Origin of the sequence: Pseudomonas sp. MS19, assembly GCF_013277615.1 — a bacterium.
In the GTDB taxonomy this organism is placed as follows: domain Bacteria; phylum Pseudomonadota; class Gammaproteobacteria; order Pseudomonadales; family Pseudomonadaceae; genus Aquipseudomonas; species Aquipseudomonas marincola.
The window spans coordinates 343937-401607 of the sequence record NZ_VBTO01000013.1 but is presented as its reverse complement, the minus strand read 5'-3'; the positions used below and the strand labels follow the sequence as shown (position 1 = coordinate 401607).

Annotated in this window: 48 protein-coding genes (2 of these 48 running past the window's edge); 10 read left to right on the top strand and 38 right to left on the bottom strand. The window is 57.6% G+C overall.

Annotated elements, in window-relative coordinates:
* The 8 genes from FEZ62_RS15115 to FEZ62_RS15080 form a co-directional block, all read right to left on the bottom strand.
* Positions 1-1803, bottom strand: partial view of an amidohydrolase gene (locus FEZ62_RS15115; protein ID WP_172928626.1) — the 5' portion only. 36 nt of this gene lie to the left of the window's left edge; the window shows 1803 of its 1839 coding nt (coding positions 1-1803); the start codon lies at positions 1801-1803; its stop codon lies beyond the left edge, outside the window.
* A gap of 136 nt (positions 1804-1939) precedes the next feature.
* Positions 1940-2479, bottom strand: coding sequence for an antibiotic biosynthesis monooxygenase (locus FEZ62_RS15110; protein WP_172928624.1), 540 nt, complete (start codon positions 2477-2479; stop codon positions 1940-1942).
* A gap of 26 nt (positions 2480-2505) precedes the next feature.
* On the bottom strand, positions 2506-2919 hold the full coding sequence (locus FEZ62_RS15105) for a DoxX family protein (protein WP_172928622.1): 414 nt from the start codon (positions 2917-2919) through the stop codon (positions 2506-2508).
* Between the two features lie 55 nt (positions 2920-2974).
* A complete protein-coding gene (locus FEZ62_RS15100; protein ID WP_172928620.1) occupies positions 2975-3628 on the bottom strand; it encodes a hydrolase in 654 nt (217 codons plus the stop codon).
* Positions 3629-3667: 39 nt separating this feature from the next.
* Complete coding sequence (locus FEZ62_RS15095) at positions 3668-4684, bottom strand: alpha/beta hydrolase (protein ID WP_172928618.1); 1017 nt, start codon at positions 4682-4684, stop codon at positions 3668-3670.
* Positions 4685-5050: 366 nt separating this feature from the next.
* Entirely contained in the window at positions 5051-6496 is a 1446-nt protein-coding gene (locus FEZ62_RS15090; protein ID WP_172928616.1) for a winged helix-turn-helix domain-containing protein, read from the bottom strand.
* Positions 6497-6666: 170 nt separating this feature from the next.
* Positions 6667-7617, bottom strand: coding sequence for a GlxA family transcriptional regulator (locus FEZ62_RS15085; RefSeq protein ID WP_172928614.1), 951 nt, complete (start codon positions 7615-7617; stop codon positions 6667-6669).
* 67 nt (positions 7618-7684) lie between these two features.
* On the bottom strand, positions 7685-8140 hold the full coding sequence (locus FEZ62_RS15080) for a DUF411 domain-containing protein (protein WP_172928612.1): 456 nt from the start codon (positions 8138-8140) through the stop codon (positions 7685-7687).
* A 142-nt stretch (positions 8141-8282) separates the two neighbouring features.
* Between FEZ62_RS15080 and FEZ62_RS15075 the strand changes: the two genes are divergently transcribed.
* Together FEZ62_RS15075 and FEZ62_RS15070 are read left to right on the top strand one after the other, a co-directional pair.
* The gene (locus tag FEZ62_RS15075) at positions 8283-8609 is read left to right on the top strand and encodes a hypothetical protein (RefSeq protein ID WP_345940450.1); all 327 of its coding nucleotides are present in this window, start codon (positions 8283-8285) and stop codon (positions 8607-8609) included.
* A gap of 332 nt (positions 8610-8941) precedes the next feature.
* Positions 8942-10750: a monovalent cation:proton antiporter-2 (CPA2) family protein gene (locus FEZ62_RS15070; RefSeq protein WP_172928610.1), complete on the top strand. Its 1809-nt coding sequence runs from the start codon at positions 8942-8944 to the stop codon at positions 10748-10750.
* 72 nt (positions 10751-10822) lie between these two features.
* Here the strand turns inward: FEZ62_RS15070 and FEZ62_RS15065 are convergent, their stop codons facing one another.
* Positions 10823-11836: a zinc-dependent alcohol dehydrogenase family protein gene (locus FEZ62_RS15065; RefSeq protein ID WP_172928608.1), complete on the bottom strand. Its 1014-nt coding sequence runs from the start codon at positions 11834-11836 to the stop codon at positions 10823-10825.
* Positions 11837-12049: 213 nt separating this feature from the next.
* On the opposite strand from FEZ62_RS15065, the gene FEZ62_RS15060 reads away from it, so the two are divergent.
* From FEZ62_RS15060 to FEZ62_RS15045, 4 genes are all read left to right on the top strand, one after another.
* Complete coding sequence (locus FEZ62_RS15060; protein WP_090508868.1) at positions 12050-12964, top strand: LysR family transcriptional regulator; 915 nt, start codon at positions 12050-12052, stop codon at positions 12962-12964.
* A gap of 184 nt (positions 12965-13148) precedes the next feature.
* Complete coding sequence (gene mexE, locus FEZ62_RS15055; protein ID WP_069899439.1) at positions 13149-14396, top strand: multidrug efflux RND transporter periplasmic adaptor subunit MexE; 1248 nt, start codon at positions 13149-13151, stop codon at positions 14394-14396.
* A gap of 12 nt (positions 14397-14408) precedes the next feature.
* The gene (locus tag FEZ62_RS15050; protein ID WP_172928606.1) at positions 14409-17582 is read left to right on the top strand and encodes an efflux RND transporter permease subunit; all 3174 of its coding nucleotides are present in this window, start codon (positions 14409-14411) and stop codon (positions 17580-17582) included.
* 2 nt (positions 17583-17584) lie between these two features.
* Positions 17585-18973: a TolC family protein gene (locus FEZ62_RS15045; RefSeq protein ID WP_274600692.1), complete on the top strand. Its 1389-nt coding sequence runs from the start codon at positions 17585-17587 to the stop codon at positions 18971-18973.
* Between the two features lie 94 nt (positions 18974-19067).
* Here the strand turns inward: FEZ62_RS15045 and FEZ62_RS15040 are convergent, their stop codons facing one another.
* The 7 genes from FEZ62_RS15040 to FEZ62_RS15010 form a co-directional block, all read right to left on the bottom strand.
* Positions 19068-19403 (bottom strand): DUF3325 domain-containing protein, encoded by a 336-nt coding sequence (locus FEZ62_RS15040; protein ID WP_172928602.1) that lies wholly within the window; start codon positions 19401-19403, stop codon positions 19068-19070.
* Entirely contained in the window at positions 19393-20988 is a 1596-nt protein-coding gene (locus FEZ62_RS15035; protein WP_172928600.1) for a PepSY-associated TM helix domain-containing protein, read from the bottom strand. The genes FEZ62_RS15040 and FEZ62_RS15035 overlap by 11 nt, the downstream gene beginning before the upstream one ends.
* Positions 20985-21275: an iron transporter gene (locus FEZ62_RS15030; RefSeq protein ID WP_090508873.1), complete on the bottom strand. Its 291-nt coding sequence runs from the start codon at positions 21273-21275 to the stop codon at positions 20985-20987. Before FEZ62_RS15030 ends, FEZ62_RS15035 begins: the two co-directional genes overlap by 4 nt.
* Positions 21272-22180, bottom strand: coding sequence for an alpha/beta hydrolase-fold protein (locus FEZ62_RS15025; RefSeq protein WP_172928598.1), 909 nt, complete (start codon positions 22178-22180; stop codon positions 21272-21274). Before FEZ62_RS15025 ends, FEZ62_RS15030 begins: the two co-directional genes overlap by 4 nt.
* Positions 22181-22348: 168 nt before the next feature.
* A complete protein-coding gene (locus FEZ62_RS15020; RefSeq protein WP_172928595.1) occupies positions 22349-24568 on the bottom strand; it encodes a TonB-dependent siderophore receptor in 2220 nt (739 codons plus the stop codon).
* Positions 24569-24684: 116 nt separating this feature from the next.
* Positions 24685-26028: a sensor histidine kinase gene (locus FEZ62_RS15015; protein WP_172928593.1), complete on the bottom strand. Its 1344-nt coding sequence runs from the start codon at positions 26026-26028 to the stop codon at positions 24685-24687.
* Between the two features lie 2 nt (positions 26029-26030).
* Entirely contained in the window at positions 26031-26732 is a 702-nt protein-coding gene (locus FEZ62_RS15010) for a response regulator transcription factor (RefSeq protein ID WP_172928591.1), read from the bottom strand.
* Between the two features lie 320 nt (positions 26733-27052).
* Between FEZ62_RS15010 and FEZ62_RS15005 the strand changes: the two genes are divergently transcribed.
* Positions 27053-28369: a PAS domain-containing methyl-accepting chemotaxis protein gene (locus FEZ62_RS15005; RefSeq protein ID WP_172928588.1), complete on the top strand. Its 1317-nt coding sequence runs from the start codon at positions 27053-27055 to the stop codon at positions 28367-28369.
* Between the two features lie 61 nt (positions 28370-28430).
* On the opposite strand, the gene FEZ62_RS15000 is transcribed toward FEZ62_RS15005, so the two are convergent.
* From FEZ62_RS15000 to FEZ62_RS14980, 5 genes are all read right to left on the bottom strand, one after another.
* A complete protein-coding gene (locus tag FEZ62_RS15000; protein ID WP_172928586.1) occupies positions 28431-29846 on the bottom strand; it encodes an APC family permease in 1416 nt (471 codons plus the stop codon).
* 155 nt (positions 29847-30001) lie between these two features.
* The gene (argE, locus tag FEZ62_RS14995) at positions 30002-31159 is read right to left on the bottom strand and encodes an acetylornithine deacetylase (RefSeq protein WP_172928584.1); all 1158 of its coding nucleotides are present in this window, start codon (positions 31157-31159) and stop codon (positions 30002-30004) included.
* Positions 31160-31232: 73 nt separating this feature from the next.
* The gene (locus FEZ62_RS14990) at positions 31233-31907 is read right to left on the bottom strand and encodes a DUF1028 domain-containing protein (RefSeq protein WP_090508881.1); all 675 of its coding nucleotides are present in this window, start codon (positions 31905-31907) and stop codon (positions 31233-31235) included.
* 13 nt (positions 31908-31920) lie between these two features.
* Positions 31921-32349 (bottom strand): RidA family protein, encoded by a 429-nt coding sequence (locus FEZ62_RS14985; protein WP_069899450.1) that lies wholly within the window; start codon positions 32347-32349, stop codon positions 31921-31923.
* Positions 32349-33707 (bottom strand): NAD(P)/FAD-dependent oxidoreductase, encoded by a 1359-nt coding sequence (locus FEZ62_RS14980; RefSeq protein ID WP_172928582.1) that lies wholly within the window; start codon positions 33705-33707, stop codon positions 32349-32351. Before FEZ62_RS14980 ends, FEZ62_RS14985 begins: the two co-directional genes overlap by 1 nt.
* Positions 33708-34295: 588 nt before the next feature.
* On the opposite strand from FEZ62_RS14980, the gene mutS reads away from it, so the two are divergent.
* Together mutS and fdxA are read left to right on the top strand one after the other, a co-directional pair.
* Positions 34296-36875, top strand: a complete 2580-nt coding sequence (mutS, locus tag FEZ62_RS14975) for a DNA mismatch repair protein MutS (RefSeq protein ID WP_069899451.1) — start codon at positions 34296-34298, stop codon at positions 36873-36875.
* 138 nt (positions 36876-37013) lie between these two features.
* The gene (fdxA, locus tag FEZ62_RS14970; protein ID WP_069899452.1) at positions 37014-37337 is read left to right on the top strand and encodes a ferredoxin FdxA; all 324 of its coding nucleotides are present in this window, start codon (positions 37014-37016) and stop codon (positions 37335-37337) included.
* A 523-nt stretch (positions 37338-37860) separates the two neighbouring features.
* Here fdxA and rpoS read toward each other — a convergent pair.
* From rpoS to FEZ62_RS14925, 9 genes are all read right to left on the bottom strand, one after another.
* The gene (gene rpoS, locus FEZ62_RS14965; protein WP_172928580.1) at positions 37861-38865 is read right to left on the bottom strand and encodes an RNA polymerase sigma factor RpoS; all 1005 of its coding nucleotides are present in this window, start codon (positions 38863-38865) and stop codon (positions 37861-37863) included.
* A 104-nt stretch (positions 38866-38969) separates the two neighbouring features.
* Entirely contained in the window at positions 38970-39809 is an 840-nt protein-coding gene (locus FEZ62_RS14960) for a peptidoglycan DD-metalloendopeptidase family protein (RefSeq protein WP_069899454.1), read from the bottom strand.
* A 65-nt stretch (positions 39810-39874) separates the two neighbouring features.
* Positions 39875-40804 carry a DUF368 domain-containing protein gene (locus FEZ62_RS14955; protein ID WP_172928578.1) on the bottom strand — a complete coding sequence of 310 codons (930 nt, stop codon included), beginning with the start codon at positions 40802-40804 and terminating at the stop codon, positions 39875-39877.
* A 21-nt stretch (positions 40805-40825) separates the two neighbouring features.
* Complete coding sequence (locus FEZ62_RS14950) at positions 40826-41461, bottom strand: protein-L-isoaspartate(D-aspartate) O-methyltransferase (RefSeq protein ID WP_170827738.1); 636 nt, start codon at positions 41459-41461, stop codon at positions 40826-40828.
* Positions 41462-41502: 41 nt separating this feature from the next.
* Positions 41503-42252: a 5'/3'-nucleotidase SurE gene (gene surE, locus FEZ62_RS14945; protein WP_069899456.1), complete on the bottom strand. Its 750-nt coding sequence runs from the start codon at positions 42250-42252 to the stop codon at positions 41503-41505.
* The gene (gene truD / locus FEZ62_RS14940) at positions 42240-43298 is read right to left on the bottom strand and encodes a tRNA pseudouridine(13) synthase TruD (RefSeq protein WP_172928575.1); all 1059 of its coding nucleotides are present in this window, start codon (positions 43296-43298) and stop codon (positions 42240-42242) included. Before truD ends, surE begins: the two co-directional genes overlap by 13 nt.
* Positions 43295-43768, bottom strand: a complete 474-nt coding sequence (ispF, locus tag FEZ62_RS14935) for a 2-C-methyl-D-erythritol 2,4-cyclodiphosphate synthase (protein WP_172928799.1) — start codon at positions 43766-43768, stop codon at positions 43295-43297. The genes truD and ispF overlap by 4 nt, the downstream gene beginning before the upstream one ends.
* A gap of 119 nt (positions 43769-43887) precedes the next feature.
* Positions 43888-44739: an S-formylglutathione hydrolase gene (gene fghA / locus FEZ62_RS14930; RefSeq protein WP_172928797.1), complete on the bottom strand. Its 852-nt coding sequence runs from the start codon at positions 44737-44739 to the stop codon at positions 43888-43890.
* Between the two features lie 78 nt (positions 44740-44817).
* Entirely contained in the window at positions 44818-45930 is a 1113-nt protein-coding gene (locus tag FEZ62_RS14925; RefSeq protein WP_069899459.1) for an S-(hydroxymethyl)glutathione dehydrogenase/class III alcohol dehydrogenase, read from the bottom strand.
* A gap of 120 nt (positions 45931-46050) precedes the next feature.
* On the opposite strand from FEZ62_RS14925, the gene FEZ62_RS14920 reads away from it, so the two are divergent.
* Complete coding sequence (locus FEZ62_RS14920) at positions 46051-46944, top strand: LysR family transcriptional regulator (RefSeq protein WP_172928573.1); 894 nt, start codon at positions 46051-46053, stop codon at positions 46942-46944.
* Here FEZ62_RS14920 and ispD read toward each other — a convergent pair.
* The 8 genes from ispD to dnaE all read right to left on the bottom strand — a co-directional run.
* Positions 46941-47648: a 2-C-methyl-D-erythritol 4-phosphate cytidylyltransferase gene (gene ispD, locus FEZ62_RS14915; RefSeq protein ID WP_172928571.1), complete on the bottom strand. Its 708-nt coding sequence runs from the start codon at positions 47646-47648 to the stop codon at positions 46941-46943. The genes FEZ62_RS14920 and ispD overlap by 4 nt on opposite strands.
* Positions 47645-47923: a cell division protein FtsB gene (ftsB, locus tag FEZ62_RS14910; RefSeq protein WP_069899462.1), complete on the bottom strand. Its 279-nt coding sequence runs from the start codon at positions 47921-47923 to the stop codon at positions 47645-47647. Before ftsB ends, ispD begins: the two co-directional genes overlap by 4 nt.
* Before the next feature lie 66 nt (positions 47924-47989).
* Positions 47990-49279: a phosphopyruvate hydratase gene (eno, locus tag FEZ62_RS14905; protein ID WP_172928569.1), complete on the bottom strand. Its 1290-nt coding sequence runs from the start codon at positions 49277-49279 to the stop codon at positions 47990-47992.
* Positions 49280-49415: 136 nt separating this feature from the next.
* Complete coding sequence (gene kdsA, locus FEZ62_RS14900; RefSeq protein WP_069899464.1) at positions 49416-50261, bottom strand: 3-deoxy-8-phosphooctulonate synthase; 846 nt, start codon at positions 50259-50261, stop codon at positions 49416-49418.
* Positions 50262-50265: 4 nt separating this feature from the next.
* Complete coding sequence (locus FEZ62_RS14895) at positions 50266-51897, bottom strand: CTP synthase (protein WP_069899465.1); 1632 nt, start codon at positions 51895-51897, stop codon at positions 50266-50268.
* Between the two features lie 181 nt (positions 51898-52078).
* The gene (tilS, locus tag FEZ62_RS14890; protein WP_172928567.1) at positions 52079-53392 is read right to left on the bottom strand and encodes a tRNA lysidine(34) synthetase TilS; all 1314 of its coding nucleotides are present in this window, start codon (positions 53390-53392) and stop codon (positions 52079-52081) included.
* The gene (locus FEZ62_RS14885) at positions 53392-54342 is read right to left on the bottom strand and encodes an acetyl-CoA carboxylase carboxyltransferase subunit alpha (RefSeq protein WP_069899467.1); all 951 of its coding nucleotides are present in this window, start codon (positions 54340-54342) and stop codon (positions 53392-53394) included. The genes tilS and FEZ62_RS14885 overlap by 1 nt, the downstream gene beginning before the upstream one ends.
* Positions 54343-54667: 325 nt before the next feature.
* On the bottom strand, positions 54668-57671 hold the 3' portion of the coding sequence (gene dnaE, locus FEZ62_RS14880) for a DNA polymerase III subunit alpha (RefSeq protein WP_172928558.1). 515 nt of this gene lie beyond the right edge of the window; only the last 3004 of its 3519 coding nucleotides appear in the window; its start codon lies beyond the right edge, outside the window; it ends in the stop codon at positions 54668-54670.

Below are 57671 nucleotides of genomic sequence, written 5' to 3'. Positions count from 1 at the left end.
GAACCCCTGAAAATCACTTACAGGGACTGTGGACAGACGCGCCTTTTCATGGCTGTGGGCATGCACACCGCAAGCGCCTGCACATTGATGAACCTGCAATGCCTGCGGGGCCGATGGGCGCCAATGCCCCGGAACATTGACCACGGGTGACCAGTCCGGCATGACGGGGACTGACGGCGGCGACAACCTGTCGAACTCATCTGCGCCGTAAACCACCTTGCCACCCACCACTGTTAGCACCGACTCGATCCACTTTACGGCCTCGTCATCGACCGTAAAGTAGTCAGCCGACAGGGCAATCATGTCCGCCAGCTGGCCAACCTTGATCTGTCCCTTCTTGCCCTGTTCTGACGAAAACCAGGCGCTGCCATGGGTGAATAACTGCAGCGCGGTTTCACGTGAAAGGCCTTGCGGATAGAGCGCCATCCCCCCGACAGTCTTGCCACTCACCAGCCAGTAGAGCGAGGTCCACGGGTTGTAACTGGAGACTCGCGTGGCATCAGTACCGGCGCCAACAGGCACACCCTCAGCAAGCATGCGTTGAATGGGCGGCGTTTGTTCAGCCGCCTGTTTGCCATAACGATCGACAAAATACTCGCCCTGAAACGCCATTCGGTCCTGAATCGCGATACCGCCACCCAGCGCGCGCACACGTTCGATATTGCGCGGGGTAATGGTTTCTGCGTGATCGAAGAACCACGGCAACCCGTTGAACGGAATATCACGGTCAACTTTCTCGAACACATCGAGCATCCGCGAAATAGATTCGTCATAGGTTGCATGCAGCCGGAACGGCCAGCGGTGTTCAACTAGGTGGCGCACAACAGGCTCCAGCTCATCTTCCATGTTTGCAGCAAGATCCGGGCGCGGCTCGACAAAGTCTTCAAAGTCAGCCGCAGAGAACACCAGCATCTCCCCTGCACCGTTGTGCCGGAGAAAATCATCGCCCTGATGCAGCTTTACCGAACCAGTCCAGCTCTTGAAGTCCTCCAGCTCTTCCTTGGGCCGTTGGGTAAACAAGTTGTAAGCAATACGCACGGTCAGCTGATCAGCTTTGGCCAGCTCTTCAATCACCGCATAGTCATCGGGATAGTTCTGAAAGCCACCGCCAGCATCAATAGCGCTGGTAACCCCAAGCCGGTTCAACTCGCGCATGAATTGGCGGGTTGAGTTCACCTGATACTCAAGCGGCAGCTTTGGTCCCTTGGCCAGGGTTGAGTAAAGAATCATCGCATTCGGCTTGGCAACCAACATGCCGGTTGGCTCACCATTGGCATCGCGCTGAATTTCGCCGCCTGGCGGATTGGGGGTGTTGCGGTCGTAGCCCACCACGCGCAGAGCAGCGCGATTGAGCAAGGCGCGGTCGTAAAGATGCAGCACAAAGACCGGGGTGTCGGGCGCCGCCTGATTAAGTTCATCAAGGCTTGGCATACGCTTCTCGGCAAACTGGAATTCGTTCCAGCCACCCACCACTCTCACCCACTGCGGCGCGGGTGTCACATCGCCTTGCGCCTTGAGCATCCGCAAGGCGTCAGCCAGAGACGGCACGCCCTCCCAGCGCAGTTCAAGGTTGTAGTTGAGGCCGCCACGAATCAGGTGCAAGTGCGAGTCATTGAGGCCGGGTACAACCGTACGCCGCTGCAGGTCGATCAACTGCGTGGAACTGCCGCGCATGCTCATCGCATCGGCGTCGCTGCCCACTGCAACAAAACGACCATCCTTGATGGCAACAGCCGTCGCATGCGGGTTGTCGCGGTCCACGGTATGCAAACGGCCATTGAAAAGAATCAGATCGGCGCTCATGGCTATCTCCTTAAATGTGTCTGGCAATACACCTGCGGCCCGTCGTTGAACTAAACAGGCATGGTCTTTCAGGTATCGCCGGCAACAAGCTGATGACGGGCGTACTCACACTCGCCGACTAAAACGCGTGGCTTACTCAGCGTGGCTTGAGCCAATTGGCAAATAACGCTGTCACCCGCGGCATGAACAAATAAACAACCAGAAGCACAATGCTCAGGGTGATCAGGGCATTGCTGAGAAAATACCCACCGAGCAGGGGCAATCTGGCAAAGAGCGGTTGCCACAACAGAGGCACCACCAGGCTCAAGGGCAAGATCACCCAAAAGGTAATACAGGCTTGTTTCCAGCGTGCCGGCGGCTCGTTCGCCGTTGGGGTAAACCAGAACTCGCGATTGGCTTCGACCTGAATCTGGTCGCCATCCGCCAGCAACGGCTGCACTTCCTCGATCAAATGTCGCCGTTCACTGGAATCCAGCCAGCACTGCAACTCCCCGGTGCCGACAAAACGCAGTACGCAAACAAACCGGTCAGCATCCCTGATCACATTGACCCCCAAGTGCCCAGGGTAGGTGCTGGCAATCTGAGTCGTGCGCCGCAACCATTTCTCATAAGCGGGCTGCTGTCCGGCTTTAACCCGGTGACGCACGATCAGAGTGACTATTTCGGGCTCGTCCATCGCATCTCCCAGAATCTTCAAATACGCTAGTTGATCGACGCCAAAGCGCTGCCTGGTTCAAAAACTCTGGGGCCGAGCGCAAGATTGCCACCACCGGTGATCGCCAAAGTGCTGAAGATGATTAACAACAACCAGGCAAACTGCGCTTGCTCAAAACTCCACTGCGGATGCACCAAAAACACAGAGACCAACAGCAGGAACACCACCGGCAAACAGGCCAGCCGGGTAAACAAACCGAGCACAATCAGCAGCGGACACAGCACCTCGGCAAATATCGCCAAGCTGACGGTCAAGGCTCCACCCAGACCAAAGGGATCTTCGATTACTTCTGCCTGCTGGCTGAAGTGCAGCAACTTGGGTAAGCCGTGCACTTGCAGCAGCAGGATCGAAGCACTCGCCCTGAGCCATAAGAGCGCCCAGTCAACAGCCGAATTTCGCATGTGAATAACCCGATGCAGTGTTGAATTGAGCGCACCTTGGCGCGGCGCCGAAGCCTTAGTGACCCTCAGACGCATTGAACATGGTCTTGGCGTAAATCAGGCCAAGGCCATACGCACCGCCATGCTCGATAGAGGTTTTAACCGTTTGATCGTAGGTTTCACCGCGTGCCCAGTCGCGTTGCAACTCCAGCAAATACTGCAAAGAGGTCATGGGCCGTGCGCCGATCTGGATCATGCGCTGCATCGCCATTTGATGAGCTTCATCGGACACGTCTCCGCAGGCATCGGCGATGACATAAACATCGAAGCCCTGATCAATCGCCGAGAGCGCAGGCCCCACGATGCACACAGAGGTCCACAAACCTGCCAAGACAATTTTCTGTTTTCCGGCGGCGTTGACTTCAACCGAGATACGCTCATCTTCCCAAGTGTTCATACTGGTACGGTCGATGACGTTGTAGTCGGGAAAAACCGACTTGATCTCGTTGAAAATCGGGCCAGAGAAGCTCTTCTCGGCAACCGTTGTAAGAATGGTTGAAACCCCAAACTCCTTGGCAGCTTTAGCCACCAATGCGGCGTTATTGCGCAGGGTCACGGCATCAATCGACTTGGTCGCAAACGACATCTGTGATTGATGATCAATCATGATCAGGGTGTGATCATTAGGGTTCAAAAGTGTCTTGCCGGGTGCAGCTTTAGCAGTCGCCATGATGGTGTCCTCTGGGTGGTTTAACGGGAGTAATGGGGCTTATTTCAGGTGCTTCTTCAGCTCCGCACCTGCTTGCAGCATTGCCGACTGCGCACCACTGATATGCGCCAGCGGATTGAGCAAACCAAAATCGTGGATCATGCCGTTGTAACGAGTTGCAGTGACGTCCACCCCGGCGGCATCAAGCTTGCGTGCATAGGCTTCACCCTCATCACGCAGCACATCGAACTCGGCGGTCTGAATCAGTGCAGGCGGGAGCCCCTTGAGTTGTTCACTGTTCGCACGCAGCGGAGAGGCGTACAGATCTGAACGCTGCTTATCGTCCGTGGTGTAGTTGTCCCAGAACCACTTCATCAGTGGCTTGGTAAGGAAATGCCCTTGGGCAAACTGGTTGTATGAGGCTGTTTCCAGATTGGCATCGGTGACAGGCCAGAGCAGCGCCTGGAACTTGATGGTGGGCGTGCCCTTGTCCTTGGCCATGAGGCTGACAACCGCGGCCATGTTGCCGCCGACACTATTGCCCGCAACCGCCAGCCGCGAGGCATCCACGCCAATCTCCTTGCCGTGCTCGGCGACCCATTGAGTCGCTGCGTATGCCTGATTGATTGCGGTTGGGTAATGCGCCTCCGGGGACGGGGTGTAATCGACATACACCGCCACCGCGCCCGAGTTCACCACCAGATCATGAATAAGCCGCTCATGGGTTGGATAGTCACCCAGTACCCAGCCGCCGCCGTGGAAGAACATGAATACTGGCAGCGTTGCGTTGGCACCCGCCGGGCGCACAATAACCAGTTTTAGCGGTTTGCCATCTACTTCAATGGTTTTGTCTTCGACCTGTGTTCCCGACAAATCGACCTTTACCGACGCTTGCGCGCCCACCAGAACTGCTCGCGCGTCTTTGGGCGTCATCTGCTCAAGGGGCTTGCCCCCACCTGCAGCAAGGGCCTCCAAAAATGCCTGGGTATCCTGTTCGACTCCCGGGCTTCCGGCAGCAAGCGCAGCGCTCGCCGAGACACTCATTGCAACGGTTGATAAATACTTTTGCATGGCCATGACTTTTCTCTCGAACTGAGGTTAATGAATACCGAAACGCCCTGCGGGGGCTTTCTGGGACTCGCGACTGCATGCGAGAAATCATCTTCAAAGCGCAGAGAAAAATTGACCAGTTAAGGGTTGTTAATTGTCATTAGGCGCTGCTTAACAGCTGTTAATGAACGCTATACATGCACCCTGCAAAGCAGTTGTTTACACCCACAGAAAGTGACGCCCACCCGCGGATGGCGCTGTTGAGGATGGGTTTAACAACACAGGGAAACGACCAAATCAATCGGTGCCGGGAAGCCGCGAATGACTCAAGAGAAGGGATATAACGCAGGCATATTCACTGGCTATAAACGCTGACAGCGGCGGTCAGCGTTATTACAGCGCGTATTTTTTGGCGGCGTGTGAGGGCTGGCGATGGGCGTAACGTTTGTTGTTTATCCGAAAATCAGCACTTTCGCTGAGCTTTTCCAATGCATAGACGCGGGTGAAATTAAGCAGGCGATAATGCACCACCTCTTTACCCATCTCGATGGCCAGTAAAGACTTGGCAGCCAGTTGCACCACGGCGTCAAAAATGTCCGCCTCAGTGACTGACTTGCAACCAATCAAGGCAATCGCCTGCTCAAGCGTGACGGCCTCCTCGAAGGTTGCAAAACGCTGGAAAATGATCTGCTCGATTGGCGTCAGCAACCGATAACTCCACTCCAGCGAAGCGCGCAGCGAATGATGGCGAGGCAAGGCCGTGCGTGCGCCCTGCATCGACAACCAGAAACAACTGTCCAACTGAGCAAGCAGCCCCTTTAAACCGAACACATTGACATAAGATGCTGCGAGCTCAATCGCCAGAGGTATGCCTTCCAGCCGACGGCAAATATCGACAACCACCGGCACATCACAGTCGCGGAGTCTGCATCCCTCCTGATGCGCAACCAAGCGACTGACAAACAGCTGAACCGCTGAATAGCCAAGCGCACTGTCGCAACTCAGATAAAGAGCGCTGCCTGGGATATTCAATGCAGGCAAACGCTGTACACATTCAAGACTGACCAGAAGCGGCTCACGGCTGGTTGCAAGAACCGACAATCGAGGGGCACTTTTGAGCAACGTCTCCACCAGTTCGGCGCAGGCATCGATAACGTGCTCGCAGTTATCCATTAGCAGCAGTAAATGACGATCAGCAAGAAAGCGGCAGAGAGGTTCTGGCTGCTCGCTGCTCAGCCCCAATGCCAAAGACACCTGGACGCATACCAGCGCTGGGTCATCAATTTCGGCAAGATCAACGAAGATCACTCCATCCGTGTAGTAATCCTGCAACAACTCGGCAGCCCGAACGGCCACTGTAGTCTTGCCAATTCCGCCGGCACCGACCACCGTTGTTAAGCGTCGCCCCGGCATGAGCCGCACCATCCGGTCGATAATTGCGTCGCGGCCTCTGATTTGAAACAAGCGTGCAGGGAGTTTCAGAGGAGGCGACTGAAATAACTCAGTGACCGCTTGGCCATCAGCTGAAGCTTCAACTTGGGCGACAAAACTGTAGCCACGCTGGGGAACATTAATGATAAATCGCTGGCCATTTACGCCGTCACCCAACGCGCGGCGCAAGGCGGCAATGTGCACGCGCATATTTGACTCTTCCACAACAGTCGAAGGCCAGACGTGAGCGATTATTGACTCCTTGCTGACAATATCTCCTGCGTGCTCAAGGAGTAGATGCAGGATGTCGAGCGCCTTGCTTCCGATCCGAAGCGGACAATCGCCTTTGAAGATGATTCTCTTGTGCACATGGAAGCTGAACGAACTGAATCGCAGTACTCCTTCCATGCACAGCCCCTTTGGGTGATCCATATATTTCAAGCGCCATCGCCACGACGTCAATACGTGCTCAGCACTCCTCCATCAGCAGTGTCAGCCTAAAGCTTGGCAGACAATCTGCGACATGGATGGATCAATAGGGGCCCAATACGGCCAACGATGCGTCTGATACGGACGTACTAAGAAAACTGCCTGCGATACTGGCTGGGCGGCAATCCCAAACGCTCAACAAACAGGTGGCGCATCCGTCTGGCGCTGCCAAAACCACTTCGGTAAGCCACTGTTTTTAAAGGCAAGTCACTGGTTTCCAGGAGTCTTCGTGCACTGTCGATGCGTGCACTCTGAACGAACTCCATGGGCGTCATATTCAGCTCCCGACTGAACAGCCGCGTGAAATGGCGTGCGCTCATCGAGGCTAAGCTGGCCATGCGCTCAACGTTCAAATCTTCGGCCAAATTCTCCAGCACGTAATTGCGGACTCTGAACACCGGGGTATCGTCTTTCGCAACATCGGCGACCAGAGGACTGAACTGCATTTGTCCGCCCTGCCGGGTCATAACAACCAACAGGACTTTGGCCACCGCAAGCGCAATGGCCTTGCCGTGATCTTCCTCTACAATCGACAAAGCCAAATCGATCCCCGAGGTAACCCCGCCAGAGGTATACAAATTGCCGTCGCGAATGAATATGCGGTCTGTTTCAACTTGGGCGCGGGGAAATTGTTTTGCCAGTCGCTCGGTATAGTTCCAATGCGTCGTCACATGCCGCCCATCAAGCAGCCCAGCCTTGCCTAGAATAAAGGCGCCCGTGCAAATCGAAACCAAACGCCCGACATGACTGAACATTTTGCTCAACCAGCAATCAAGTGCTGGATCATGTTGGTTATAAGCGCCGGGACCACCCGGGACCAGCAAGACATCAAAGGACCCAGACACTTGCTCAATCGACATATCTGCAGCCAGGGTCATGCTGTTTGAAGCGCGCACTGACAGGCCGTCCGACCCGATAGTGGTTATCTGATACTGACAGTCTGGTTCAAGGTAGCGATTGGCAATCGAGAAGACCTCAACCGGCCCGGAAACATCGAGCAGCAGCAGGTCTTGAAATAACACCACAGCGATTGTCTTCATTTTACGGCCTTAAATTCTCTAAACAGACGTGTCCGATTGATTGTTCAATCGTCTCGCCCCAGTGCAATCAACGCCCGGGATAATCGGCAACGACCTGCTCTGCCCCGTCCTGCGTCAGGCCAATGACCTGATAAGCCTGCTGTACGTCGCCCATCTCCATGCCCGGTGATCCTGCCGGCATGCCCGGAACTGCGATTCCAACCAGATCGGTGCGTTTGGCCAAATCGATGACCTGTTGCGCCGGCACATGGCCTTCTACAAACTTGCCGTTGATAACGCCGGTGTGGCAGGCCGACAGGCGCGGCGGTACGCCAAGTTGTTGTTTGACGGCACTCATGTCTGGCTCGACGTGATCGACCACGGTGATGCCGTTGGACTCAAGATGTGCGATCCATTTTTTACAGCACCCGCAGTTGGCGTCGCGATGCACGTCAATAGTCAACGCCTCGCTGGCCTGAACGATGGATGACACCAGCATCGTCGCCAATAACAATGCGCGTGCGCCTTTACGTTTTGCTTGCATGCTGATCCTCCTGACCACGGGTCTAAGGTTAAAGAGTCTAATGAACAGCGCGCCGCTATCATGCAGAAAAATAGCCTGGAAAAACCTTGCAGGCATCATGAAATCACAAGCTTAGCCGAGTAAATCGTTCAGGAAGACTGCTGTGAATAATCCCATGCCGATAAATGCCCGCGAGGTTTATCAGCTGCTGAAAGACGCCGCGATTGGTAGCCACGATTGGCTTCTGATTAAGCGCGAACCGCAAAGCGACTCAGGCCAGCAACTCGCTACCGTCGAGATCGATAGCTGGCAGTTGAAGTTGCTGGTCGATGCTGGGCATCTCGCCCACTGCCAGCACTGCACAGCCGCCGATGGGCGCCACGCCTCACTTGAAAGCTGGCAGCGCCGCGGCACTGATCCGCTCGAGTTTCTCAGCGTTTGGGAGCGCACCCAACTGGAGCGACTGTTAACGCCTGACTCAACGCTTTAACGCGCCTCGCCCAGCAGCACAAACCCTGTTCCCGGTTAGCCGTATAATCCGCACGATCATGTGCGCCAACATGCGCCTGATCTTGGGGTTAGAAATACGCTAACAAGTGCGCGGCAATCGTCCAAGCTCAGCGCAAATCGCAAGCAGCCGTTAAACTAGGCAACACCTATGCACACCTCAAACCCTGCTCGGCTGCCAAAACCAGCCGAGAGCGCAGCGTGGTGCCCACGGCGATTCATCTGCGCCCTAGCGCTAACAATATCGGCCTTACACGTGCCTAGCTAGCCCGGCCATATGGGCGTTTAGGCAACACCAAAACCAAGGAAATTGCCATGCATGAAGGATCAAGCGTACTGCAAATCATTGTGGTGTTTTTAGTCGCCACCGTGGTTGCAGTGCCATTGGCCAAGCGCCTGCAACTGGGCGCGGTTTTGGGCTATTTGCTGGCGGGCGTGGTCATTGGCCCTTCGGTACTCGGTTTAATCAGCGACCCGCAAAGCGTCGGTCATATCTCCGAGTTGGGCGTGGTGTTATTGCTGTTTATCATCGGCCTCGAACTCTCCCCCCGGCGCCTCTGGCTGATGCGCAAAGCGGTGTTTGGCGTCGGCATGGCGCAGGTGCTGCTCACCGGATTACTGATTGCACTGGTGGCCATGTATGCCTTTGGCCAGTCACTCAACACCGCGGTGGTTCTTGGCCTGGGGTTGGCGTTGTCTTCCACCGCCCTGGGCTTGCAAATGCTCGCCGAGCGCAAGGAGCTGAACAAACCCCACGGCCGTCTGGCCTTCGCCATTCTGCTGTTTCAGGACATCGCCGCAATCCCGCTGATTGCGCTGGTTCCCATCCTCAGCGGCACCAGCGACATGAGCATGCACGCCAGCGATACCAGCCAGGTGCTGAAAGTGCTCGGCAGTATCGGCGTAGTCGTCGTTGGCGGGCGGTATCTGTTGCGGCCAGTGTTTCGCATCGTCGCCAAGACCAACTTGCAGGAGGTCTCCACCGCCACCGCGTTGCTGGTGGTAATCGGCACAGCTTGGCTGATGGAACTGGCAGGCGTGTCGATGGCACTCGGTGCATTCCTTGCAGGCTTGCTGCTGGCTGACTCGGAATACCGCCATGAACTCGAATCGCAAATTGAGCCATTCAAGGGGCTGCTGCTGGGCCTGTTCTTTATCAGTGTGGGAATGACCGCGGACCTCGGCTTGCTGCTCTCCAATCCGCTGATGGTACTGGGGCTCACGGCGCTGTTGGTGCTGTTAAAGCTGCCGGTGCTCTATGCGGTCGGCCGTCTGGCCGGTGATCTGGATCGTCAGGGCGCCTTGCGTTTGGGTATTGTGCTGGCAAGTGGCGGTGAATTCGCTTTCGTGGTGTTCCAGATCGCCAACGACAACGGCATGTTCGCCCCGAACGTACACAGCCTGCTGATACTCGCCATTACTCTGTCGATGGCAATGGCGCCGCTGCTGATGCTGCTGACCAGCCGCTTGAGCAAGCCGCAGCCGGTGAGCGAGCCCGAAGTGCCGGATGAATACCGCAACATAGACAGTGACGAGCCGCGTGTGGTCATTGCCGGCATGGGCCGAATGGGCCAGATTATCGCGCGTATTCTGCGCGCCCAGCGTGTGCCCTTTGTCGCGCTGGACACCGAAATCGCCAGTATCGAGCTGCAACGCAGCATCGGTAATATGCCAATCTTCTATGGTGACCCGCTGCGCCCGGAAATCCTCCGCGCCGCTCAGGTCGGCAAAGCTGAATGTGTAGTGGTCGCCAGTGATGACCCCGACACCAACTTCAAGGTGGTGGAGCTAGTCCGCAACCTCTATCCGCATGTCAAAGTCATTGCCCGAGCGCGCAACCGGCAGAACGTTCATCGCCTGATCGAGCTTAAGGCGCAAGTGGTCCGTGAAACCTTCCACTCAAGCCTCGAAATGAGCCGGCTGACGCTAATCAGCCTGGGCCTCAGCGAAGAGCAAGCCAGCTCACGGGTGCGCCGTTTCCAGCGCCATGACGAAGAAGTATTGGCCGCCCAGCACAAAGTGCATGGCGACAAGGCTGCGCTGATTCAAACCGCCAGAGAGGCCCGTGCCGAACTCGAAACGCTGTTCGACAGCGACGCCATTGAACCCAAAGGTTTGAAGTAAACCCGCCAGCTTTTCATGCACAAACAAAAACGCCCTGAACATGTCAGGGCGTTTTTAATCCAGCATCAGGTATCAGACGTTCAGCACTACACGGCCACGGCTCGGGCAAGTGCTCATGTATTGATGCGCGGCGCCAACCTTGTTGAATGCAAAGGTTTTATCAATCAGCGGTTTCAGCAAGCCGTCCGCCGTCAGCTGATTGATGCCTTGCAAGGCTTTGGCCACTGCGGCTTTATCCTGCTCGATGCCCAACTCCTTCTTACCGGTAAAGTTACCGATGCAGTGAACAAAGAACTGAATGTTCTTCTGGAACGCTGCACAGGCCGGAAATGGCGTTTCATTACCGCCCTGCAAGCCGTACAACACCAGACGCCCGCACGGTGCCAAAGCATCGCCAAGCAGGCACATGGTCGGCCCGCCCAAGGCATCCATGACGATATTGACGCCACGGTTGTCGGTCAGCTTGTTGATACGGGTCACCAGATCCTGCTCTTCGGTGACAATTACATGATCAGCGCCAAGCTCGCGGACAAAATCGCGGTCTTCAGCGTCATCAATCGCGGCGATCACTTGCCCGCCCAGTGCTTTGGCCATTTGTACGACGTACGGCCCCCAGCACTTGTTGGCAGCCGTCACCAATACGGTTTCACCCGCCTTGATGCGCGCCAACTCGACCAGACCAAACCAGCCAACCATTGATGGCAGAAAGTGCACACTGGCCTGCTCGGCAGTCAGGTTGTCGGCGTAGCGCGTCACAGAACAACGCGGCAACACCACTTCGTCCGCATACGCCGGATAGTCATTGGGGCTGTGCGCCGGGAAGCTGGCGACCTTATCGCCAACAGCCAGATCATCTACACCCTCGCCGACGGCCAGAATCACGCCCGCGACTTCGAAGCCCAAACCCGCTGGCAATTGTGCGGCTGTTGGCGCCAGATTCTGCCGCCACAGTACGTCGTGCCAGCTGACTCCGATTGATTCGACGCCGATCAACACTTCGCCAGCGGCAGGCGCAGGGCGCGAGCGCTCTTCGATTTTGAGGACGTCTGCCTCGCCAAACTGATGGAAACGGATGATACGGGACATCAAAAACCTCTTCGGTTGACCCCTTTAGACTCAAACTTTATAGGGCCTTTGTCAGTAACACCATCTGCCTGTAGTAATACTGATCATGCTTGGCGATGATGTTACCCCTGTCCAATATTAACCGCTTGCGCGGCTATATTGCTAAAGCGAAATGCGCCGCAATGGCCAGAAGTGCGCAATAATCTGCACAGACAATGCCTGAATGGATGCCGGATGAACCGTAACGATCTCCGCCGAGTAGACCTGAATCTTCTGATCGTGTTCGAAACGTTGATGCATGAGCGAAGCGTTACCCGCGCCGCCGAGAAACTGTTTCTCGGCCAGCCGGCGATCAGCGCATCGCTGTCACGCCTGCGCGGCCTGTTCGACGATCCGCTGTTTGTGCGCACCGGCAGAAGCATGGAACCCACTCCGCGTGCGCAGGAAATTTTCAGCCTGCTATCTCCCGCGCTCGACTACATTTCCACGGCTGTTAGCCGCGCGTCTGAATTCGACCCAACCACCAGCACGGCGGTGTTTCGTATCGGCCTGTCGGATGACGTGGAGTTCGGCCTGCTGCCACCGCTGATCAAGCGTTTGCGCGCCGAAGCGCCGGGCGTGGTGCTGGTCGTAAGGCGCACCAATTACCTGTTAATGCCCGGCATGCTGTCATCCGGCGAAATATCGGTGGGGGTTTGCTACACAGAAGACTTGCCCGCCAATGCCAAGCGCAAAGTGGTGCGCCGCAGCCTGCCTAAACTGCTGCGCGCAGACAGTGTGCCGGGGCCGTTGTCGCTCGACGACTACTGCGCGCGGCCACACGCACTGGTTTCATTTGCAGGCGACCTCAGCGGTTTTATTGATGAAGAGCTGGCAAAGCTCGACCGCAAACGCCGGGTTGTTCTGGCGGTGCCGCAGTTCAATGCGCTTGGCCCACTGCTGAGTGGCACCGATATTGTCGCCAGCGTACCGGATTACACCGCAGCGGCACTTACGGCGGCTGGAGGCCTGCGCACGGAACCGCTGCCATTTGAGAGTAAAACATTTGAATTACACATGGCCTGGCGCGGTGCACAGGACAACGATCCCGCCGAACGCTGGCTGCGCTCACGAATTCAGATGTTTGTTGGCGACCCGGATAGCCTGTAAAGCGCACCATCAAGGTGCGCAACTTAATAAACTATTACGCCTTCGCCCTACTATTGGTCGGTGACAATAATGAGTATCTCATAATCATTTTCAACGATAGTAAGTTTCGCGCCGTTCGATTCGTTCAAGACCGCAGCCCGCCGCAAAATCCGCCCATTCAATAAACCCACGGGCGGGGATCATCATGGAACAGCCAAACACCAAGATCTGGCACCTTCCACTTGCAGTGCTTGCAGCAGTCGTACTCAGTGCATGCGGAAAAACCGAACAAACCTCACAACAGCAGCACGCCGCTAAAGTCAGCGTCGCTGAAGTTATCGAACAACCAATCAATGAGTGGGATGAATTCACCGGCCGCCTTGAGGCGCCTGAGTCGGTCGAAATTCGCCCGCGTGTTTCCGGCTTTATCGACAAGGTCGCTTTCGCCGAAGGCAGCCTGGTAAAGAAAGGCGACCTGCTCTTTCAAATCGATCCGCGCCCCTTCAATGCAGAGGTCAAACGCCTCGAAGCCCAGCTCAATCAGGCTCGCTCTGCGTATGCCCGTACGCGCAGCGAAGCACAGCGCGGCGAGCGCCTGCGCAAGAGCAATGCAATTTCCGCCGAACTGGCAGACGCCAGAACCAGCAGCGCCCAGGAAGCACAGGCAAATGTTGCCGGTATTCAGGCTGAGCTGGATAACGCGCGTCTGAACCTGAGCTTTACCCGCGTTATCTCGCCGATTGACGGGCGCGTGAGCCGCGCTGAAATCACCGCTGGCAATCTGGTGACGGCCAGCGAGTCGCTGCTCACCTCGGTAGTCTCAACCGACAAGGTTTACGCCTATTTCGATGCCGACGAACAGACGTTCCTCAAGTACGTGGATCTGGCGCAAAAGGCCGGCAAGAACACCCGCGACGCCAGCCCAGTGTATCTGGGCCTGTCCAATGAAAGCGACTTCCCACACCTCGGCAAACTGGACTTTCTGGATAACCAGGTCAATCCGCAAACAGGCACCATTCGCGGTCGCGCCGTGTTCGACAACAGCCAGGGCGAATACACACCGGGCCTTTACGCACGCCTGAAGCTGGTGGGCAGCAATACCTATTCGGCGATGCTGATTCAGGACGAGGCCGTCGGCACCGATCTGGGCAAGAAGTTCGTGCTGGTGCTCGCGGATGACAACACCGTGAATTACCGCGCCATCGAATTAGGCCCCAAGGTCGAAGGCCTGCGCGTTGTGCGCAGCGGTCTGGCCAAAGGCGACAAGATTGTCGTCAACGGCTTGCAGCATGCCATGCCCGGCTCAACGGTAGACCCGCAGAAAGTCGCCATGGCCGATGAAGAAACACTGGCCAGCCTTGCCCGTATTCGTCAGCAAGTGGACTCGACCGTCAACACGGCCGAAGGCATCGCCGAGCGCCCTGCTCAACCCAACGCAGCACCTCGCGGTTAAGAGTAGAGACCCATGAATTTTTCTCAGTTCTTTATCAAACGGCCCATTTTCGCAGCGGTTCTGTCGCTGCTGATCTTGATAGCCGGCGCAATATCCCTGTTTCAACTGCCGATCAGCGAATACCCGGAAGTCGTGCCGCCAACGGTTGTGGTGCGCACCAGCTTCCCCGGCGCCAACCCCAAAGTAATCGGCGAAACTGTCGCCTCACCGTTGGAACAGGCGATTGTTGGCGTTGAAGGCATGCTTTATATGTCGTCACAGGCCACCTCGGATGGCGCACTGACGCTGACCGTGACCTTCGCCCTCGGCACCGATCTCGACAACGCCCAGGTTCAGGTGCAAAACCGCGTAACGCGAACCATGCCAACCTTGCCAACCGAGGTGCAGCGCTTGGGTGTGACGGTCGATAAAGCCTCGCCCGACCTGACCATGGTGGTGCACCTGACATCGCCGGATAACCGTTACGACATGCTGTACCTGTCGAACTACGCCGCGCTAAACGTCAAAGACGAGCTGGCGCGCCTCGACGGTGTCGGTGATGTACAGCTGTTTGGTCTGGGCAACTATTCGCTGCGTGTGTGGCTCGACCCGAACAAGGTGGCCTCGCGCAACCTCACTGCGACCGATGTGGTCAACGCGATTCGCGAGCAGAACCGTCAGGTTGCCGCCGGCTCATTGGGTGCGCCACCAACCTCGAGCGACAACAGTTTTCAGTTGTCTATCAACACACAGGGCCGGTTGGTCTCTGAGGAAGAGTTCGAGAACATCATTATTCGCGCCGGCGAAAACGGTGAGATCACCCGCCTCAAGGACATCGCCCGGGTAGAGCTGGGCTCCAGCAAATACGCTTTGCGCTCGCTGCTGAACAACAAGCCTGCTGTCGCGATTCCGGTGTTTCAGCGCCCCGGCTCCAACGCCATCGAAATCTCCGATTCGGTGCGCGAGCGCATGGCCGAGCTGAAAAAGAGCTTCCCGCAGGGCGTCGACTACGAGATCGTTTACGACCCGACCATCTTCGTTCGCGGCTCCATTGAAGCCGTGGTGCACACTTTGCTGGAAGCACTGGTGCTGGTGGTATTGGTAGTCATTCTGTTCCTGCAAACCTGGCGCGCCTCGATCATTCCGCTGGCTGCTGTGCCGGTGTCGTTGATCGGTACGTTCGCGGTCATGCATTTAATGGGGTTCTCACTCAACGCGCTCTCACTATTTGGCCTGGTGCTGGCGATCGGTATCGTGGTGGATGACGCCATCGTCGTGGTGGAAAACGTCGAGCGCAATATAGGCCTGGGCAAATCCCCGGTCGAAGCCACCAAGCAGGCAATGAAGGAAGTCACCGGGCCAATTGTCGCCACGGCATTAGTGCTCTGCGCGGTGTTTGTGCCCACGGCGTTTATCTCCGGGCTTACCGGCCAGTTCTACCAACAGTTTGCCTTGACCATTGCCATCTCGACGGTGATTTCGGCATTCAACTCGCTGACGCTTTCACCCGCGCTGGCAGCGGTACTGCTGAAAAGCCACGATGCGCCCAAGGACCGCTTTTCGCGCGGGCTTGAGCGGGTCTTTGGCGGCTGGCTGTTCACCCCGTTCAACCGCATGTTCGAGCGTGCCAGCCATGGTTACGTTGGCACGGTGACCCGTGTACTGCGCAGTAGCAGCATTGCCATGCTGACCTACGGCGGCTTGATGATTCTGACCTATTTCGGTTTCGCCACCACGCCCACCGGCTTCGTTCCGCCGCAGGACAAGCAATACCTGGTCGCCTTTGCCCAACTGCCGGATGCGGCCAGCCTTGATCGCACCGAAGATGTGATCAAACGCATGTCGCAAATTGCCAGTGAGCATCCCGGTGTGGAGAACACCGTGGCGTTCCCGGGTCTGTCGATCAACGGCTTTACCAACAGCCCGAACAGCGGAATCGTGTTCACCCCGCTGAAACCATTCGATGAACGCAAAGACCCGAGCCTCTCGGCCAGCGCGATTGCTGCCGACCTTAACGCCAAGTTTGCCGATATTCAGGATGCCTACATTGCGATCTTCCCACCGCCGCCAGTACAGGGCCTGGGTACGATTGGCGGTTTCCGCGTGCAGGTGCAAGACCGTGGCGGCCTCGGTTACGACGAGCTGTACAAGCAGGTTCAGAACGTTATTGCCAAGAGCCACGACTACCCTGAGCTGGCAGGTCTGTTCACCAGTTATCAGGTGAATGTGCCGCAGATCGATGCCGATATCGACCGCGACAAAGCCAAGACCCACGGCGTGGCGATCAGCGATATCTTCGACACCATGCAGGTGTATCTGGGCTCGCTGTACGCCAATGACTTCAACCGTTTTGGCCGCACCTATCAGGTTAACGTGCAGGCGGATCAGAAGTTTCGTGTCGACGCCGACCAGATTGGCCAGCTGAAAGTGCGCAACAACCGTGGCGAAATGGTGCCGCTCTCGACCTTTATCAAGGTCAGTGACAGCGCGGGGCCGGATCGGGTCATGCATTACAACGGTTTCATTACCGCTGAAATCAACGGCGGCGCAGCACCCGGCTATAGCTCGGGGCAAGCGCAGGCGGCGATGGAGCGTTTGCTGGCTGAGCAACTGCCAAACGGCATGAGCTACGAATGGACCGAACTGACCTATCAGCAGATCTTGGCGGGCAATACGGCGCTGTTTGTTTTCCCACTCTGTGTGTTGCTGGCGTTTCTGGTGCTGGCCGCTCAGTACGAAAGCTGGAGCCTGCCACTGGCGGTGATCCTGATTGTACCGATGACCCTGCTTTCGGCGATTACCGGGGTGGTTCTGGCGGGTGGCGACAACAACATCTTCACCCAGATCGGGCTTATCGTATTGGTCGGACTGGCCTGTAAGAACGCGATTCTGATTGTTGAATTCGCCAAGGAGAAACAGGAAGAAGGCATGGACCGTGTCAGCGCGGTACTCGAAGCCTGCCGCCTGCGTCTGCGGCCGATTCTGATGACCAGCTTTGCTTTCATCATGGGTGTTGTACCGCTGGTAATCAGCTCCGGTGCCGGTGCCGAAATGCGCCATGCAATGGGTGTCGCGGTGTTCAGCGGCATGCTCGGTGTGACCTTCTTCGGTCTGCTGCTCACGCCCGTGTTCTATGTATTGCTGCGCGGTTTTGTCGAAAAACGCGAAGCCAGGCGCGCGCTGCGTTTGCAGGAGGTGCAGACATGAAACTGAAATTATTCGCCCCCGCACTGCTCGCGCTGGCAGTCTCGGCCTGCGCCGTCGGCCCGGACTTCAAACAGCCGGAAAACAGCCCAGCGCAACTCTCCCAGATAGCGGCGGGTCGTTATGACCAGCAGCGCTTTGAAACGCTGTGGTGGCAGCAGTTTGAAGACCCGACGCTGAATCAGCTGGTTGCGCAGTCGTTGCAAAGCAACCGTGAGCTGCGCGTGGCCTTCTCCCGACTGCAAGCCGCGCGGGCAATTCGCGATGACGTGGCCAATGATCGCCTGCCGACCATTACCAGCCGTGCCAGCAGCGACATTGGCAAGGCGCAACAACCCGACATCAGCGAAGACAGAGTGAAGACCGAGCGCTACGACCTTGGTCTGGACATGGTCTGGGAACTGGACCTGTTCGGTCGTATCCAGCGCCAACTGGAAGCCAGCGATGCGCAGATAGAAATCGCCGAAGCAGATTACTATCAACTGCAGGTGAGCCTGATCGCTGAACTGGTCGATGCGTATGGCAGCTTGCGCGGGGCGCAGTTACGCGAGCATATCGCCCGCGAAAACTTGAAGAATCAGCAAGAGTCACGCGGCATCACAGAACTGCTGCGCGACGCGGGGGTGGGCAGTGAACTGGATGTGCTGCGCGCCGATGCACGGCTGGCAGCGGTTGAGGCCAGCGTGCCGCAACTACAGGCCGAGCAGGTGCGTGCGCGAAACCGCATCGCCACCCTACTCGGCCAGCGCGCCGACCAGATGAGTATTGATCTGACGCCGCAGCCAATCCCGGCAATCGCCAAGGCATTGCCCATTGGCGACCCGGCCGAACTGCTGCGCCGCCGGCCAGATATTCGCTCAGCCGAGCAGAGTCTTGCAGCGGCAACCGCCAATGTTGGCGTTGCCACCGCAGATCTGTTCCCACGGGTTAGCCTAAGCGGTTTCCTTGGTTTCACCGCAGGCCGTGGCTCGCAAATCGGTGCATCGGCAGCACGTGCGTGGGCGGTTTCACCGACCATCAGTTGGGCAGCGTTTGATCTGGGCAGCGTCCGGGCCAGGATTCGCAGCGCCGATGCGCAGGCGCAAGGTGCATTGGCGCAGTACGAGCAACAGGTATTACTGGCACTGGAGGAATCGGAAAACGCCTTTAGCGACTACGCCAAACGCCAGCAGCGCCTGCTCGCATTAATTCGCCAATCCGAAGCCAGCCGCGCCGCAGCCGAACAAGCTGGCGTGCGTTATCGCGAAGGCACGGTGGATTTCCTGGTATTGCTCGATGCAGAGCGCGAACGGCTGGCGGCGGAAGACTCTCAGGCGCAAGCCGAAGTCGAGTTGTACAGCGGTATCGTGGCCATCTACAAAACCCTCGGTGGCGGCTGGCAGCCAAACAGCTGATCGCCACGCCTCACGAGAAAACCCTGCAAGCCCCGCCCGGTAACGGTGGGGCTTTTTTCGGCCATACGATTAATACGGGCCGAAAACGCGAGCATTAAGCCAACAGCCAGGCCGAGAGCAAAAACGGTAAGCCCAGCAGTGGCAATAGCGTCGCCAAGCGCGGGCGATATGGCATCAACAACACCAGCGCCAAGCCTGCCAAACTCACCTGCCCCATCCAGCCAACCGGGCCTTGAGCCCAGCCCCAACTGGCAATACAGGCCGCGAAACCCAGTGCCAACAGCAGCCAGCCGCACACACGAAACGTGCGACACCAGATTGCGCTCGGCTCACGCTGCCAGACACTTTTGAAGTGGCGTTTGAGGCCCAAGCACAACGCGACCATGCCGGCATACACCAGCAACAGACCGGCAAAAAACTCAATCAGCATTCAATAATTCCTGAGAAACGTTACGCGGCTGACGCCGCGGTGTCGGCGCTGGCTTTTTCTGGCCAATGCGCCAGGCCGCAAAGGCGAACAAAGCGCCGCACGCCACTGTGGATAATTCAAGGTAGGCACGAATTGGCTCGGCCCATGGCTGAGTCATCGTCGCCAGGCTGAGCAATGGCATACACACACATAAGGCAGCCGCACAGACCAATTGCTCGCGCCAGGCTTGCGTGCGTTCACGGCAATAGGCATGCAGCAGGCTCAGAGCCCAGCAGGCAAAGAACACCCGCACTTCCCAATCACCGCGCTGACTCAGCTCGGCTGGCAGCAAACGGTTGCCCCAGAGATACGCCACACAGGCAATGCTCAAGCCGGCAATCACGCTGATATTCAAGCGTTCGGCAAGATGGTAAAGCCGCGCCGCGATTGGCCCTTCCGCCTCGGGCCGACGCCGGCGTTTTACCGTGAAGAGCACAAGCCCGGTGGCAATCATCGCGCAACTGGCCATGCCGCAAAAAAAGTACAGCCAGCGCATCGGGTAGCCGCCGAACTGGGCGAAGTGCAAGCCCGACAGCACGCGCTGGGTCAGTTGCGCCCAGCGGCTTTGCTCCGGCATTTTCAACACTTCGCCGCTGACGCCAGCAAAGGTCATGGACAGACCTTTCGACAGCTCGATCCGATTGCCCAGCACCGGGCGCATCTCAATGCGTGCATCACTGCGCCCAGGATGGCTGATGGACACACTGCGCACCTCACCCAAAGCCTGCTCCGCTTGCAGCAACAGCGGTTGCAACGGGGTCAGCGCAACCAGTTCGCCAGATACGTCGCCACGACCCTCACTTTGACTGCGCCCATTGCGAGCTCCCTGAGCCGCCTGCTGCTCAGTCTTGGCCGGCTGACCACGGCCAAACGCGGCCTCGCGATCACCATCGAACAAGGCATCAACCGCTGCCGGCATATAGATCAACGAGAAGATCACCAAGCCGGTGTAGGTAATCATCAGGTGAAACGGCAGCACCAGCACGCCGGTTGCATTGTGCGCATCAAGCCACGAGCGTTGGCCTTTGTTGGGCCGAAAGGTGAAGAATTCCTTGAAGAATTTCTTATGGATAATCAGGCTGCTGAACAGCGCCACCAGCATGCCGACAGCGGCCAGACCGACCAGCCAGATACCAATGTTGCGCGGCATATGCAGAGTGAAGTGGAACAGGAAGAAGAACCGGCCGCCGGCAGTCTCGCGAATATCAATCGGCTCGCCGGTATTAGGGTCGAGATACTGACGAGGAGCATTGCGCCGCCGCTCGCCGGTAGACACGCTGAGTAGCGGCGAGCGCGCGGTCGGCAGGCTGATTTCCCAGGCGCTCTCGGCGCCGTGATGACGCTGCAGATAGCTGATTGCATGCTCGGCAGCCTGAGCTTGATCGACGTGACTAACCGGGGCCTCGGGCTGCATCCAGACGTCAATTTCCTTATCAAAGACAGCCAGAGTGCCGGTCAGGAAAATCGCGAACAACAGCCAGCCGAAGATCAGCCCGCCCCATGTATGCAGCCAGGACATGGACTGCGTGAGGGATGATGGTTTCATGCCACAGCCCTCAAAAACTGCGGCCAGAACCCGATGAGCAATAAGGGCAAAGCAAGCCCGGCACTGGCCCAGACCATTCGCGGGCGCGGGCACGCGAAAGCCCAGAGGATCGTCAGTGGATAAATCACAAAGGCTGGCAACGTCGCGACCACCAGTGCATCGCGCGGCTCAAGTGGCAGCATCTGCGCAATCGCCGCAGTAAAGGCGTAGGTGTAGAGGTAGCCGCCAAACAGCGCCGCGATGATGCGCGACACAGTGGCCCAGCTAAATGAGCGGGAAGGTTTCATGGAGCACCTTGTTCAGTCGCGAACTGCATCGCTAATGGAATCGACGCTGCGAACATTGGGCCATGCCCAAGCCCCCTCAGCGTTTGGTAATCAACCTCAATGTGCGGATAAGCCGCGAGCCGGGCGACCATTTTTGCCAGCGCATCAGTGCCGACTGCGCGCATGGCCTGCGCCCGTGCGGCAGGCATTTCCCGGCCCTTGCCAGCGCGCCCTTCTTGCTCGCCCTGCAGGATCATGACGCGAGCACGCGCCTTGAGCGGCAGCTGCTTTTCGACCTGTAAAAGCAAGCCCGATTGCCACCACAACGACGGGCTGACTGCCACGTATCGCTGGAATGCATCCGGGCGTACAAACAGGCAGTTGAGAACAAAAACGCCGCCGTATGAATGCCCCCAGAGTGTTTGCTGCTGCCGGTCGACCCGATGCCTGGCATTCACCTGTGGTTTGATCCGGGTTTCGATAAGCTCAAGAAACTGGCTGGCACCGCCGGCCATTCGGCCCTGCGACGATTCATCGGCAAAAGGCTCGCCAGTAAGGGGTGACGGGGTGTAATCGAAGGTTCGCGCCAGCGATTGTATGCGCAGCTCAGTGTCGTAGCCAATCATCACCAGTAACGGTGGATTCTCAGCCTCGGCCAGCCACGACTCTTGCAACGACGCCAGCGCAGCATTGCCGTCGAGCATGTACATCACCGGATAACCTGCCGCCGGTGCTGGCTGTTTTGGCACCGCCAGATAAACCCGGTAATGACGCTGGTTGTCGGCCGCAGCCAGATCAAATCGCTCGAAGCTGTAACTCTCGGAGCCACTTCGCGCCAAGGTATTGCCCATGGTTTGGCTGAGGTCGGGCTTGGCCAGAACTGGCCCAGCCAGCATCGCCATAAACAGCAATAACAACGCTTTCATCGCGTATCCCTCCGCCTGCGCTCGGCGAGTTTTTGTGTCCCGCTCAATTGGCAATCCTCGAACGTGTACAGGTGCTGGTATTAGTTGAAGGCCGAAACCAAAGTGCTCCATCAGGGCGAACCTGATGGAGCGAAGTCCCGTCGCTAAACGGGCAAAGGAGCCGGGGTATCAGAAGTTGGCGGTCACCGAGGCAAAGTAGGAACGACCCGGTTCGTTGTAAGTGTTAGCCCCTTCCCCGCCGGAGTTGGCTTCGCGGTACAGGCGCTTGTCGAACAGGTTGTTGATACCGGTCGCGAAGCTCCAGGTGTCATCCAGCTGGAAGTTGCCGGTGAGGCCGAAGATGCTGTAACTGCCGCGTGTGCGCAGCTCATCACCCGTAGCCGCATCACCTCTGGAGGTGAGGTTGCGGGGTTCCTGCTTGCCGTAATGGCTCATGTTCAGAGACAGGTCCAGACGTTCCGAAACGGTCCAGTCGAGCATCGAGTTAATGGTGTACTCGGGAATAACCGACAAGGGTTCATTGGTTTCCTTGTTGTTGTTCTCGATCATGTAGGTGAAGTTGTTGTTCCAGCTGAGGACGTCGCCCTCATCACCGAGCAACGGGATATTCAGATTACCTTCCCAGCCTGCAACAACTGCCTTGGGTGCGTTCTCCCACTGGAACACGCGGCCATTGCTGGTGGTCGTGGCGACCGGATCAAGACCTGCCGTGATCTTGTTCTTGTAGTCGTTATGGAAGTAGGTGATGCCGGCGTTCCAGCCTGCATCATCGAACACCACACCAATCTCTTTGTTGAGGCTGGTTTCGGCGTCGAGGTTATCGCTGCCCTGCACATAACAACCGCTGCCCAGGCTCGGGTAATCCACCGGGCAGCCATTGCCGCGGGTGTAATAGAGATAGTTGGGGTTGGACTGGTACAGGTTTGGCGCTTTGAACGCCCGTGCCGCCCCGCCTTTTACGGTAAAGGTATCGGTGATTTTGTACGATGTGTTCAGGCTCGGGCTCCAATTGCTGCCGAACTGACTGTGATGATCGAAACGCAGCCCCGGCGTGAGAATCCAGCGCTCCGTCAACTCGATGTTGTCTTCGGCAAACACCGCATAGTTGTCCGCATCCGACTTGCCCGAACGGGTGCCCGTTTCAGCACCCGGCACATCGCCGCCATTGCCAGTGCTTTGGGTCATTGAGTAGGGATCATTCAACTCGTCACGGGTCAGTTCGGTGCCGAGTGTCAGCACCTGGCTCGCCCAGACTTCCAGAGGCAAGTTCACCTCGCCGGCCAATCGATACGCTTTAAGCTCGGACGTCGACATATCATCAGCAGTGGTAATACTGCCTTCCGGGCCACCGGCCAGGCCTTCATTGAGGCGGCGATTGCGGGTGTTCTCATACGAGGCCACCACTTGCGAGGTGCCAAAATCCCAGTCGCCGCGGTGGGTCAGCGAGGCGGACTGGCGGTACATGATGTTGGTTTCCTTGCCATCGCCCGCCAACTCGTTCAACAGGTCTGTGCCATTGGTACTGACAGCCCGGTCGCCGGCGTAGATATTGCCCTGACGGCTGTAACCGCCCTCCAGTTCGAGGGTTTGCTGCGGGTTGAGATCCCAGCGCAGCAGGCCGTCGATATCCTTGTTACGCACCCCTTCACGCCCTGCTGGCGGTGTGGCGGTCGGCGAAGCTGCGAACTCGCCGTTGAGCGACAGGTCGTCGGCATCGGTCTTGTTGAAGTTACCGTACACCCGGTACGACAACGCCTCGACCAGCGGGCCGGCCATGTTGAAGTTGATGCGCTTGGTGGTGCCTTCTGCATCGTCTTCGGGCAGGTTAGCATAGGCTGTGACCGAGCCACTGTGCTCATGCGTTGGGGCTTTGGTGATGATATTAATCACACCACCGGCCGCGCCCGAGCCGTAACGTGCTGCCGCCGGGCCGCGCAAAACCTCAATACGCTCGACCGCCTGCGCCGGAACCCAGTTGGTATCGCCGCGGGTATTGCGCTCACCGCTGCGGCCCATGCGCACCGAGTTGCGTGAACTCACAGGCTTGCCATCAATCAGGATCAGGGTGTTTTCAGGGCCCATGCCGCGCAGGTCGATCTGGCGGTTATTGCCGTACTGGCCGGTGGCGCTGTTGCCGGTCAGGTTGACGCCTGGCATCTTGCGGATGATGTCGGAGAGGTCATTGACCGGCGGCTGCTTTTTGATGTCTTCAGCCGTGATAATCGATACGCCCGGCGCCTGCTTGAGTTCTTCCTCTGCAGTCCCCAGTACATATGTATCTTGCAGCTGCACGGTATTGGCGTCGGCCTCTGCGCCGAACGATACCTGCGGTGCACTGATAGCGAGGAATGCCAGGGTCAGGTGGTTGAAGGTAAATCGGGGCTGCATCAACTCTCTCCTTGAATGCGTTTTTAGCGCAACAAGAGAGCCTGATGGCGGCTCCTCTCTGCGCCAGCGGCAGTGATGATATATATTCTCACTTGAGAATAAAGATCATTTACAAACTATACAGTTTGCAAACGCACGCACAGCCGCAGCCCCTGCCCGGTATTTTCCGCCCAAATCGAGGCGTCCTGTAGTTTCAACGCCCCTTTGGCGATGGCCAATCCGAGCCCGTATCCCTCACCGCCAGGGCGCGCGGCACTAAGCCGGGTGAAGGGTCGGAAGATGTTCTCAAGTTCCGACTCAGCGATGCCGCCGCCCTGATCCTCAATTTGCAGCAGCCAGGTATCCGCCTCGCGTTTACCGCTGAGCGTCACGAGACCGCCAGCCGGTGAATGTCGAATCGCATTGCGCAGAATATTTTCCAACGCCTGCGCCAGGCTGTTCAGATGGCCCAACACGCGACAGCCATACGGCAGGTCGCAACGCAACTGCTGCGGTTGCCAGCCGCTTTCGAAGCAGGCGTCTTCACACAGCACACTCCATAACGCGCCAATATCGATTGGCTCAAGTGCAAGCCGCGGCTGCTCGGTGTCCAGCCAGGCCAACTCCAGCGTTGCGTCAACCAGTTGCTGCATCGACAGCACTTCGCGATCCACGCGCTGGCGCAAGGTGTCCAGCTCGGTCTGCGATTCGCTGGCGACCCGCAAACGTGACAACGGCGTGCGCAACTCATGGGACACGTCGCGCAGCAGCTGGCGCTGAAAAGCAATGGTCTTTTGCAGGCGCTCGGCCATGTGGTCAAACGCGCGCCCCAGATCACCCAACTCATCCCGACGCTGGCTGACACGCGGGCTAACCCGTGTGGCCAATTGATCGCCACGCAGCGCATTGGCTTGATCACGCAGATGCCCAAGCGGGGAAATCAACAAGCGGTAAATAAACAGGCATAGCAGCAACGCCAAAACACCTGGCGCCACACCATGCAGCAGAATTTGGGTCGACCAGGTAAACCCTTCGGGCAAAAACCGCTGCGGCAACTGCATCACCAACTGGCCCTGCTGCGGCGCGTGTACAAAGGGCATGCCGATATACAGCTGGCCACGGGCGCGCTTGCTCATCGGATTATCCAAACCGCGCACACGGCGCAAGCGAACGTAGTCTTCAGCATCCAGTTTATGGCGGGTCAAGCTGCGCCATTTATTGTCCACCACCACCAGCCAAACACCCGGCTCGCGTTTGGCCATTCGCTCCAGCCAGTGCTCGACACCGTCCGAGCCGCCTTGCAGCCAGGCCCGCTCAGCCTGGCGGGCATAGGCGTGCATCTGGCGCTTGGCCATCGGCTCCAGAAACGAGCGACTCTGTTCGACTTTACCGGCCCAATACCAGGCCCCCCAGGCGATCAAAATGCACACGCCCAACTGCAATGCAGCCAAGCGCCAGAACAATGGATAGGTGCGGGCCATGCTTAGTCATCGCCGGACTGGAAGGCATATCCTCTGCCCCAAACCGTCTCAATGCGCCCACCTGCGTAACCAATAGCCGACAGTTTGCGGCGTACATGGCTGATGTGCATATCCAACACACGGTCGTGCCGCGAGTATGCCCGGTGCAGAATCTGCTGATACAACAGCGCCTTGCTCAGCACCTCTCCCGGATGCTGCACCAGCAACTCCAGAATGCGAAATTCCGTCTGGGTCAGCTGCGCCCACCTGCCTTCATGGCAAACATCATTGCGCTCTGCGTCGAGCGCGAACGCCGAGATATTTTGATTGGCCGCAACGAAGCCGCGCTCAAACGCAACACGGCGCATGATCGCGGCGATGCGCACCTCAAGTTCGGCCATGGTGAAGGGCTTGGGCAGATAGTCATCAGCACCCTGAGTGAAGCCGGCAATTCGGTCCTGCTCGGCACCCAGCGCCGACATCAAGATGACCGGTACGCTGCTGTGGTCGCGCAATTGCGCCAACACATTAAGGCCATCCAGCCCCGGCAACAGTACATCCAGCAACACCAGATCGAACGTCTCGGCTTTGCCGTGGGCTAAGCCCGACAGGCCGTCGCGCTGCAAGGTTACCGAGAAACCGCGACTCTGCAGGTGCTGCTCAAGATGAGCCGCTAGCACCGGATCGTCTTCGATCGCCAGAATGTGGGAGTTACATGCAAGCATAGGAATTTTCGACAAACGCAAATAATAAGCAGTCGCAATAATGCCAAAAAGCCATGCATATTCCTAGTTTGATCTGCGCGACGCGCCCTCAATGAGCCTGCGAGCCAGAGCGGGCGCGGGACTTAGCGCTGTGAAAGTGGACTTTTAACTTAAAGTTGTCGGCAAAACTGTAGATATAGAGGGTATGAAGCGATGACTTAAGAGTCATTGCCAGCACTGCGTTTATGAGCACACCCGCGAAACTTCATTCAAGTAGCGCCACAACTTCAGTGCTCATCAATCGTTCTGCCCAACACTTCTGCCTTGCGACGGTGATCAAGATGTTCAATAAGCACTACAAACAGCAAATCGAGGTGCTAACCGAGAAGCTATCGTCACTCGTACAGGTGCGTGAAAGCCTTGATCAGGAAATGCTCGCGCTCACACTCGACGCGCAAGGCCGAATTGTTCAGATCAACCGTAATTTTCAGGAAGAGATGGCCCACCAGGGAGATAAGCTTACCGGCCGCCTGCTGACAGAACTTGTGCCAACCCATGCGCAGAGCACCGAACATTTCGTACGCATGAAAAATGCCATCCGCGAGGGCGCGCACTGGGCGGGCGCCCTGCAGATTGTTCGCGGCGATGGCGAAGAGGCGTGGTTACGCGCGATTGTTCAGCCCGTTCACGACAGCCAGGGCAATATTCTGCATTGCTCGGTGTATGCCAGCGACCTCACGCGCACGATTGAAACCTCGCGCGAACACGAAAATTTGATTGAAGCGCTGCAGCGCTCGACGGCCGTTATTGAATTCAATCTCAATGGCGAAGTACTCACTGCCAACGACCGTTTCCTGCAGTCGATGGGCTATACGCTTGAGCAAATCAAAGGCAAGCATCACCGCCAGTTCTGCGAGCACGAAGAACACAGTTCGGCTGAGTATCAACACTTTTGGGACAAACTGCGCCGTGGTGAATTCATCGCCGACCGCTTCAAACGCGTCGACAGCCACGGCCGGGTCGTTTGGCTCGAAGCCTCTTACAACCCGATTTACGATGCCCATGACCGCCTCTACAAAGTGGTCAAATTCGCCACCGTAATTACCGATCAGGTAGACCGCGAAAATGCCGTCGCCGAAGCCGCCGAGATTGCCTACAGCACCTCGCAGCAAACCGACGCCACCGCTAAGCGCGGCAGTTCAGTGGTGCAGGAAACGGTCGAGGTCATGCGCCAACTGGCCGTGCAGATGGAAGCGGCGGTCGAAGGCATTGCGGCGCTCGACAAGCAGTCGCAAGTGATCGGCACGATCATCAAAAGCATCAGCAGCATCGCCGATCAAACCAACCTGCTTGCCCTCAACGCCGCCATCGAAGCCGCCCGCGCGGGTGAGCAAGGTCGCGGGTTCGCGGTGGTAGCCGACGAGGTACGACAATTGGCCTCACGCACCAGCGCCGCGACCGAAGAAATCGTCAGCGTAGTGCTGAAAAACCAGAAACTCGCCGAAGAGGCCGTGCTGGTGATCGAGCACGGCAAGCGCCAAACTCAACAAGGCCTGGAACTCTCCGCACAAGCCGGCGCGGTTATCGTCGAGATTCAGGACGGCGCGCAAAAGGTGGTGAGTGCGGTGGGTCAGTTTGCCAATCAGCTGGCAACCTGAACGACTGCGGGAGAGCACCGGTGAAGATGCTCTCCCGCTCATTTGCCGCTGTAACGCGAGGTTAGTCTTGCGCCTTTAATACGCTCTCGATCGGCTCTGGCGTGAACAGGGGTTTACGCATCACCAGCTTGATCCAAACCACAGCGATTACCGCCACCAGCCCGAGCACCACACCGGCGCTGCTGAATATCTGCGCAGTCAGTTCCGGTGCTGGCGATGCGTGCCACATGGCGAAGAGCATGCCGCCGATGCCGAACAGCTGCGGCAATGGGTAGAACGGTGTGCGGAATGGGCGCTTCATGTGTGGGTAGCGATGGCGCAATACCATCACATCGACGTGCACAATGATGTAGGCCAACAGCCAGGCCAGCGCAGCGGCGATCAGCAGCAGGTTGATCGAATCAACGCCCATCAACAGCACCGGCAAGCCTGTAATCGCCGCAATGAACAGAACTGACACCCAAGGGGCGCCAGTGCGCTTGCTGACCCGTTTGAAGCACGGGAAGGCCTGACCATTCTGCGCCATGCCGCTGAGCATCCGCGGAATGGCCGCCAGCGAAGTATTGAGCGTGCTGCAGGTGGCAGTCACGGCAGCTGTCACCAGCAGCACCTGACCGGTCTTGCCAAATACCGCGGTGGCGAACAGGTAATGCGGCAAGCCGTTACTGGCGAGTTCTTCCTGCGGCACCATCAACAGCGCACCCAGGCAATACAGGGCAATGGTGATAAAGATGACGCTGAGGCCAAGGATCATCGAACGCGGAATATTGCGCTCCGGACGACGCGACTCTTCTACCAGCGGGCAGACAAACTCGACGCCGACAAAACCCCAGATCGCCAACGCGGTAAGCGCGACCACGCCAAGGCCCAGCGGATTCCAACCGTCCATCTGCAAGCTGCTCAGCGGCTCAGCGCTTTCACTGCCAACAGCGCTGAAGCCGAGCACCAGCAAAACCACAACCATCACCAACGCCAGCACCGACTGCAGGCGGGCGAAAATATCGATGTTGCACAGATTGAGAATGGTGAATATAGCCAGCACCCCAAACGCCACACTCATCGAGGGCAACGCATGCGGATAGACCTTCTCGACAATAAGGTCGAGCAGTAGCAACTCAGCGGACAAGGCAAACATGGCCACCACGATGTAACCCGAGAACGTCGCCAGCATTGCCGGGAATTGACCGATAGCAACTTCGGTATAGGTACTCAAGCTCCCGGCCCGCGGGATCATCAACGCCAGCTCCGAGAATGAAAAGGCGTAACTCAGCGCCAGCAGGTAGGCGAGCGTCAGCGGCACGATAAAGCCCAGCCCGGCGATACCAACGCCTTGCAGCATGATGACCATTACACCTTGCGACACCACCAGGCCGATGGCGACGGCGAGCAGGGCCCCCAGTCCGAGGGATTTTCGCGCCAGCCTGGCCTGAGTTCCGGCAGTGGCAGTGGGCAGCGGCACGCTTATATCTTGCGACATTCTGTTGTCCTCTTTTGTTGTTGTAAGGATCTTTGCCAATGGTTAACGCAGCCGGGCGCCTGAACGCTCAGCAAGGGGCTCAAAATTGGGTTGTAGAGAGGTTGTGTCAGTTTACAGCCGCGCATCCGCTATCGGCGCCAGCCATACGGATTCATCTAGGCATCGGTTTGCAGCCAGTGAGCGAGGCGCGCGAGCATTGCGTCGCAGCCATCGAGTTGATCCTGAGTTATGAACTCATCGGGTTTATGGCCTTGGTCCATGCTGCCCGGCCCGCAGACCACCGTGGGAATTCCAGCCTGATTGAACAGACCGCCCTCGGTACCAAACGCCACCGTGCCAAAATCGCGGCTTTGGCTGATCAGCGCCAGCAACTGCGCCACTTCGCTGTGCGGCTCGGTAGCTAACCCGGGATAAGCGGACAGCGGCTCAAAAGCAATCGAGGTGTCGTTGTGGCGCGCGCGCATCGTCGGCAACAACTGGCCTTCGGCGTAATCAGCCAGTTGATCGACCACCTGCTGCGCATCGAAGTCGGGCAAGGCACGGATTTCGAAGTCGAACTGGCACTCCGCCGGCACGATATTCAGCGCCCTGCCCCCGGCGATCACGCCGGTTTGCACGGTTGAGTAAGGCGGATCAAAACGCGTGTCGTGCAAGGCTGGCTGCGCCAACTGCTCGCCAATATCACCGAGTTTGCCGATCAGCTTTGCAGCATATTCAATTGCGTTGACGCCTTGCGGGGCGTAAGCCGAATGACACGCAGCGCCCTGCACATGGCAGCGCATGGCCAGCTTGCCCTTATGCCCGAGTACCGGTTTCAGCTCGGTCGGTTCACCGATAATGCAGGCCATAGGCTTATGCGGGCGCTGCTCCAGTGTCGCCAATAGCGAACGCACACCCAGGCAGCCGACTTCCTCGTCATAGGAGAACGCCAAATGCACCGGCATGCGCAGCGGCTGCGCCAGAAAACGCGGCACTGCTGCCAGCACCGAGGCGATATAGCCCTTCATGTCGGCAGCGCCACGGCCATAAAGCTTGCCTTCGCGCTCGGTCAGCTTGAACGGCTCAACCGTCCACGCCTGCCCCGCCACCGGCACCACATCGGTATGACCGGAAAGCACCACGCCGCCGCGATCAGCTGGGCCAATTGTGGCAAACAGATTGGCTTTGCTTCGCTCGGCATTGAAGTCCAGCTCACACGAAACGCCCAAACCTTGCAGGTAGTCTTGGATGAACTCGATAAGGGCGAGATTGGACTCCCGGCTAACCGTATTGAACGAAATCAGCCTGGCCAGTAAATCACGGCTGCAGAGCATCAAATCAACTCCTTGAGCTTACGCTGAGGCAAACGCCGGGCTGGCAATATTGCGCAGCACGGCGTCGCGCGGATTATTGATCGCCGGGTACGCCGTAGCTCGGCGCGGCAGTCGGGTCGAGAGCGCGGGTCAGGTAATCCTGCATTTGCGGGCGATAGGCCTGCCACAACCGATCCAGTTGGCCGATCGGATCAACATCCGCCCAGTCCACGCGCAGATCCACAATCGGCCAGGTAAACTCGCCAACAACAGACATCGCCGCCGAATGTACCGGCCCTGCTTCTCCGCCAGCCGCTACTGCAGCGTGCATGGCAGCCAGCAAACGCTCAGGCAAACTGCCTTCAGCCTGCTCGAATGCCGTTACCATCGCGCTGATGACTTCTGGCGCGGCGAGCAAATTGCCGGCCGCCACACAGTGCTGGCCGGCAACTGCATTGTGCGTGCCCAACGCCTCGGAGCCGGTGTACAGAGCAGTACGTCCCTGACTGTCAACAACCCCGACCTGGCGATATTGGCTCCAGCCATTACTGCCCAGCGCCTTATCCAGCGCGGCGTCTGGTGAATGCCCTGCATCAAGCAGATCCAGCACCTGCGGACCGAGCGATGGCAGGGTGATGTTCTGCGTCGCTACAGCACCCACGCCGGCGCGCAACCATGGGCAGCGCGCGCCCACGGCGATGCTGGATGAGCTGATGGCGATACCCAGCTGACCGGTTTCTGCGCAGTGCCCTACGATGGAAAATGTCATGTAGTGCTCCTTATCAAGCGTTCGCTTGCCAGTCGTCCGGGATGACGGCAATGACGTCGATTTCCATCAACCACTGCGGCTGACCGAGTGCGCTCACAACCAGGCCGGTGGAGATCGGGAACACGCCCTTGAGCCACTTGCCGACTTCCTGATACACCGGCTCGCGATAACGCGGGTCGATCAGGTACGTGGTGGTTTTTACGATGTGGCTGAGGTCGCTGCCTGACTCTTCGAGCAGTTGCTTGACGTTCTTCATCGCCTGCGCCGTTTGCGCCTGCGCGTCACCCAAACCGACCAGACGGCCTTCAAAATCGGTACCGACCTGGCCACGTACATACACCGTGTTGCCGGCTCGCACGGCCTGACACAGATCATTGTCGAGATTCTGGTTGGGGTAGGTTTCTTTCGTGTTGAACATCCGAATGCGCGTATGTGTAGGCATCAGCTAACTCCCATGAGACTAAGTTTTTCAACCGGCGCGTGCTCATCCGCAGCGCGTTGCGAGGCATCGCGGTATTCGGCGTATTTACGTTGCGTGGCGATGTGATCAGCAATGTGCTTGGCATCGTGCCAAACGCCCCAGATAAAGGTGGAGCCACGCCGTGAAAGCCAAGGCAGGCCAACAAAGTAGACACCGGGCTCGCTGGACACGCCGCGCTGATGCTGCGGTTTACCGTTGGCGTCGAAGGCGTTCACTTGCAGCCAGCTGAAATCGACCGAGTATCCGGTCGCCCAGATCACCGAAGTCACACCGGCCTCAGCCAGATCCAACTCACGCAGCGGATTAGTGATGCATTCGGAATCCGGGAACACGCGGCGCGCCTCCGGCTCTTCGGGCAAGTCGAGGCCATTGCGGGCGATATAGGCATCCGCCGCATCGAGCAGCGACAGGTAGTTTTCATCACCGCGAGCGAGGTTGTCGGCGAGGTCTTGCTGGAAGCTGACCTTGCCATCGCTGAAAGCCTTGGTCAGGCCTACCAACGTAATGCCTTCGCTGGCCAAACGGCGGAAATCAACGGTATGGCCGCCACGCGCGCCACTCACGGCAATGGTTACGTGTTCCTTGCCCGGCTGCGCGGCCTCGGCATCCCACTCGCCCAGAACACCCAACCACCAGCAGAAATCGCGGTTGCGGTAAGCCCGTGGAGGACGGTCATGGGCGCCAACCGAGAGATAAACCTGCTTGCCGGCACGGCGCAGTTCATCGGCGATCTGCACGCCCGAAGAGCCAGCGCCGACCACCAGCACAGCACCCTCAGGCAACTGCTGCGGGTTGCGGTAATGCGCCGAATGAATCTGCATCAGCGTCTCGTCTTTAGGCGCAATCGGCGGGATCACCGGACGCTGGAACGGGCCGGTTGCCGACACCACGCGGTTGGCCTTGATTACGCCTTGCGATGTTTCGACGGTAAACCCTGGCCGATCAGCGTTGCGAACCACGCGCTTAACCTCCACGCCAGTGCGGATCGGCGCTTTGAATTTATTGGCGTAGGCTTCGAAATAGGCCGCTACGCGGTCCTTGGAGGCGAAGGCGTCTGGCGACAGGTCATCGAATTCCATGCCCGGAAAACGGTCGTGCCACGCCGGCCCATTGGCCACCAGCGAATCCCAACGCCCTGTGCGCCAGCCCTCGGCGATGCGATTACGCTCCAGCACCAGATGCGGCACACCGAGTTTACTCAGGTGCTCACTCATGGCCACACCAGCCTGACCAGCGCCAACAATAAGCGTGTCTATTTCCATTTGATCGAGTGTCATGTCTGCGCACTTCTGCAAGGCGTTTTGGTTCAGGTCGGTCATGGCTGCCTCCTCTGACTCTGAAATTTGTTGTTCTTGGTTTACGGCAATTCGTAAGGTGTTGGCCGCATTGTGTTCGGAGGCAGGGATTTGCGAAATTATGATTTTTGTAGTCGCTGGCGAGGAAAAAACTGCAAGGCGCTGGTTATAGTTTTTTGCGCAGCTGGGGCGACATATTTACGAATGGGCGCAGGCGCTTGCCAGCCACATACTGGCGCAGAGATCAGTGCCCGCGAGCGTGCAGAGCCTGCCTGCACTTGGCTCGCCAAAGGCCGCTTAATGCAGCAGCCCGACGCCACACGTGAGTGACCACGCTCCGCGAGCAGCACCACGATCCACTGCGCCAATCCCGAGCCAGAGCTGCGATCCGATGCCCTGCATCAATCCATGCATTGCTGGCCTGCGAGCCCTGCCTGCCCCGTGGTAACCTTGCGCCCATTGCAATGCGCATGGGCAAATTGCAGCTTGCGCGAGGCCATTTTTATGGCCGCCCGAGCGGTGATTCCACCTCTATAAGCCTCGGCGTGACTACACCGCCAAGCCAGAAGCCCTGCCGCCCCACGAATTTTCAAGACTTGCGCTAAGTACCCAATGAATATGGCCACCAAAGATTTATCCGCCCATACGCCGATGATGCAGCAGTACTGGAAGCTGAAGAATCAGCATCCCGAGCAATTAATGTTTTATCGCATGGGCGACTTCTACGAGATTTTCTACGAAGACGCGAAAAAAGCCGCCAAGCTGCTCGACATCACCCTCACCGCGCGCGGCCAGAGTGCCGGGCAGGCTATTCCCATGTGCGGAATCCCCTACCACGCCGCCGAGGGTTATCTGGCCAAGCTCGTCAAGTTGGGCGAGTCGGTGGTTATCTGCGAGCAGGTCGGGGATCCGGCCACCAGCAAAGGCCCAGTCGAGCGCCAGGTCGTGCGCATCATTACGCCGGGCACGGTGAGTGATGAAGCGCTGCTGGATGAGCGTCGCGATAACTTGTTGGCCGCCGTACTGGGCGATGAGCGCCTGTTTGGTTTGTCGGTACTGGACATCACCAGTGGCCGTTTCAGCGTGCTTGAGATCAAGGGCTGGGAGAATCTGCTGGCCGAGATCGAGCGCCTCAATCCGGTTGAATTGCTGATTCCGGACGACTGGCCAAAGGATCTTCCTGCCGAGAAACGCCGTGGCGCCAAGCGCCGTGCGCCGTGGGACTTTGAGCGCGACACGGCACTGAAAAGCCTGTGCCAGCAATTCGGCACTCAAGATCTCAAGGGCTTTGGCTGCGAGAAACTGACACTGGCAATCGGCGCCGCCGGCTGCCTGCTTAACTACGCCAAGGAAACCCAGCGTACCGCGCTGCCGCACTTGCGCAGCCTGCGCCATGAGCGTCTGGACGACACCGTTATTCTTGACGGTGCCAGCCGCCGTAACCTTGAGCTGGACATCAACCTGGCCGGTGGCCGTGAAAACACCCTGCAATCGGTTGTAGACCGCTGCCAGACTGCAATGGGCAGTCGTTTACTGGGCCGCTGGCTGAACCGGCCGCTGCGCGATCGCAGCGTGCTTGAAGCACGACAGGAGTCGATCACGTGCCTGCTCGATCGCTACCGTTTCGAGACGTTGCAACCGCAGCTCAAGGAAATTGGCGACCTGGAGCGGATTCTCGCGCGCATTGGTTTGCGCAATGCACGCCCCCGCGACCTCGCCCGCCTGCGTGATGCCTTGGCCGCGTTGCCCGAGTTGCAACAGGCCATGGGCCAACTCGATTCAGCGCATCTGGGCGCTCTGGCGACGACTGTAAGCACCTACCCGGAGCTGGCGGAACTGCTGGCGCGGGCGATTATTGACAGTCCTCCTGCAGTCATCCGCGACGGCGGCGTACTCAAGACCGGCTATGACGCCGAGCTGGATGAGTTGCAATCGCTCAGCGAAAACGCCGGCCAGTACCTGATGGACCTGGAAACCCGCGAAAAGCAGCGCACCGGGCTGGCTAACCTCAAGGTCGGCTACAACCGCGTGCATGGCTACTTCATCGAGCTGCCAAGCAAACAGGCCGAACAGGCGCCTGCCGATTACATCCGCCGGCAAACCCTCAAAGGTGCAGAGCGTTTTATCACCCCGGAACTCAAAGAGTTCGAAGATAAAGCCCTGTCGGCGAAAAGCCGTGCGCTGGCACGCGAGAAACAGCTTTATGAAGAACTGCTCGAACACCTGATCAGCCACCTCGCACCTCTGCAAGACAGTGCCAGCGCGCTGGCAGAGCTGGACGTTCTGAGCAACCTGGCGGAGCGTGCGCTCAACCTCGATCTCAACTGCCCGCGTTTTGTCGACGAGCCGTGCATGCGCATCGAGCAAGGTCGTCATCCGGTGGTTGAGCAGGTGCTGAGTACGCCGTTCGTAGCCAACGACCTGAACCTTGACGATGCCACACGGATGCTGGTGATTACCGGCCCGAACATGGGCGGTAAATCGACCTATATGCGCCAGACGGCGTTGATTGTTCTGCTCGCGCACATTGGCAGCTTTGTTCCGGCTAAAAGCTGCGAACTGTCGTTGGTTGACCGCATATTCACGCGTATTGGTTCCAGCGATGACCTCGCTGGAGGGCGTTCGACATTCATGGTCGAGATGAGCGAAACCGCGAACATTCTGCACAACGCCAGCGAACGCAGCCTGGTGCTGATGGACGAAGTGGGTCGTGGCACCAGCACCTTCGACGGATTGTCACTGGCGTGGTCGGCGGCCGAGCAACTGGCCAAACTGCGCGCTTATACGCTGTTTGCCACCCACTACTTCGAGCTGACGGTTCTCCCGGAAAGCGAGCCGATTGTCGCCAACGTGCACCTGAGCGCCACCGAGCACAATGAACGGATTGTTTTTTTACACCACGTGCTGCCGGGCCCGGCGAGTCAGAGCTATGGTTTAGCAGTGGCCCAACTCGCCGGTGTGCCGGGTGAGGTTATTTTGCGCGCGCGCCAGCATCTGGCACGGCTGGAAGCCACGAGTTTGCCGCATGAAGCGCCGCGTGTAGGGCCAGGTGAAGCCCCGGCGCCCATGCAAAGCGACATGTTCGCAAGCCTGCCGCACCCGGTGCTGGAGGAATTGAATAAGATCAATCCGGATGATCTAACTCCGCGAAAAGCGCTAGAACTGTTATATGCATTGAAGACACGGCTCTAACGCGAGCCCAAACAAGCTGTTAGAATCCTGCGCGCTGGAAAATGCCAAACACAAAGCCTGGTGATTTGGAGAGTTTTACCAGCTCAGGGGCTGTTTATGAGGGCAGCCCCCAGCCGTAGCCTGAGGAGAGAATTAGAAATGACCTTCGTCGTCACCGACAACTGCATCAAGTGCAAATACACCGACTGTGTGGAAGTCTGTCCGGTGGACTGCTTCTACGAAGGCCCGAACTTCCTGGTCATCCACCCGGACGAGTGCATTGACTGCGCCCTGTGTGAACCAGAATGCCCGGCCCAAGCGATCTTCTCAGAAGACGAAGTACCTGATGATATGCAGGAATATACTGAGCTCAATGCTGACTTGGCCGAGATCTGGCCAAACATCACCGAGAAGAAAGAAGCACTGGAAGACGCCGAAGAGTGGGATGGCGTGAAAGACAAACTCCAGTACCTGGAACGCTAGTCGTAAGAGCCACAAGGCCTCTGTCGTCTGTATGGCTCGCTGATAACCGTTCAGCGAGCCATTCGTTCACTGCTATATGCATCGCTGCATGCCGTCACCTGCGATCCAGGTGCTGTATACAGCGTCTTGCCTGACTTTATTTCAGGCAAAAAAAAGGGGCGGTTTTACCCGCCCACTCTTTAGTCCCTACTCCCTTTCAATCCTTCATCATCCTGATGAAATCGCATCCTGCGATTGTCCTCGCCACAGTCCTTTGCGACGTGTGTCTGTCCCTCGACACAGTTCTAATAATAGAGTTTTCTGAGCCTCCCACAAGGGGCTACTTTGCCCAAAACGGCCTGAAAATCTTCAGCATAAAATATAAAACCCTTATAAATCATATGGTTACATATAATCCACACGATTTGAAAGCTTATTGCCTCCGAAAGTTCCTACATTCACTTACAGAGCGTGTAAGCAATCACTTACAAACCTGCGCCCACAAAAAACCGGCCTGAGCCGGTTGTTTGCTGAATAGCTTATTTCACTGGAATAACGAGTCGCTAGACAGGCCATTTTTCTCGAGGATTTCGCGCAAACGCTTGAGCGCCTCAACCTGAATTTGCCGTACACGTTCACGGGTCAAACCGATTTCACGGCCGACCTCTTCCAGGGTACAACTCTCATGACCACGCAAACCGAAACGACGTACTACAACTTCACGTTGTTTATCCGTCAGGTCAGACAGCCACTGATCGATGCTCTGCGAGAGATCATCATCCTGCAGCAGCTCACAGGGGTCGGTAGGTCGGTCATCGGTTAAGGTGTCGAGCAAAGTCTTGTCTGAGTCCGCACCGAATGATACGTCGACCGAAGAGACCCGCTCATTAAGGCCTAGCATGCGTTTGACTTCTGCGACCGGCTTCTCCAGCAGGTTGGCAATTTCTTCGGCCGAGGGCTCGTGGTCGAGCTTTTGCGTCAGCTCACGAGCAGCTCGCAGGTAGACATTGAGTTCTTTGACCACATGAATGGGCAGACGAATAGTGCGCGTCTGATTCATGATCGCGCGTTCAATTGTCTGACGAATCCACCAAGTGGCGTAAGTTGAGAATCGGAAGCCGCGTTCAGGGTCGAACTTTTCGACGGCGCGGATCAGGCCCAGGTTGCCTTCCTCGATCAGATCAAGGAGCGAAAGGCCACGGTTGACATAGCGTCGGGCAATTTTAACCACCAGACGCAGGTTGCTTTCGATCATCCGTTTGCGCCCAGCCGGATCCCCCTTCTGAGCCAAGCGCGCGTAGTGAACTTCTTCTTCTGGAGTCAGTAACGGCGAAAAGCCGATTTCATTGAGGTACAGCTGAGTGGCGTCTAGCGCCCGTGTGTAGTCGATGTACTTGTGCTGCTTGCTCGTGGAAGTCTTTGCCTTCGTCCGGGCGGCTGGCTTTTCAGCCTTATTATTAACCCCTTCGTCAAGAACGATGGCGGGCTCCATGAGCAACACCTCGTCACTGACGTCAAACTCCGGCACTTCTTTCTTATTGAGAGCCATTGTTTCTGTCCCTTGCTGAGTTCGACAGCAAGCTCAAGCGCACCCTATTCCTTGGCAACACCTGAGCCCGTCCTTTCTACTTGAAGGTACGGGCCAACAGTGAATCAACGCTTTGGAAGGAACTGCAAAGGATCAACAGGTTTACCTTGACGGCGGATTTCAAAATGTAGCTTCACGCGGTCTGTGCCCGTTGAACCCATTTCAGCAATTCTCTGCCCTGCTTTGACACGCTGTCCTTCCCGTACCAACAGCTTACGGTTGTGGCCGTAAGCACTTACGTAGGTATCGCTGTGTTTGATGATCACCAACTCGCCGTAGCCCCGTAAACCACTCCCGGCGTACACCACGGATCCATCAGACGCAGCTAAAATAGGCTCTCCCAAATTGCCGGCGATATCAATGCCTTTATTCAAACTGCCGTTTGAGGAGAATCGCCCGATTACAGTGCCTTGCGCCGGCCACGCCCAGCCAGAGGCGCTTTTCGAGACGCTTTCGACTTTAGTCGTTGCCGGCGTTGTTACCACCGGCGCAGGTTTGGCAACCGGCCGTGGCTGAGTTGTGGTGGTCGTACGAGGCTTGCTGACATTGGTCACAGTGACCGAACTCGACTTGGACGTGCCGTAGTTGCCGTCAAACCGGATGATCTGGCCAACCCGGATGGTATACGGCGCAACGATGTGGTTACGCGCCGCAAGGGCTTTCCAATCCCAGCCAAAACGAAACGCGATCGAATACAGTGTATCGCCACGGCGCACGCGGTATTGGCCACTGGTGGTTTTAGGGCGCGCCGGCGCCGCACTGACCGCACGACCATTACGGTCGACCACTTGTGCGCCGCCCGAGCTGCTGGCACAGCCAGACAGTAGCAAGGTGAAGACCACGCCACTCAACAGGTAAAACAGTGTGCTGGTGCTGATACGCGATTGAATGGCTGTAAAACTCACCCGTCTCTCCCTTACTGGCGACTTGCTAGGAACCGCTGAGAATAACTGTGGCAGATTGAGGCAACTCAATCCAAATGCTTCTGGTTACGCTTGGCAAGCCACTCGATGCCAATCACCAGTATTACACCGCTAAGGGCCAACACAATGGCCATCAGCAGCTGCGGGTCGTGCCCGCTGACAGTGGCAAACTGGCTGGGCGACAGATTGCTTTGCAACAACGGAACCTGTTCGCCATGGCTATTAAGCCGCCAGGTCAGGGTTTCTTTCCACGGCCACAGCTTATTCAGCGAGCCGAGCATGAGGCCGGTGAGAAACGCCAGAATCAGATCGTGCCAACGCGCCAGCATCCACCGCAGCAGCCCGGCAAAACTGACCAGACCCAGCGCACAGCCGCAGGCGAACAGCCCGAGAACGCCCAAGTCGAGGCTTTTGACCGCACCGATAATGAATGGATACAACCCTAGCAGAAGCAAGATAAAGCTACCCGAGATTCCAGGCAGAATCATTGCACAGATAGCAATCGCGCCCGCGAAAAAGATATTCAGCGAGTCTGTGCCCCACTGCACCGGGGACGCCACTGTAATCCAGTAGGCAAATGCTGCGCCCACCGCAAAACTCAGCCAGCGGCCCGGGCTCCAGCGCTGAATTGAGCGAGCGACCAGATGCGATGAAACCAGCACCAGACCAAAAAAGAATGACCACACCGGAATCGGGTGGGTGTCGAGCAGGTAGGTAATCGCGCGCGCCAGGGTCACGACGCTGGTAAGAATACCGGCGAGCAGAATCAACAGAAATGTCAGATTGGCGGCTTGCCACGCCTCGGCAATACGGCCGCGCAGAAATAACGTAAAAGCGCCCGGCAAACTGGAAATTGAGCGCAGCAGCTCTTCATAGATACCGCTAATAAACGCAATTGTGCCGCCGGATACGCCCGGCACAACATCCGCAGCCCCCATAGCAATGCCTTTCGCATACAACAATAGGTGCTTTTTCATAAATTCGATCTACGTGAAAAATCAGGCCAAGGGGCCATTAAGCAAAGGTACAAAACGCACGGCATCGAGAACGTGGCGCGAGAAACCATCTTCTTCGCGGACAATCAGCATCAACTGCTGCACATCACCCGTCCCCACGGGAATCACCAAGCGCCCGCCCGGCGCCAATTGGTCGAGCAGAGCCTGCGGTACATCGGCCGCAGCGGCTGTGACAATAATGCCGTTGTAAGGCGCGAGCGCCGGCCAGCCTTCCCAGCCATCACCCCAGCGAAAGACCACGTTACGCAGATTCAGTTCAACCAGACGCTCTTTGGCGCGGTCTTGCAGGCCCTGAATACGCTCAACCGTAAACACCCGCTCAACCAGCTGGGAAAGAATCGCAGTTTGATAACCAGAGCCCGTGCCGATCTCGAGCACTTTGTCGAGCGGCCCGGCAGCGAGCAACAACTCGCTCATGCGCGCCACCATGTAAGGCTGGGAGATGGTCTGGTTATGGCCGATCGGCAACGAGGTGTCTTCGTAGGCGCGATGCGCCAGCGCCTCATCAACAAACAGATGACGTGGCGTGCGGCGGATTACTTCAAGCACTTGTGCGTTGGACAAGCCTTCTTCATACAACCGTTGGATCAAGCGCTCACGTGTGCGCTGGGAAGTCATACCGATGCCGTGGCGATTCATTTCATCTCGCTCTCGAATTATCAATTTAAACGCTCCAGCCAGGTCTGCAGGCTGCTAAAGCCTTCCTGAAAGGTGCGATCAAGCTGTAAGGGTGTAATCGACACGTAGCCGTTCATTACCGCATGAAAGTCTGTACCGGGGCCACCGTCTTCGACATCGCCAGCCACTGCAATCCAGTAACCTTCCTTGCCCCGTGGATTGACGTCCTTAATCGGTGCGGCGGCACGTGCGCGATGACCCAGACGGGTCAACTGAATACCGCGAATATGATCGAGCGGCAAATTCGGCACGTTGACATTGAGCACTGTGCGCGGCGGCAGTTCGAGCTGCTCATGCGCCTCAATCAGCTGACGGGCAAAATAGGCGGCGGTCGGCAGGTTCTCGGCCTGACGGGACAACAGCGAGAATGCAAAGGCCGGCTTCTGCAGAAACCGGCCTTCAAGGGCCGCTGCTACCGTACCGGAATACAACACGTCGTCGCCCAGATTGGCGCCTAGATTGATGCCTGATGCGACCAGATCAATACCCTGCGGCAACAGACCGTTGAGGCCCAGATGCACGCAATCGGTGGGCGTACCGTTTACGCTGATGTAGCCGTTGGCCAGCGTTTGCGGGTGCAGAGGCCTGTCCAGCGTCAGTGAACTACTGGCGCCGCTTTTGTCCTGATCGGGCGCAATTACCGTGCACTCGGCATAGTCAGCCAACGCCGCGTGCAGCGCAGCCAAGCCCGGGGCGGCTACACCGTCATCATTTGAAATCAGAATACGCATGGGGTTTCCGTCGGCCCTGCAGGCAGCAAATCGACAAGCTCACGCACCACAACGGTGGCAAAGCATCCCGCCGGCAGGACGAATTCCAGTTGCAAAATATCAGGCTCGGGATAATGCCACGTCAAACCGCCGATGGGCAGTCGAAGAATGCGTCGTTCATGACTCATACCCGCCGCAACCAGCCAATCCACAAGCGATTGCTCGCCAGAAAAAATATTTTCCTCAAGCTTCAGGGTCTCGCCCGCCGTGGTTGTTTCGCCTGCGCCGCACAGCGGACCGGTCGGGTGCACATCGAGAATGGCCAGACGCGGATCAGAGCACTGCTCCTCGCCTGCCGGAAAAAAGCTGCGACTGTCGGTGAACGCCAGCAAGTCGCCCACCTGTGCGGTACTCCAGGTGCCCTGTGCAACACGCGCTGCCAGCACCTGATTGAACAGATAACTGCGCCCGGCGGACAAAATACGCGAACGCACATTGCGCTGGCCGGGCAAATCACCGCGCTTGGCAAACTGACGGGCGTCGAACAGGTTGCCGCCTTCATGGCCAAAGCGCTGCAAGCCAAAATAGTTGGGCACGCCCTGCTGCTTGATCTGCTGCAAGCGCGCATCGAGCTGCGCTATATCTGCGTCAAGGCCGGTCAGGCGCAGGGTGAAGCCATTGGCCGAATGCGCACCGCGCTGGAGTTTGCGCGAGTGGCGGACCTGTTTGAGGATGCGCAAACTGTCGTCTTCAGCGCTGGCCAGATCCGGATTATCCTTGCCCGGCAGATGCAGGCTGAACCACTGACGGGTCAGGGCCTGACGATCCTTGAGACCGGCATAGCTGATGTTGCGCTGCGAAACCTTGGCCGCCTTACCCAGCCGACGCGCAGCTTCCTCGGTGTTCAGGCCGCGCTTCTCGACCCATAACCACAGGTGCTCGCCCTGCCCCGACAACGGGATATCAAGGACTTCATCAACCTGAAAATCTTCTGCGCTGGCTTTTAATACCGCTTGCCCGCAGGCATCGCCATAGGCGCGGGGGCCGAGCAGTTGCAATTCGTTCATGGTTTGACCAACAGGGCGACAGCGTGCACTGCAATGCCTTCTTCGCGGCCGGTAAAGCCGAGTTTCTCGGTGGTGGTCGCCTTGACGTTCACCTGATCCAGATCGACTTCAAGGTCGGCTGCAATCAGCGCGCGCATGCTGTCGATGTGCGTCGCCATCTTCGGCGCCTGCGCGACAATCGTTGCATCGACATTGCCCACAACCCAGCCCTTGGCCTTTATCAGGCCCAGCACATGACGCAGCAATACGCGGCTATCAGCGCCTTTGAAGGTGGGGTCGGTGTCGGGGAAATGCTTGCCGATGTCGCCCAGCGCAGCGGCGCCGAGCAAAGCATCAGCCAGGGCATGTAGCAACACATCGCCATCGGAGTGAGCCAGCAGACCAAACTTGTGCGGGATCTGCACGCCACCCAAGGTGACAAAGTCGCCCTCGCAAAAACGGTGAACGTCGTAACCGTGACCAATACGCATCGAACTGCTCATTTATAACTGGACCCTAAACTATCAGGCCCTGATTCTACATGGAGCCAAGCAGTAACTGGTGCACCGTTGTCGCGAGGTAATGCGCAAAAGCGCAAAAAGCTGCTGTTTCAGCCGTTCAATACCGCGCTGTGATGACGTAAATGGTCATCAATAAAGCTGGCGATAAAGTAGTAGCTGTGGTCATAACCCGGCTGCATGCGCAGCGTCAGCGGATGCTCTGCCGCTTGCGCTGCAGCCTGCAAGGCTTCGGGCTTGAGCTGATTGACGAGAAAGTCGTCCCGGTCGCCCTGATCAATCAGAATCGGCAATTTCTCGCGCGCCTCGCCGATCAGTGCGCAGGCATCCCATTCACGCCAGCGCGAACGGTCTTCACCCAAATAGTGACTGAATGCTTTTTCGCCCCACGGGCAGTTCATCGGATTAACGATTGGCGAAAATGCCGAGAGTGACTGATAACGCCCCGGATTGCGCAACGCACACACCAACGCACCATGGCCGCCCATGGAGTGGCCGCTGATTCCGCGCTTGTCGCTCACCGGAAAATTCGCCTCAATCAACGCCGGCAACTCTTCCACCACATAATCGTGCATGCGGTAATGACGCGCCCACGGCTCTTGTGTGGCGTTCAGGTAAAAACCGGCACCCAGACCGAAGTCATACGCGCCATTGGCATCGTCAGCGACACCTTCGCCGCGCGGGCTGGTATCCGGCGCCACGATAATCAAACCGAGTTCAGCAGCCAGGCGGTGTGCGCCGGCCTTTTGCATAAAGTTTTCGTCAGTGCAGGTCAGGCCAGACAGCCAATACAACACGGGCAGTTTCGCGCCCTGTTCGGCCTGCGGCGGCAGATAAACCGCAAACACCATGTCGCAGTTCAGCGTGCTTGAGTGATGACGATAACGCTTGTGCCAGCCGCCAGCGCTTTTCTGGCAGGACAGATTTTCCAAAGCCATGAGCAACTCCGCAGTCATGCTAAAGATTCATCGGCAACCGCAACGGGCAACCCCGGAAATGCCAGAGGCTGCCCTGAGTGCGATTTAGAAGTTAATGACCGTGCGAATGCTTTTGCCTTCGTGCATCAGGTCGAACGCCTTGTTGATATCTTCCAGGCCCATGTTGTGGGTGATGAAGGTATCCAGCGGGATCTCGCCGCTTTGCGCTTTTTCCACATAACCCGGCAACTCGGTACGGCCTTTGACGCCACCGAATGCAGAACCACGCCAGACGCGACCAGTCACCAACTGGAACGGACGCGTGCTGATTTCCTGACCGGCGCCAGCCACCCCGATAATCACCGACTCGCCCCAACCTTTGTGGGCGCATTCCAGCGCCGCGCGCATCAGCTGCACATTGCCAACGCACTCGAAGCTGTAATCAACGCCGCCATCGGTCATTTCGATGATGACATCCTGAATCGGCTTGTCATGATCCTTCGGGTTAACGAAGTCGGTTGCACCCAACTCACGCGCCACATCGAACTTGGCCGGGTTAATGTCGATGGCAATGATGCGCGAGGCCTTGGCCATTTTCGCGCCGATGATTGCCGCCAGACCAATGCCGCCGAGACCGAAGATGGCCACGGTAGCGCCCTCTTCAACCTTGGCGGTATTGAGCACAGCGCCGATGCCGGTGGTCACACCGCAGCCCAGCAGGCAGACTTTTTCCAGCGGCGCCTCTTTAGGGATTTTTGCCAGAGAGACTTCTGGCAGCACGGTGTACTCGGAGAACGTCGAGCAGCCCATGTAGTGATAAATCGGCTCGCCTTTGTAGGAGAAGCGCGTGGTGCCGTCCGGCATCAGGCCTTTACCCTGAGTCGCACGTACCGAACTGCACAGGTTGGTCTTGCCCGACTTGCAGAATTTGCAGGCGCGGCATTCAGCGGTATACAGCGGAATAACGTGATCGCCCACGGCTAGCGAGGTAACGCCCTCACCGACCGCCTCGACAATGCCGCCGCCTTCGTGGCCGAGAATCGCCGGGAACACACCTTCGGAGTCTTCACCAGAAAGGGTGTAGGCGTCGGTGTGGCAAACACCGGTGGCAACGATGCGCACCAGCACCTCACCGGCTTTTGGCGGCGCAACATCAACTTCAACAATTTCCAGCGGCTGGTTAGGCGCAAACGCAACAGCGGCGCGTGACTTGATCATGGTGGCTCTCCGGCAGATTTACACAGTGGGCCAAAGTGTAGATCATTAGCGATCCTGCAATAATCACCCAATAAGCAAAACATTATTGCTATTCAGGGATAATCAACCAAGGAACCGATCATGAGTCGCTGGGAAGGTCTCGATGAGTTTGTTGCCGTCGCCCAATGCGGCCAGTTCAGCGCCGCGGCTGAGCGTCTGAGCATGTCGTCGTCTCAGGTCAGCCGGCAAGTGGCGCGACTGGAGGAACGCCTGCAAACCCGACTGTTCTATCGCAGCACGCGTCGTGTTGCGCTGACCGAAGCCGGGCAGACCTTTCTGCAGCATTGCCAACGCCTGCAGGATGCCCGCGAAGAAGCGCTGCGCGCAGTAGGTGATCTGAGCAGTGAACCGAAAGGGTTGTTACGCCTGACCTGCGCGGTGGCCTACGGCGAGCGTTTTATCGCACCACTGGTAACCGAATTCATGGTGCGCCATCCCCAGCTCAGCGTCGAAATTCAGCTGAGCAACCACACCGTCGACTTGCTCCACGAAGGCATGGATCTGGCAATCCGCCTTGGCCGCTTGCAGGACTCAAGTTTGGTCGCCTCGAAACTGGCACCCCGGCAGATGTATTTATGCGCCGCACCGGAGTATTTGCAGCATTACGGGCGCCCGCACAGCATTTCTGAGATCAACCAGCACAATTGCCTGATTGGCAGCGCGGATATCTGGAATTTTGCCTCGCAGGGCAACGAGACGTCGCTGCGCGTTCATGGCAACTGGCGCTGCAACAGCGGGCAGGCGGTGCTGGATGCGTGCCTGCGCGGCATTGGCTTGTGCCAATTACCGGACTACTACGTGCTGGAGCATCTGCGCAGCGGTGCGCTGGTGTCACTGCTGGACAACCATCGCCCACCCAATACAGCGGTGTGGGCGCTCTACCCGCAGCAGCGGCATTTATCGCCGAAGGTGCGGCAACTGGTCGACTTTCTCAAACAAGGTTTGAGCCAGCGCGAGGAATACCAGACGGTTTAGGACTTACGCCAGTTACGCGCCAGGCTGTGCAGATCTTCCGGGCGCGTGACCTTGATATTGTCCGCCCGCCCCTCGACCAGACGCGGCGCAAAACCGGCCCACTCAACGGCGCTCGACTCGTCAGTAACATTAACATCGGCCACCAGCGCATCCGCCAGCACCCGGTGCAGAAAGCCCAGGCGGAACATCTGCGGGGTAAATGCCTGCCAGACCACTGAGCGATCAATCGTCTCGCACACCCGGCCATCTGCGCCGGCACGCTTCAGGGTGTCGCGCGCCGGCACCGCAAGCAAACCGCCAATGGGGTCATCCGCGAGGGTCTCAAGCAGAGTATCGAGATCAGTGCGAGAGAGGTTCGGCCGCGCGGCGTCGTGCACCAGAACCCAGTCATCTTCCTGCGCGCCCAACTCAGTTAAGCGCAACAGGCCATTAAGCACCGAGTCGGCACGTTCACGCCCGCCTTCAGCGCGCTCAATCCGCGAGTCATTGGCGCACGCCAGTAACGGCCAGTAAGGATCATCACCCGCAAGGCTGACGACCAGACCACGCAATTGCGGGTGATCGAGAAAACAAGCCAGGGTGTGTTCAAGGATGGTTTTGCCAGCGAGTGGCAAATATTGCTTGGGACGGTCGGCTTGCATACGACTGCCAACGCCCGCAGCAGGAATTATCGCCCAGAATCCGGGCAGTTCAGCGTTAATCATTCGGCCAACTGGTAAAGAGTTTCGCCTTCTTTGACCATGCCCAATTCATGCCGGGCACGTTCTTCTACGGTTTCCATGCCCTTTTTCAACTCGCGCACTTCTGCCTCGAGAATCCGGTTGCGCTCAAGCAAACGTTCATTCTCACCTTCCTGATCAGAAATCTGATGCTTGAGGTCAGTAACTTGCGCAAGACTGCCATCACCAACCCACAGGCGATACTGCAAACCGCCCAATAGAAGGATGAGGACTAAAAACAACCAATAAGGACTACGCATAGTGAACCGAGTATCCATACGAAAAAAAGGGCGACTTGCGCCGCCCCCTTTTTACCACGCTTCTACTTAGGCGCGGAACTCACCGCGGCCGCGATATGCAACTTTACCGCCGAGCTGCTCTTCGATACGCAGCAACTGGTTGTACTTGGATACGCGGTCTGAACGGCACAGCGAACCGGTTTTGATCTGGCCAGCCGCGGTCCCTACAGCGAGGTCGGCGATGGTCGAATCTTCGGTTTCGCCGCTACGGTGTGAAATCACCGCGGTGTAGCCAGCAGCCTTGGCCATCTGGATGGCTTCCAGAGTTTCGGTCAGCGAACCGATCTGGTTGAACTTGATCAGGATCGAGTTACCGATGCCCTTATCAATGCCTTCCTTGAGGATTTTGGTGTTGGTTACGAACAGGTCGTCACCGACCAACTGAACCTTGCTGCCGATCTTGTCGGTCAGCACTTTCCAGCCAGCCCAGTCGGACTCATCCATGCCGTCTTCGATCGAGATGATCGGATAACGCTCGGACAAACCGGCCAGATAGTCAGCAAAACCAGCAGCGTCGAATACTTTGCCTTCGCCAGCCAGGTCATATTTGCCGTCTTTGAAGAACTCGCTCGAAGCGCAGTCCAGCGCCAGAGTCACGTCATCACCCAGCGTGTAGCCAGCGTTGGCAACAGCTTCAGCGATAGCTGCGAGCGCATCTTCGTTCGACGCCAGGTTAGGTGCGAAGCCACCTTCGTCACCCACAGAGGTGCTCAGGCCACGCGCCTTGAGAACAGCTTTGAGGTGATGGAAAATTTCGGCGCCCATGCGCAGTGCATCGGCGAAGTTCTTGGCGCCAACCGGCTGAACCATGAATTCCTGGATGTCGACGTTGTTATCGGCATGCTCGCCGCCGTTGATGATGTTCATCATCGGCACAGGCATCGAGTAAACGCCCGGAGTACCGTTCAGGTCGGCAATGTGTGCATACAGCGGCACGCCTTTGGCTTGAGCAGCGGCTTTGGCAGCAGCCAGCGAGACAGCCAGAATGGCGTTAGCGCCCAGGGTCGCCTTGTTCTCAGTGCCATCGAGCTCGATCATGGCGCGGTCAAGTACCTGCTGGTCGCGAGCATCTTTACCCAGCAACAGATCACGGATCGGGCCATTGATGTTGGCAACGGCCTTGAGGACGCCTTTGCCCAGATAACGGCTCTTGTCGCCATCGCGCAATTCCAGCGCTTCACGCGAACCGGTAGAAGCACCGGATGGCGCGCAGGCGCTGCCAATGATGCCGTTTTCCAGGATCACATCGGCTTCTACAGTCGGGTTACCACGGGAATCAAGGACTTCACGGCCTTTGATGTCGACGATCTTTGCCATTACGTTTAGCACTCCAAAAGTTAACGAGAACTGCACCAGCGGGCTTCACGCCTGTTGTCATTGTTCTGACAGACGCCCATTACCTGACCAACTGGTCAGGTAATTCCCGACGGCACTTTACCGGATATCTGCGCTTTTAGGCAGTCTCAATCGGCGGAAAACTCTTTACCAGGTCATCCAACTGCTTGAGTTGGGTGAGGAAGGCTTCAAGCTTGTTCAAGCGCAGCGCACATGGGCCGTCGCACTTGGCATTATCAGGATCTGGATGGGCTTCCAGGAACAAGCCGGCCAGCCCTTGGCTCATACCGGCTTTGGCAAGATCCGTGACTTGCGCACGGCGACCGCCGGCAGAGTCGGAACGGCCACCGGGCATTTGCAAGGCGTGGGTTACATCGAAAAATACCGGGTACTCGAACTGCTTCATGATGCCGAAGCCGAGCATATCAACGACCAGGTTGTTGTAGCCGAATGACGAGCCGCGCTCGCACAGGATCAACTGATCATTACCCGCCTCAACGCACTTGTTGAGGATGTGACCCATCTCTTGCGGCGCAAGGAACTGAGCCTTCTTGATATTGATCACGGCGCCGGTTTTGGCCATGGCCACAACCAGATCAGTCTGCCGCGACAAGAAAGCCGGCAACTGAATGATATCGCAGACATCTGCCACGGCTTGCGCCTGATGCGGCTCGTGCACATCGGTAATCACCGGCACGCCGAAGGTCTTTTTGATTTCCTCAAAGACCTTCATGCCCTCTTCGAGGCCGGGGCCGCGGAAAGAGCTGACAGATGAACGATTCGCTTTGTCGAAACTGGCCTTGAACACATACGGGATGCCGAGCTTCTCGGTCACCCGTACATATTCTTCGCAGGCCTGCATCGCCAGATCACGCGACTCGATGACGTTGATGCCACCGAACAGCACGAACGGCTTGTCGTTGGCAATTTCAATGTCACCTACGCGGATAATCTTTTGCGCCATGGGCTTAAGCCTTCCTGGATTTTTGCGCCAATGCAGCGTTCACGAAGCCACTGAACAGCGGATGCCCGTCACGCGGCGTCGAGGTGAACTCAGGGTGGAACTGGCAAGCTACGAACCACGGATGATCCGGCGCTTCAACCACTTCAACCAATGCACCGTCGCCCGAACGACCGGTTACGTTAAGACCCGCATCCGTCAGGCTTGGCAGCAGGTTGTTGTTCACTTCATAACGATGACGATGACGCTCAACGATGACATCCTTGCCGTAGCAGTCATGTACTTTGCTACCGGCCATCAGCTGGCAGTCCTGAGCGCCGAGACGCATGGTGCCGCCGAGATCAGACGACTCGGTGCGCTGCTCGGTGCTGCCGTCGGCGTCTTGCCATTCGGTGATCAGACCGACGACCGGGTGCTTGCTGGCCATGTCGAATTCGGTGGAGTTGGCATCGGTCCAGCCCAGTACGTTACGGGCGAATTCGATAACGGCAACCTGCATACCGAGGCAGATACCCAGATACGGGATCTTGTTCTCGCGGGCGTATTGCACCGTTTGAATCTTGCCTTCGACGCCGCGCAGACCGAAGCCGCCAGGCACCAGAATCGCGTCTACACCGTCGAGCAGCGAGGTGCCGCTGTTCTCGATGTCTTCGGAGTCGATGTAACGCAGATTGACCTTGGTACGGTTCTGGATGCCGGCATGGCTCATCGCTTCAATCAGCGACTTGTAGGCGTCCAGCAGTTCCATGTACTTACCGACCATGGCGATATTGACTTCTTTTTCCGGGTTCAGCTTGGCGTCAACCACGCGGTCCCACTCGGAAAGGTCGGCGCTGCCGCACTCAAGGCCAAAGCGCTCGACGACGAAGTCATCAAGGCCCTGCGCATGCAGTACCGAAGGAATCTTGTAGATGGTATCAACGTCTTCGAGCGAGATAACCGCGCGCTCTTCAACGTTGGTGAACGAGGCGATCTTGCGACGCGACGACACATCAACCGGATGATCTGAACGGCAAACCAGCACATCAGGCTGCAAGCCGATCGAACGCAGCTCTTTTACCGAATGCTGGGTTGGCTTGGTCTTGGTTTCGCCCGCGGTAGCAATGTACGGCACCAGCGTGAGGTGCATGAGCATTGCGCGCTTGGCGCCAACCTCAACACGCAGCTGACGAATTGCTTCGAGGAACGGCTGCGATTCGATGTCGCCAACCGTGCCGCCGATTTCAACCATCGCCACATCCGCGTCACCAGCACCCTTGATGATACGGCGCTTGATTTCGTCGGTGATGTGCGGGATGACCTGAATGGTCGCGCCCAGATAATCACCACGGCGCTCTTTGCGCAGCACGTCTTCGTAGACGCGGCCGGTGGTGAAGTTGTTGTTCTGGGTCATTGTGGTGCGGATAAACCGCTCGTAATGGCCAAGATCAAGGTCAGTTTCAGCGCCGTCCTGAGTGACGAACACTTCACCGTGCTGGAACGGACTCATGGTGCCCGGGTCGACGTTGATGTAGGGATCCAGCTTCAGCATCGTGACCTTCAGGCCCCGCGCCTCCAGGATAGCCGCCAGTGAAGCCGAAGCAATGCCCTTCCCCAAAGAAGAAACAACACCACCCGTGACGAATATGTAGCGCGTCATGTAAAACCCTAGAAGTCTGCGTTTAGGCGGTCAGCGCCGCCGGGGAAAGCGAAGGAAAGGCCGAAGCCAGCAGTTATAAAACAGCCATAACTGAACGCGCTGCCGAGACCAATTCTTCAAAAGAAACGGAATCAACAAAAGCGCTAATAAGACGGGAGCGTAGTCTACCGGAAATGGCTTATCAGCTCAAACCTAGTTCGCTGGTCGGTAATTGCCAGACCAGACGCCAGAGCTTGCTTGAACAACCTTCCAGATTTTCCACATTTGCCACCGCACAAACGCGCCCCTGACACATCAACAAGGGTAGACGAGCGCGGATAAAAACCGGCACCTGATGCTCATTTAATAATCGTTTCAAATCGCGATGGCCACGCTCAGGCAGCTCCAGCACCTCGCTGCCCTGACGGTAGCCGATGTAAAACGCCCCGTCCGGCAACCGCCCTTCAACGCGCACCCGACCATTGCCGGGCAGCGCCAGCCATTGACCGGAGATAATGGGCTGGGAAAGCGCCTGAGGTTTTCTCAGCCAGTCACCACTGAGCCACCATAGCCGCTCGTCGGCACGATGAATTTCACCGCTGGCCAAACGCCAGACTGGCGATGCATCCGGGGCTGCATCACGCAAGGTAATCCAGCTCGCCCAATGCGCCGTATCTGGCATCTTAGTGCGCTCGCGCAACCAATAACGCAGAGCATTACGCTGACGCGGCTCACTCAGGCTGCGCAATACCGGCAGCGACAAGCTCGGCACTGCGCTCCATGCTGCGGTCTCAAAGGATTCTGCGCGCTGTAAATCCTCAATTGCCAACTCATCGAGCAACTGCGAAGCCTCGCCCAGATGCTCGGCAGCGCGGGCGATATTGCCCAGCGCTTGCGGCCAGCGCGTATGCAATGCCGGCAGCACGCTGTGGCGCAGATAGTTACGCGAGTATTGTTGATCGGCGTTGGACGGGTCTTCGATCCAGCTCAGTCGATGCGCCAGGGCGTATTCACGCAGCTCAGCTTGCGAGGCATTCAGCAATGGACGCAGCAATACGCCAGCGCCCAACGGCCGACTAACAGCCATTGCCGCGAGCCCGCGCACGCCGGCGCCACGGAGCAATCGAAACATCAGGGTTTCGGCCTGATCATCACGGTGCTGGGCAAGCAGCAACGCCTCCCCTTCTGCCAACTGCTGACTGAACGCCCGATACCGCGCCTCACGCGCTGCGCGCTCAAGGCTTGGCCCGTCATCAACGTGCACGCGCTGAATATGCAACGGCACAGCCAAACGCGCGCAAAACTGCTGGCAATGCGCCGGCCAGTCTTGCGCGACAGCTTGCAAGCCGTGATCGATATAGATAGCGGAAAGTGCCGGGATTGCCTCACGTTGCGCAAGGCTGGCTAGTACATGTAACAGGACGGTTGAATCCAATCCGCCCGAAAAGCCGACGCGCCACGCAGGTGCGTCACGCCAGGGAGCCAGATTTTCCAGCACCCTGGCGCACAGGGTCATCACGCCACGCCGTAGCTCATGAGACGCTCGTAACGACGGGCAAGCAGCGCGTCGGTATCGAGTTTCTTCAGGTCTTTAAGCTGCGCAGCCAATGTTTGGCGAACAGACTCGGCAGCCGCTGCCGGGTCGCAATGGGCACCACCCAATGGCTCGGCAATGACTTTATCGACGATGCCCAAACCTTTCAGGCGATCCGCCGTAATGCCCATGGCTTCAGCCGCATCTGGCGCCTTGTCTGCGGTTTTCCACAGGATCGATGCGCAACCTTCCGGCGAGATAACCGCATAGGTCGAGTACTGCAGCATGTTCAGCTGGTCGCAAACGCCGATGGCCAATGCACCGCCCGAACCACCTTCACCAATAACGGTAGCGATAATCGGGGTTTTCAGGCGCGCCATAACCCGCAGGTTCCAGGCAATTGCCTCGCTCTGACCGCGCTCTTCCGCGTCGATACCCGGATATGCACCTGGGGTGTCGATGAAGGTCACGATTGGCATTTTGAAACGCTCGGCCATTTCCATCAGACGGCACGCCTTGCGATAGCCTTCCGGACGCGGCATGCCGAAGTTGCGACGTACTTTCTCGCGAACTTCGCGGCCCTTCTGATGACCGATGACCATTACCGGCTGATCATCCAGACGGGCAACACCGCCGACAATGGCAGCATCGTCGGAGAAGTGACGATCACCGTGCAACTCGTCGAACTCGGTGAAGATATGGCCCAGATAATCGAGGGTGTAGGGACGACGTGGGTGCCGCGCCAGCTTGGCGATCTGCCAGCTGGTCAGGTTGCCGAAAATGCTTTCAGTCAACGCGTTGCTTTTGTCCTGGAGCCGCGCGATTTCATCACTGATGTTCAGTGAATTGTCGTTACCGACCAGGCGAAGCTCTTCGATCTTGGCTTGCAGGTCAGCGATTGGCTGTTCGAAATCAAGAAAATTCGGGTTCATAGTCATCCGTCTTGCGTCGACGGCCAAGTGGCCGGGGAGCGGTATCCGTTTATGCCCTACCTTATAGGATTGGGCTCATCCAGGTCGACACCTGAGTCTTGGCGCAACAACCCTGAAGGATCAATGCGCACGCTGTAGACGTCAAGTGCCGCCACCCTTACATAAGGCCTAGGCCTCAAAAGTTAAGGATCGAAAAAGAGCGCGGCTCAGTACTGCGGCATTTGTAAGACTCTGAAAGCGCTGATTTTTACCAAAATTTGCGCTTCAATGAGCCCTCTAACCTTGTAACTGCGCGGCACGCGTCCTTTTCAGTGCTACATAATCCTTAGCGGTATTGAAGGAAGACGTTGTCTCGGCCGAACTGGTCACGCAATGCCTGAATCAGGCTGTCAGCCGGATCAATCCGCCACTTTTCGCCAAACTCAAGCAGCGCCCGTGCATCCGTGCCCGCGTAGTCCAGCGTGATCGGGCAAGCGCCCCGGTGGCGTTCACACAATTGCGCCAGCCAGTTCAGTTTGTCCGCCTTCAGCGCTGTGCTGGCAATACGCAAACGCAAACTTTCGGCCAGTCCGGTACGTGCTTCCTCCAGACTCATCACACGCTTGGCACGCAAACGCATACCGCCCGAGAAGTCGTCGTTACTCACCTCACCCTCGACCACTACCAGCGCATCGCTCTGCAGCAGCGCCTGATTACTGGCGAAGGCCTCGGCAAACAAAGAGGCCTCAATGCGCCCGGAACGGTCGTCCAGGGTGATAAAGCCCATTTTGTCGCCCTTCTTGTTCTTCATAACCCGCAGGTTAACAATCAAGCCGGCAACCGTTTGCGATTCACGCGACGGTTTCAAATCAACAATGCGCTGACGGGCAAAACGGCGAACCTCGCCTTCATACTCGTCGATCGGGTGCCCGGTGAGGTACAACCCCAAGGTTTCCTTCTCACCTTTGAGACGTTCTTTGAGCGTCAGTTCCCGCGCTTTCAGATGCTTGGCATAAACATCGGCGGTTTCGTCGGCAAAGACGCCACCAAACAAGTCCATGTGTCCGCTGTCATGGCTACGCGCCGTTTGCTCGGCGGCCTGCACAGCCTCTTCGGTCGCGGCCAGCAATACGGCGCGGTTGCGGTCGATATTGGCGCGATACTCTTTGATCTCTTCATGGAAGTGCGGCCCGAGGCGATCCAGCGCGCCGCTGCGTACCAATGCATCGAGGGTGCGTTTGTTGATTCGCTTGAGGTCGACCCTTGAGCAGAAATCGAACAGATCCTTAAACGGGCCATCCTTGCGCGACTCGACAATCGCCTCTACCGGACCCTCGCCGACGCCCTTGATCGCGCCCAGACCGTAAACAATCCAGCCCTCATCGTTAACCGTGAACTTGAACTCAGAGGTGTTCACATCGGGCGCATCGAGACGCAACTTCATGCTGCGGCATTCTTCGATCAGCGTAACGACCTTGTCGGTGTTATGCATATCCGCCGACAACACTGCCGCCATGAAGGCCGCCGAGTGATGCGCCTTGAGCCAGGCAGTTTGATACGAAAGCAGACCATAGGCGGCCGAGTGCGATTTGTTGAAGCCGTAACCCGCGAACTTTTCCACCAGATCAAAGATGTTGCCAGCAAGGTCCGCATCAATACCGTTACTGGCGCAGCCTTCAATAAAACCGCCGCGCTGCTTGGCCATTTCTTCTGGCTTTTTCTTACCCATGGCGCGGCGCAGCATGTCGGCGCCGCCAAGGGTGTAGCCCGCCATGACCTGAGCAATCTGCATCACCTGTTCCTGATACAGAATGATCCCGTAAGTCGGCGCCAAAACCGGCTGCAGGCCTTCGTACTGGTAATCCTGATGCGGATAGGAGATCGGCTCACGACCGTGCTTACGGTTGATGAAGTCGTCCACCATGCCGGACTGCAACGGGCCCGGACGGAACAGTGCCACGAGTGCGATCATGTCTTCGAGGCAGTCGGGCTTGAGCTTTTTGATCAGCTCCTTCATGCCGCGCGATTCAAGCTGGAACACCGCGGTGGTTTCAGCTTTTTGCAACATCGCGAACGTGGCTTTGTCGTCCAGCGGAATGAAGTCGATATTCAGGTCCGGCAAGCCCTGCTTGGCTTGCTCGCGGTTGATGGTTTCCATCGCCCACTTGATGATCGTCAGGGTACGCAGACCGAGGAAGTCGAACTTCACCAGACCCGCCGATTCCACGTCATCCTTATCGAACTGGGTGACCAGACCGTTGCCTTCTTCATCACAGGCAATCGGCGAGAAGTCGGTGAGCTTGGTCGGCGCGATAACCACACCACCGGCGTGCTTACCGGTGCCGCGGCAGATACCTTCGAGCTTGAGCGACATCTCCCAGATTTCGGCCGCTTCTTCGTCAGTCTTGAGGAAGTCGCGCAGCGGCTCTTCCATTTCGAACGCCTTGGCCAGCGTCATACCGACCTCGAACGGAATCATCTTCGACAAGCGATCCGCCAAACCGTAAGACTTGCCCTGCGCCCGCGCCACGTCACGCACCACCGCCTTGGCGGCCATGGTACCGAAGGTGATGATCTGGCTTACAGCGTTGCGGCCGTACTTTTCCGCCACGTAATCAATAACCCGGTCGCGCCCGTCCATGCAGAAGTCGACGTCGAAGTCGGGCATCGATACCCGCTCGGGATTGAGGAAGCGTTCGAACAGCAGGTCATAGGCCAGCGGATCAAGGTCGGTGATCTTCTGCACATACGCCACCAGCGAGCCCGCACCCGATCCACGGCCTGGCCCTACCGGCACGCCGTTGTTCTTGGCCCACTTGATGAAGTCCATAACAATCAGGAAGTAACCGGGGAAACCCATCTGAATGATGATGTCGAGCTCGAAGTTGAGGCGGTCGACATACACCTGCTTCTTCGTCTCGTAATCCGGCGTGTCCTTGGGCAGCAATACTTCCAGACGTTCGTCGAGTCCGTCGAACGAGACTTTGCGAAAGTACTCATCCATGGTCATGCCGTCTGGAATCGGGAAGTTAGGCAGGAAGTAGGTGCCCAACTGCACATCGATATTGCAGCGCTTGGCAATTTCGACAGTGTTTTCTAGCGCCTCCGGCAGATCACTGAACAGCTCGGCCATCTCTTCCGGGGTTTTCAGGTACTGCTGATCAGAGTAATTGCGCAGGCGGCGCGGGTCGTCCAGCGAGCGTCCTTCACCAATGCACACTCGGGTTTCGTGCGCTTCGTAGTCATCCTGATTGATGAAGCGAACATCGTTGGTGGCAACCAGTGGCGCGCCAACCCGGTCCGCCAGCTCAACGCCCATGTGCAGGTATTCTTCGTCGTTGACGCGATTG

Bases quoted from the DNA above. Each gene is read 5' to 3' on its own strand.
- FEZ62_RS15110 (WP_172928624.1), bottom strand. From the start codon at position 2,479: ATGGACGAGCCCGAAATAGTCACTCTGATCGTGCGTCACCGGGTTAAA.
- FEZ62_RS15105 (WP_172928622.1), bottom strand. From the start codon at position 2,919: ATGCGAAATTCGGCTGTTGACTGGGCGCTCTTATGGCTCAGGGCGAGT.
- FEZ62_RS15100 (WP_172928620.1), bottom strand. From the start codon at position 3,628: ATGGCGACTGCTAAAGCTGCACCCGGCAAGACACTTTTGAACCCTAAT.
- FEZ62_RS15095 (WP_172928618.1), bottom strand. From the start codon at position 4,684: ATGGCCATGCAAAAGTATTTATCAACCGTTGCAATGAGTGTCTCGGCG.
- FEZ62_RS15090 (WP_172928616.1), bottom strand. From the start codon at position 6,496: ATGGAAGGAGTACTGCGATTCAGTTCGTTCAGCTTCCATGTGCACAAG.
- FEZ62_RS15085 (WP_172928614.1), bottom strand. From the start codon at position 7,617: ATGAAGACAATCGCTGTGGTGTTATTTCAAGACCTGCTGCTGCTCGAT.
- FEZ62_RS15080 (WP_172928612.1), bottom strand. From the start codon at position 8,140: ATGCAAGCAAAACGTAAAGGCGCACGCGCATTGTTATTGGCGACGATG.
- FEZ62_RS15070 (WP_172928610.1), top strand. From the start codon at position 8,942: ATGCATGAAGGATCAAGCGTACTGCAAATCATTGTGGTGTTTTTAGTC.
- FEZ62_RS15065 (WP_172928608.1), bottom strand. From the start codon at position 11,836: ATGTCCCGTATCATCCGTTTCCATCAGTTTGGCGAGGCAGACGTCCTC.
- FEZ62_RS15060 (WP_090508868.1), top strand. From the start codon at position 12,050: ATGAACCGTAACGATCTCCGCCGAGTAGACCTGAATCTTCTGATCGTG.
- mexE (WP_069899439.1), top strand. From the start codon at position 13,149: ATGGAACAGCCAAACACCAAGATCTGGCACCTTCCACTTGCAGTGCTT.
- FEZ62_RS15050 (WP_172928606.1), top strand. From the start codon at position 14,409: ATGAATTTTTCTCAGTTCTTTATCAAACGGCCCATTTTCGCAGCGGTT.
- FEZ62_RS15040 (WP_172928602.1), bottom strand. From the start codon at position 19,403: ATGCTGATTGAGTTTTTTGCCGGTCTGTTGCTGGTGTATGCCGGCATG.
- FEZ62_RS15035 (WP_172928600.1), bottom strand. From the start codon at position 20,988: ATGAAACCATCATCCCTCACGCAGTCCATGTCCTGGCTGCATACATGG.
- FEZ62_RS15030 (WP_090508873.1), bottom strand. From the start codon at position 21,275: ATGAAACCTTCCCGCTCATTTAGCTGGGCCACTGTGTCGCGCATCATC.
- FEZ62_RS15025 (WP_172928598.1), bottom strand. From the start codon at position 22,180: ATGAAAGCGTTGTTATTGCTGTTTATGGCGATGCTGGCTGGGCCAGTT.
- FEZ62_RS15020 (WP_172928595.1), bottom strand. From the start codon at position 24,568: ATGCAGCCCCGATTTACCTTCAACCACCTGACCCTGGCATTCCTCGCT.
- FEZ62_RS15015 (WP_172928593.1), bottom strand. From the start codon at position 26,028: ATGGCCCGCACCTATCCATTGTTCTGGCGCTTGGCTGCATTGCAGTTG.
- FEZ62_RS15010 (WP_172928591.1), bottom strand. From the start codon at position 26,732: ATGCTTGCATGTAACTCCCACATTCTGGCGATCGAAGACGATCCGGTG.
- FEZ62_RS15005 (WP_172928588.1), top strand. From the start codon at position 27,053: ATGTTCAATAAGCACTACAAACAGCAAATCGAGGTGCTAACCGAGAAG.
- FEZ62_RS15000 (WP_172928586.1), bottom strand. From the start codon at position 29,846: ATGTCGCAAGATATAAGCGTGCCGCTGCCCACTGCCACTGCCGGAACT.
- argE (WP_172928584.1), bottom strand. From the start codon at position 31,159: ATGCTCTGCAGCCGTGATTTACTGGCCAGGCTGATTTCGTTCAATACG.
- FEZ62_RS14990 (WP_090508881.1), bottom strand. From the start codon at position 31,907: ATGACATTTTCCATCGTAGGGCACTGCGCAGAAACCGGTCAGCTGGGT.
- FEZ62_RS14985 (WP_069899450.1), bottom strand. From the start codon at position 32,349: ATGCCTACACATACGCGCATTCGGATGTTCAACACGAAAGAAACCTAC.
- FEZ62_RS14980 (WP_172928582.1), bottom strand. From the start codon at position 33,707: ATGACCGACCTGAACCAAAACGCCTTGCAGAAGTGCGCAGACATGACA.
- mutS (WP_069899451.1), top strand. From the start codon at position 34,296: ATGAATATGGCCACCAAAGATTTATCCGCCCATACGCCGATGATGCAG.
- fdxA (WP_069899452.1), top strand. From the start codon at position 37,014: ATGACCTTCGTCGTCACCGACAACTGCATCAAGTGCAAATACACCGAC.
- rpoS (WP_172928580.1), bottom strand. From the start codon at position 38,865: ATGGCTCTCAATAAGAAAGAAGTGCCGGAGTTTGACGTCAGTGACGAG.
- FEZ62_RS14955 (WP_172928578.1), bottom strand. From the start codon at position 40,804: ATGAAAAAGCACCTATTGTTGTATGCGAAAGGCATTGCTATGGGGGCT.
- FEZ62_RS14950 (WP_170827738.1), bottom strand. From the start codon at position 41,461: ATGACTTCCCAGCGCACACGTGAGCGCTTGATCCAACGGTTGTATGAA.
- surE (WP_069899456.1), bottom strand. From the start codon at position 42,252: ATGCGTATTCTGATTTCAAATGATGACGGTGTAGCCGCCCCGGGCTTG.
- truD (WP_172928575.1), bottom strand. From the start codon at position 43,298: ATGAACGAATTGCAACTGCTCGGCCCCCGCGCCTATGGCGATGCCTGC.
- ispF (WP_172928799.1), bottom strand. From the start codon at position 43,768: ATGCGTATTGGTCACGGTTACGACGTTCACCGTTTTTGCGAGGGCGAC.
- FEZ62_RS14925 (WP_069899459.1), bottom strand. From the start codon at position 45,930: ATGATCAAGTCACGCGCCGCTGTTGCGTTTGCGCCTAACCAGCCGCTG.
- FEZ62_RS14920 (WP_172928573.1), top strand. From the start codon at position 46,051: ATGAGTCGCTGGGAAGGTCTCGATGAGTTTGTTGCCGTCGCCCAATGC.
- ispD (WP_172928571.1), bottom strand. From the start codon at position 47,648: ATGATTAACGCTGAACTGCCCGGATTCTGGGCGATAATTCCTGCTGCG.
- ftsB (WP_069899462.1), bottom strand. From the start codon at position 47,923: ATGCGTAGTCCTTATTGGTTGTTTTTAGTCCTCATCCTTCTATTGGGC.
- eno (WP_172928569.1), bottom strand. From the start codon at position 49,279: ATGGCAAAGATCGTCGACATCAAAGGCCGTGAAGTCCTTGATTCCCGT.
- kdsA (WP_069899464.1), bottom strand. From the start codon at position 50,261: ATGGCGCAAAAGATTATCCGCGTAGGTGACATTGAAATTGCCAACGAC.
- FEZ62_RS14895 (WP_069899465.1), bottom strand. From the start codon at position 51,897: ATGACGCGCTACATATTCGTCACGGGTGGTGTTGTTTCTTCTTTGGGG.
- tilS (WP_172928567.1), bottom strand. From the start codon at position 53,392: ATGACCCTGTGCGCCAGGGTGCTGGAAAATCTGGCTCCCTGGCGTGAC.
- FEZ62_RS14885 (WP_069899467.1), bottom strand. From the start codon at position 54,342: ATGAACCCGAATTTTCTTGATTTCGAACAGCCAATCGCTGACCTGCAA.